The sequence below is a fragment of the Luteococcus sp. H101 genome (assembly GCF_038433155.1).
In the GTDB taxonomy this organism is placed as follows: Bacteria; Actinomycetota; Actinomycetes; order Propionibacteriales; family Propionibacteriaceae; genus Luteococcus.
Genome location: NZ_JBCDMW010000003.1, coordinates 1 through 48724 on the forward strand (window position 1 = coordinate 1; position 48724 = coordinate 48724).

Sequence of the window (48724 nt, forward strand, 5' to 3'; positions counted from 1 at the left end):
TGGAGGGGTAAGGGATCACCCAACGCCACCCCCCCCGCTGGGTCCCAACCACCGTTTCGTCCCCCGCTGTTCATTCCCCCGGGAGCTGACCCATCCGGTCAGAAGTCGAACCGCTCGCGTGGATCTGGCCGGCGAGACCCCGATCGTGATGCCGCCTCGGCTTCCCCGGTGCGTCGGCTTCATGGAATCTTCACACCAGCCCCGGCCGCCCCTTAATGGACGAGCGATGGACTTGAGCCATGAACACGAAACATCGCACCCTGTTGGTTGCCTCCGCCGTGTTGTTCTCCGGCGTTGGTGTCGCGGGCTTCGCCGAGGCTGGCCCGTCCACTTCCGCACCTGCCCCCGCGCGGGTTGCACCCGTCCAGAAGGACGACGCCGGCCTGGCCCAGGCCCTGACCTTCAGCCGCGAGGAAGAGCGGATGGCCCGCGACCTCTACGCCCAGCTGGCCAAGAAGTACGACGACGCCCTGCCCTTCAGCCGCATCACGCTGAGCGAGCAGCGCCACTTCGACTCCATCGGCATGCTGCTCACCCGCTACGGCGTCGCCGATCCCGCCACCGGGAGGGCCATCGGCAGCTATGCCGACCCGGCCATCCAGAAGCTCTACGACGGTTGGCTGGCCCGCGGCAACAAGTCCCTGGCCGAAGCCCACCAGGTGGGGATCGAGCTGGAGAAGCGCGACATCGCCGACCTGCAGGCCGCGCTGAAGACCGTCAAGCAGACCGACGTGCAGACCATGCTGGAGCGGCTACTGGCCGGCTCCCAGAACCACCTGCGTGCCTTCACCGCCGCGGCCAATGGGACGCTCGGCACCGGTGGCCGGGGTGGAACGGGCCCGGGAACCCAGGCGGGTCAGGGTGGCCGGGGCCCCGGCGCCCGAGCGGGTCAGGGCCGGCCCGGGAACCAGACGTGCTCTGGGCAACAGGGCACCTGCCAGCAGGGAAAGACCCAGCAGGGAAAGGGCCAGCAGGCCGCACAGCGCGGACCGGGTGCCGGTCAGCAGGGCCAGTCAATGGGTCCGCGGCGCGGCACCGGTCAGGGCGAGGGCAAGGGCATGGGTCAGGGCAAGGGCATGGGTCAGGGCAAGGGCATGGGTCAGGGCCGGGGAGCCGGCAATGGCACCCCACGCCAGGACTGCTCCAACCGCTGAACACCCGCTGGGCCACCGCGGTGGTGAGCGGGCTGACAGACCGGTGAGGAGCGCTGCGAGTCCAGGCCCCGTTGCGGGCTGGCCGGCAATCCAGGCCCCGTGACGATCCTCACGGTGGGCACAGACCGCCCACCCGTCGGGACCCGCAAGCTTCCCCAACACCTCCGGGGAACGCCCACCGTCAACGCCGCCCCGGATCTCGGACCGGGGCGGCGTTCCGCTGCCCGGTAGCCGAGCGATTCAGGGGTCCGAACCCCAGGCCAGCGCGGTGGCCTCCTCATTGGTGAAGTCGCCGCGGCCGGTGAACAGCACCGTCCAGTCGACCCTGCTCATCCAGTGCCCCGACGAGGGGCCTGCCAAAGTTGGCAGCTATTTGGCGATTTGAACGTGTCCAATCCACTTCTGTGTCCGCTACGGCGCCAACTTTGGCATGGGTCAGCTGCCCAAGTGCCCACCGGCCGCCGGCCGTCGGCGGAAGCTTTCGAACCCGTGTCCGGCCCCGGTCCGGGCCCGCGTCTGGGTCAGGGGAGGCGCACGGTGAAGGTGGCACCCTTCCCTGGCCCGTCGGAGGTGGCGGTCAGAGTGCCACCGTGCGCCTCGACGATCCCCCGGGCGATGGTCAACCCGATCCCGGTGCCGCCATCCGGGCGCGCCTCCCCGGCCCGGTAGAAGCGCTCGAAGATCCGCTCCAGGTCCGCGGCGGCCAGGCCCACCCCGGTGTCGGCGACGCTGAGCACCGCGCCACGGGCCTCGGTTTCGTCGGGATGGCAGGTCACGGTGATCCGCCCACCGGCGGGGGTGGCGCGCAGGGCATTGCCCACCAGGTTGGTCAGCACCTGGGCCAGCCGGTCCGGGTCCACCCGGCCGCTCGTCGGCGCGACCGCCACCACCAACGCGACCCCGGCGTCGTCGGCCTGGGGCCGGAGCCGGTCCGCCACCCGGGCTGCCAGCTCGTCCAGGCGACACTCGACGGGGTGCAGCTCCAGCCTCCCCTCCTCCGCCCTGGACAGCGCGGAGAGGTCACCGCCCAGCCGCGTGACGCGCCGCAATTCCTCCTGCACCAGGGAAAGCCGCTCGGCGTCGGCGGGCAGCACCCCGTCGACCATCGCCTCCAGGTAGCCATTGGCGACGGTCAGCGGGGTGCGCAGCTCGTGCGCAAACTCCCCCAGCAACCGCACCCGACGGGCCTCGGTGTCGGCCAGCTGGGCACCCAGGCTCGCCACGTCGCGGGAGAGCTGCGCAATCTCGACGGTGGAGCTGGCCGGCACGGGCACCCGGTACTCCCCGCCGGCCATCCGGCGCGCGGCCTCCCGCAATTGCAGCAGCGGGCGGGTGATCCGGCGGGCCAGCAGCACAGCCAGTGCCCCCGCGGCCAGGACGCCCAGCAGGCCACCCACCACGACGGCCCGGTTCACGGCCTCAGCGAACTGGCGTCGCAAGCCCGGCCCGGGCCCGCTCCCCGGGCCCCGCCCCGAACCCGGGGAACCGCCCGGGCCCATTCCCGCACCGGGGCCCTGGCCGGACAGGGACTGGTCAAACAGGGCCGGGGCCCACCAGCGCACCACCGCGTAGGTGCTCAGCGTCGCAACCAGCGCCACCAGCAGATGGCTGAGCACCAGCCGGGCGGACAGCCGCTCCCAGCCGTGAAGTCTCACCCTGGACCCACTCATCAGGCACCCGGCAGGAACTTGTAGCCGACGCCCCGCACCGTGGCGATGATCTGCGGCCGGGCCGCGTCGTCAGCCAGCGCGCGGCGCAGGTTGCGGATGTGCACGTCCACCACCCGCTCGTCGCCGAAGAAGTCGCCGCCCCACACCTGCTCCAGCAGCTGCCGTCGGGACCAGACCCGGCCGGGCGAGCCGGCCAGCGCCAGCAGCAGGTCAAACTCCAGGGCGGACAGCTCGACGGGCTGACCGGCGCGGGTCACCTCGCGTCGCTCCGGCTCGATGGTGAGGTCCTCAAGGACGACCCTCTCCGGTCCCCGAGCCTGTCGGGGGGTCGTCGCCTCCCCATTCCGCGCCCGCCGCAGCACCGTCTTCACCCGGGCCGCCACCTCGCGCGGGCTGAACGGCTTGGTGATGTAGTCATCGGCACCCACCTGCAGACCGACGAGCTTGTCCACCTCCTCGGCGCGGGCGGTGACCAGGATCACGTAGACCTCGCTGGTCTGGCGCAGCAGCCGAAGCACCTCCAACCCGTCGACATCCGGAAGGCCGACATCCAGCAGCACCAGGTCAACGGGCTGCGCGCGGAAGGCCGCCAGCGCCTCGGCGCCGGTCCGTGCCTCCACCACCTCGTGCCCGTCGGAGCGCAGGTACTCCCGCAGCACCGCGCGGATGCCCGGCTCGTCGTCCACCACCAGGATTCTTCTGGTCATACCCCTGACGGTATCGAGTCCGACGCGGAATGGGGAGCCCCTTCGACGGGCCCGGGGTCCGTGCGAGGACAGGGGCAGGGAGCGCGGGAACCGGGCTCAGCGGAAGGCGCCCACTCCGGTGATCTTCTTGCCCAGGATCAGCGACTGCATGGATTCCGTGCCCTCGAAGGTGTGCATCGCCTCAATGTCGGCCATGTGGCGCATCACGTGCTTCTCCAGCAGGATTCCGGTGCCACCCAGCATGTCCCGGGCCTCGGCGGCGATCCGGCGGGCCGCGCGGGTGTTGTGCAGTTTGGCCATCGACCCCTGCTGCGGGATCAACTTGCCCACGGCCTCCAGATCGGCCAGACGACGGCAGTACATCGCCATGCTGGTCACCTCATCGAGCATGTTGACCAGCCGCTGCTGGATCAACTGGTAGCTGGCCAGCGGCTTGCCGAACTGGATCCGGGTCTGGGCGTGCTCCAGCGCGGCCTCGTAGCAGGCGATCGCGGAACCCAGCGCCATCCAGCTGATCCCGGAGCGGGTGGTGAACAGCACGCTGGAGGTGGCACGGAAACTGGTCGCGCCCGGCAGCCGGTTGGCCTCGGGCACGCGCATGTCGGTCATGGTGATCAGGGCCTGCGGGATGGCCCGCATGGAGACCTTGCCCTGAATGGTCTCGGCCCGGTAGCCGGGGGTGTCCTGTTCGACGATGAAGCCGCCCACCTCGCCGTCGTCCATCCGGGCCCAGATCACCGTGACGTCGCCGACGGAACCGTTGCCGATCCACCGCTTCTGGCCGTTCAGCACCCACTCGTCGCCCTCCCGACGAGCGGTGGTGCTGAGCGCAACGGAGTCGGAGCCGTGGTCCGGCTCGGTCAGCCCGAAGGCCGCCAGCTGCTCGCACCTGGCGATCGGGCCCAGCCACTTCTCCTTCTGTTCCGGGGACCCCCACATGTGGATGGAGCGCAGCGCCAGCCCGCCCTGCACCGCGATCACGGTGCCCATCGACGCGTCGGCCCGGGCCACCTCCATCATCACCAGGCCGGCGGCCAACGGGGACATCTTCTCCAGCCCGGGCACATCCAGCCCGTCGGCAATCAGGTTCAGCTCACCCAGGCGCTTGACCAGGTGGATCGGGTACTCGGCTCGTTCCCAGTACTCATTGATCTGCGGGGTGGTCTCGGCGCCAAAGGTCTGCGCGCGACGCCAGGCGGCCAGATCGGCCCCCTCGACGTCGGCGAAGACGGAGAAGAAGTCGGTGGTGCTGGTGGAGAGGATCTCGTTGCTCATCGGGGTGGTCCTTTCGGGGCCGTCGGCGGTGGCGGGATGGGATTGCCTGAGGTCAGCGGAAGGCGCCGATCCCGGTGATCTTCTTGCCCAGGATCAGGGACTGGACGGATTCGGTGCCCTCGAAGGTGTGCATGGACTCGATGTCGGCCATGTGCCGCATCACATTGTTCTCCAGCAGGATTCCGGAGCCGCCCAGCATGTCCCGGGCTTCGGCGGCGATCCGTCGGGCGGCACGGGTGTTGTGCAGCTTGGCCATCGACGCCTGCTGCTGCACCAGCTTGCCCGCGGCCTCCAGATCCGCGATCCGACGGCAGTGCAGCGCCATCGAGGTGAGGTCCTGCAGCATGTTGGCCAGCCGCTGCTGGATCAACTGGAAGCTGGCGAGCGGCTTGCCGAACTGCTGTCGCTCCAACGAGTGCTTCAGCGCCGCCTCGTAGCAGGCCATCGCGGAACCGAGCGCCATCCAGGAGATCGCTGAGCGGGTGAAGAAGAGCACCGTCGCGGCGCACTTGAAGGACGTCGCGCCGGGCATCCGGCAGCTCTCCGGCACGCGCATGTCGGTCATGGTGATGGTGGCCTGCGGGATGATCCGGAAGGAAACCTTGCCGGTGATCATCTCGGCGGAGTAGCCGGGGGTCTTCTGGTCAACCAGGAAGGCGCCGACCTCGCCGTCGTCCATCCGGGCCCAGATCACGGTCATGTCTCCGACGCCGCCGTTGCCGATCCACATCTTCTGGCCGTTGATCACCCATTCGTCGCCGTCGCGACGGGCGGTGGTCTCCAACGCGACGGAGTCCGAGCCGTGGGTGGGTTCGGTCAGCCCGAAGCCGGCCAGCTTCTCGGCCTTGGCCAGCGGGGTGAGCCACTGCTGCTTCTGCTCGTCGGAGCCATACCTGTGGATGGAACGCAGCACCAGCCCGCCCTGGATGGCGACGAAGGCGGCCATCGAGACGTCGCAGCGGGCAATCTCCATCATCACCAGGCCGGCGGCCAGCGGAGACATGGTGTCCAGGCCGGGAATGTCCAGCCCATCGGAGACCAGCCCGAGCTCCCCCATCCGCTTGACCAGGTGCACCGGGTAGCTGGCCTGCTCCCAGCAGTCGTTCACCTGGGGCGCGGCCTCGGAGCCGAACTGGCGGGCACGCTGCCAGAAATCCTGGTCGGAGCCCTCGACGTCAGAGAACAGGGCATAGAAATCCGTCGAGTCCGCGAGCATTTCTTCGGGCATGGCGAGCCTTTCTGCGTTGGGAAATAGCACAAGCAAGGTTCGAGATGACCGGATCATCCTTGATCCAGGTCGCGTGAATTGACCATTTTACGAATGGTGATTCGTTTCGACTAGTATGAGTGGCACCCCGTAGGCTGTCAAGGGTTCGATCCCACTCGTCGGGCCAGCCCGACGAAAGCACTTGTCACCACAGATTCGGAGTTGTCATGGCCAGCATCACCCGGCGCACCCAGATCCGCACCGCCGCCATCCAGCTCTTCGACGAGCGTGGCTACTACGGCGCCGGCATGGAGGACATTGCGCGGGCGCTCGGCATGCGCGCCTCCAGCCTGTACAACCACTACTCCTCCAAGCAGGAGGTGCTGGGCGAGATCAGCCTGTGGATCCACCAGGAGCTGCTGCGGCAGTACGACGAATCCCTGGCCGGACTGGCCAACCCGCGGGACAAGGTGGTGGCGGCGATGCGCAACCACGCGCGCTTCCACGCCGAACACGCCGCGCCCGTGCGGGTTTCCAACCGAGAGGTCAAGGCGCTGCAGGAACCCTACGCCAGCCAGGTTCGCCAATTGCGCCGTGACTACGTGCAACACTGGATCGATCTGATCAATGAGGGGGTTGCGACGGGCGACTTCACCACCCCCGACGCCAAGATCGTCGCCTACTTCATCATCGACATGGGCACCGGCGTTTCCCAGTGGTACAAGCCCGACGGCCGCCAGCCCCTGGACGTGCTGTGCGACTTCTACGCCAACGCGGCGCTCCGACTGCTGCGCACGGACATGCCCGACGCCAGGTAGGGGTCCCTGACCCCAAGCCCCCCGACAAGCCAGGGCCCTGGCTCCGGTCACGTCCCATCCCTTGATCTGAGTGACCAACGATCCGCCGGTCTGCGCCACAAACTGCATCCTCAGTCCCACCCAGTGCCTCATGGACACTGGACCCCAGTCAGGATGCAGTTTGTGGCGCAGACCTGTTGGGATGAGCCCGGAGCGGACAAACCGCAGTTGCGCCGAGCCTGTCGAGGCCCCAGAACATGGGACTCCCCAAACCATTGACTTTGCCGTGAGCCGCTTGCTACCTTCCCTGCAATCCAATACGAATCGTCATTCGTATTGACTACCACTCACCACCCAAGCTCACCCACAATTCCCTAAGGAACCACGATGATTGACAAAGTTGTCTCTTCGCTGGATGAAGCACTGGAGGGCCTCACGCCCGGCATGAAACTCTCCGTCGGTGGCTTCGGCACCTGCGGCACCCCCTTCGTCCTGATCGACGGCATCGTCGAACGCGGCGTCGGTGACCTGGAGGTCTACTCCAACAACCCCGGCACCCAGATCGACGAGACCGCCATGGGTCTGTCGAAGGTGGTGGAGGCCGGCCTGATGCGCAAGTTCTGCGGCTCCTTCGTCGGTTTCGCCAAGGCCCTGGAGCGGCAGTATCTGACCGGCGAGATCGACGTCGACCTGATCCCGCAGGGCACCCTGGCCGAGCGGATGCGGGCCGGCGGCGCCGGCATCCCCGCCTTCTTCACCCCCACCGGCGCCGGCTCGATGGTCTCGGAGGGCGGCCTGCCCGTCCGTTACGACGCCGACGGCAATGTGATCCTGCGCTCGGAGCCCAAGGAGACCCGGGTCTTCACCCGCGCCGACGGCACCGAGGAGCTGTGCGTACTGGAGGAGGCGATCACCACCGACTTCGCGCTGATCCGCGCCCACAAGGCCGATCGCGACGGCAACCTGGTCTTCCGGCTGACCGCGCAGAACATGAACCCGTCGGCCGCCATGTGCGGCAAGACCACCGTCGTCGAGGTGGAGGAGCTGGTCGAGACCGGCGAGCTGCGCCCCGAGGAGATCCACCTGCAGGGCATCTTCGTCGACCGGATCCTGGTACTCACCCCGGAACAGGCCGCCGACAAGGTGGCGGAGCGGATCATCACCCGCTCGGAGGACCCGGACGACAACGAGCCGCACGAGGCACTCGTCGCCAGGAATGAGCATGGCCAGCCCATTGGCTGGACCCGCGCCGGGATCGCCGCCCGCGCCGCCAAGGAACTGGCCGACGGCAGCTACGTCAACCTGGGCGTCGGCATCCCCACCAGCATCCCGGACTACCTGCCCGAAGACGTCCAGGTCATCTTCCAGTCCGAAAACGGCCTGCTGAAGTTCGGCCCCTTCCCGCTGCCCGACGAGGTGGACGCGGACCTGATCAATGCCAGCAAGCAGACCACCACCCTGGCCGCCGGCGGCTCCACCTTCGATTCGGTGCGCAGCTTCGACATGATCCGCGGCAAGCACGTGAACACCGCCGTGCTGGGCGCGCTGCAGGTCAGCGAGAAGGGCGACATTGCCAACTGGGGCATCCCCGGCCGCAAGACCAATGGCATGGGCGGCGCGATGGACCTGGTGAAGGGCGCGCAGCGGGTGATCGCCATCATGGAGCACCTCAACGTGCACGGCGAGCACCGCATCCTCAAGGAGTGCACCTACCCGCTGACCGCGGCCGGCGCCATCTCCCTGGTGATCACCAACCTGGGCGTCTTCCAGGTGGCCGATCACGGTCTGGTGCTGACGGAGCTGGCCCCCGGCATCACCGTCGAGGACATCCGCGAGTACACCGAACCGGAAGTCCACGTCGCCCTCGACCTGCACAACTGACCCAAGCCGACCCCCAAGCCTTTCAGGAGCATCGACATGACCGACGTCTACCTGGTTTCCGGAGCCCGCACCGCCATCGGCAGTTTCATGGGCTCGCTGAGCAACCACACCCCCGTCCAGCTCGGCACCCACGCCGCCAAGGCCGCCATCGAGCGCGCCGCGGTGGATCCGACGGCGATCGACAACGCCTTCGTCGCGCAGATCATCCCGACCGCCGGCGAGGACCTGTACACCTCGCGGATGGTGAGCATCGGCGCGGGGATGCGGGAGGATTCCGACGCCCTGACCGTGAACCGGCTGTGCGGCTCCGGCGTGCAGGCGATCGTCTCCGGTGCGCAGTCGATCATGACCGGTGACGCCCAGCTCACCCTGGCCGCCGGCAATGAGGTGATGAGTCGCGCGCCGTACTCGGTCACCGGGATGCGCGCCGGCAAGAAGATGGGCGACGGGGTGCTCTACGACTGGCTCTCGGGCACCGTCACCTGCCCCTTCAACGGCTACCTGATGGGTGTCACCGCGGAGAATGTGGCGAAGAAGTACGGCATCAGCCGGGAGCGTCAGGACGAGTTCGCGGCAGAATCCCAGCGTCGGGCCGCCGCGGCCATGGCCAATGGCACCTTCGCGGAGCAGATCGCGCCCATCGAGGTGCGCAAGGGCCGGGAGACTGTCACCTTCGACGTCGACGAACACCCACGCGCCACCACCGTGGAGAAGCTGGCCACCCTGAAGCCGAGCTTCACCAAGGACGGCACTGTGACCGCCGGCAACTCGTCGGGCATCAACGACGGTGGCGCCGCGGTGCTGCTGGCCTCCGGCGAGGCGGTAAAGCAGCACGGCCTGAAGCCGATGGCCCGGGTGGCGGGCTGGGGCATGGCCGGCGTCGCGCCCAACCTGATGGGCATCGGGCCGGTGGCTGCCGTGCCGAAGGCCCTTGCCAAGGCCGGGATCACCCTGGACCAGGTGGACGTGATCGAGTCCAACGAGGCCTTCGCCGCGCAGGCGCTGGCGGTCTCCGACGCGTTGGGCTTCGACCCGGCCAAGACCAATCCCAACGGCGGCGGCATCGCGCTGGGGCATCCCGTCGGCGCCACCGGCGTGATGCTGGCGGTGAAGGCGATCTACGAGATGCACGCCGCCCAAGCCCGCTATTCGCTGATCACCATGTGCATCGGCGGCGGTCAGGGCATCGCCCTGGTGCTGGAAGGAGCACGATGACCAGCCACCAGCTCGTCCCCGCCATCGACGCCCCGATTCGCACCGCCGCGGTGCTGGGCGCGGGATCCATGGGCGCCGGCATCGCCGCCCACCTGGCCAATGCCGGGGTTGAGGTGCTGCTCTTCGACATCCCCGCGCCCGACACCAAGCCCGGTGACCCGGCCGAGCAGCGCTCCGCCCGGGCGCAGGCCGGGATTGACGCGCAGGTGAAGCGTCGCGGCTTCATGCAGCCCGGCTTCGCGGCGCGGGTCACCCCGGTGAACACCGACGACGACCTGGCCCGACTGGGCGAGGCGGAGTGGATCGTCGAGGCCGTCTTCGAGGATCCGCAGGTGAAGGCCGACACCTACGCCAAGATCGCCCAGCACCGACAGAGCGGCAGCATCGTGTCGTCCAACACGTCGACCATTCCGCTGGCGCAGCTGACCAAAGGGATGGAGCCGGATCTGCGCAAGCACTTCGCCATCACCCACTTCTTCAACCCGCCGCGGGTGATGCGGCTGGTGGAGGTGGTTTCCTCCCCGGATACCGATCCGGCCGTCATCGAGCGGTTGAATCTGGTGCTGGAACAGCAGTTGGGCAAGGTGGCGCTGCCCTGCCGGGACACCCCCGGCTTCATCGCCAACCGGATCGGCAATTTCTGGATGGAATCGGCGGCCTGCCTGGCGCTGGATGCCGGGCTGCCGATGGAGCTGGCCGACGCGGTCTTCTCCAAGCCCTTCGGGATTCCGCGCACCGGCGTCTTCGGGCTGTTCGACTACATCGGGCTGCAGCTGGTGCGCCCGGTGTGGGGCAGCCTTCACCAGGCGCTGCCACAATCCGACGCCTTCCATCGCTTTGACATCATCAACAATCCGCTGGTGACCGGGCTGGTGGAGCGCGGGCTGACCGGCCGCACCGGCGCCTCGGGCTTCTACCGGGGCCGCGACGAGGTGGTCACCGATGGTTTCGAGTACCGCGCCAAGCAACTGCCCGACGATCCCGCGCTGGCCGCGAAGGACGCCCGCGGCGTGATGAGTACCGACAGCCCCGCCGGCCGGTGGGCCTGGGATACCTTCCGGGAGACCCTGGACTACTGCTGCGTCACCGCGCCCGAGGTGGCCGACACGGTGGACTATGTGGATCAGGCGATGGTGCTGGGCTACGGCTGGCAGCGCGGTCCGTTCGCGCTGGCCGATGCCGTCGGGCTGGACTGGATTGTTGACCAGTACCGGGCGACGGGTCACGAAGTGCCGGCGCTGCTGAGCGCCGCCGTGGCCGCGGGCGGTTTCTACCCGTCGGCCGGCCAGGTGCTCTCCGCCAGTGGCGACGTGGTGCAGCCCGCCCCGCGCGCCGGGGTGGTGACCGTCGCCGGGCTGACCGCCGAGGCGCCGGTCTGGGCGGAGAATGACGCCGCCGTGGTGCACCAGGTGGGCAACGGCATTGGCCTGTTCAGCATGAAGACGCCGATGAACTCGCTGCAGCCGGGTGTGCTGGACCTGTTTGACCAGGTGCTGGCGCAGGCCGACGCCTGGGGCCTGCGCGCCCTGGTGGTGGCGTCGGACAATGAGCGCGCCTTCTGCGCCGGGGCGGACCTGGCGACATTGGCCGGGCTGGGTGCCGCCGGTGACCGGGCGGCCATCGAGGCCTTCATCCGTCGTGGGGCGGAGCTCTTTGGCCGGCTGCGTTCTGCCCCCTTCCCGGTGGTGTCCGCGGTCCGTGGCGTGGCGCTGGGTGGCGGCGCGGAGCTGGTGCTGCACTCGGATCTGGCGGTGGTGCATTCCGAGGCCCAGCTGGGCATGCCGGAGCGCACCGTCGGGCTGCTGCCCGGCTGGGGCGGTTCGGTGCAGACGGTGCGAGTGATGCAGGAGGCCGGCGTCGAGGATCCGGTGCGTTCCGCCTTCGCGGTGATTGCCGACGCGAAGCCGGTGGCCGGCGCCTTCGAGCTGGAGGCCCGCGGCATGCTGCACACCGACGACCTGATCGCGCTCTCCCCCGACCACGTGCTCGGGGTGGCGCTGGAGGCCGCCGAGCGGTTGGCCGACGGCTACACCACGTCCGCCGAGGCCACCATCCGTCGGCTACCCGCCGGCTCCGAGCTGGAGCCGACCTGGCAGGGCAAGGACATGAGCGAGAACGACGCCCGAATCCTGCGGGCCTTGGAGAAGCTCTACGTCGCCACCGGCCCCGACGACCAGGAGCAGGGCGAAAGCGAGCTGAGCCTGCTGGAGACGGCCTGCACCTTGGAGGCCTACACCCACCCGGACAGCGTGGCCCGCGCCGAGCACATGGCCAAGACCCGCAAGCCGCTCAAGAACTGAGCCCAGGCAGGACCGCACAGTGTCCCCGGCGACGACGGCCAATGCCTCGTCGCCGGGGCTGCTGCGTGAAGGATTGCCACGCCTCCTGCAGCGACGGCCTTCTGATCCCGGCGGGGTTAGCGTGGAGCCACCCAGCCGGACGATGAAGAGGCCACCATGAGCGATCCGGATCACCATCCGCACTACGCCCCGCACCCCCTGCAGGAGGAGCACGATCGGGCCATCGTCGAGGCCTGGCGGTCGCAGCTGCCAGGTGACGCCATCGAGGCGAGCTTCACCTACGGCCACTGCCTCGGTCGGCTGGTCAACACCGGCCGGGTCACCCTGGCCGACGGCACCACCGACCAGGTGAAGTTCCACCCTGCAGCCCTGCTGTCGAAGGCGCGCCATCGGTAACAGCAGCCCGGCCAGGGGATCTGGACCAGCATCACCGGCGAGCTTCGCGACGGCCAGATCACGCTGGCTCGCAGCTGGGAGCGCCGCTTCTACTGGGGTTCGCACGAGGGCGCTCCGTGGCTGCCAGCCTTTCGGCCCACTCGGTGGCCCGCCACCCAGCACCGCCCCAGCGCACCAATACCTTGTCGCCGGGGGCCAAGCGTGAACGTCTACTGTAAAGCACTCTAAAATTGTTAGAGTTAGAGCATGTATCCCGCGGCGGTTGATCAGGCTCTTGCACTACCGGCAGATGATGCCGTCGAGGCGCTGCTGCGCCTGCCTGAGAACCAGTGGTTTGAGCGCAAGTCCGGTGTGATCAAGCCAGCGGATCTGGCCGTACCTCTGGTAGCAATGGCGAACTCGGAGGGTGGAGTGGTCATTGCGGGGCTCTCCGCGGGAGGCGTCGTACCCGTCTCGGATCGGGCCGACAATGAGCTTCGCCAGGCGGCTGCTGACTTCACTCGGCCGTGCGTACGCACTCAAGTTCACGAGCTCGCCACGACCATGGGCCGAGTCCTGGTTTTCCGTGTGGGCCCCGGGGACCATGTGCACGAAACGAACAAGGGTGAGTGCTACCAGCGCATCGGCGACGAGTCGCGGCGACTCTCCTTCGCGCAGCGTCAAGAGCTGGAATGGGATCGCGGCACCGTTTGCTTCGATGGCACGGCGGCTCCCGGCGGTACTGTGGCCGATCTGCTACCCCAGCTGCGAAGCTACCAGGAAGCTCTTGGCTCGTCTTCCCCAGAGCTCGCCCTTCATGCCCGAGACCTGCTCACCAAGGAGGGCAGCGTCACTGTCGCTGCCCATTTGTTGTTCGCAGATCGACCGCAGTCGACGTTCCCCAATGCACACGTACGAATCCTGCGGTACTCAGACAATGAACGTGGTGTCGGAAGAACCCACACACTGGAGGACGGTGCTGACATCAGATGTGAGGGCTCGCTGCCTACCCAGATTGCTGCAGCCACGGCCGCCATCGAACAGCTGATGCCACGCCGCCGAGCGTTGGCGGAGTCCGGACGATTCGAAGGCGTACCCATCATCCCAAGAGACGCATGGCTGGAGGGCCTGGTCAATGCACTGGTGCACCGGTCCTACAGCATCGGTGGCGATCACATCCGCGTCGAGATCTTTCCCAATCGGCTGGAGATCACCAGCCCCGGCCGCTTCCCGGGCATGGTGGACCCAACACGGCCTGAGTCCATAAGCCGGAATGCACGAAACCCACGGATCGCTCGCGTGTGCGCCGACCTCGGAGTCACTCAGGAGCTGGGCGAGGGCATCCGACGAATCTTCAGCGAGATGCGACGCATCGGACTGGTGGACCCTATCTACGTACAGGCATCCGAGGCGGTGCGCCTGACCTTGCTGGCCAGCAACGCCATCCCCGGTGAAGTCATCACGCAGATCGGGGAATCCGGGGAGCGCATTCTTACTGCTCTGCGTCTGGCGCAGCGCCCCTTGGGGACCGGACAAATTGCCGAGCTCGTCGGTCTAACGCGCCCGACCGTGCTGCGACATCTCACCAAGCTCCGCGACGCCGACCTCGTGAGCTGGGATGGCGAGTCACCCAAGGATCCTCGGGCAACCTGGCGGCCAAACTAGCCAGCTGGCTAGGCCTTTCCAAAGCCATCAGCTGGCATCGAACAGCGAGGGCCCGGGTTGCGCGTGGAGTTCCACGTGAAACCCGGGCCCTTCCCTTCGACAGGCTGCTCAGCTGTTCAGACCCCTCGACAGGCTCGAGGATCGTGGCTGGGTGAGCTCATCGCTCGGCGCTGAGTGAGGCGAGGGTCGACTACTTCTTGCCCTCGGTGTCGCCGGCGGAATCGATGTCCGGGCGGGTGGAGATGTTCATCACCAACGGCTTGTTCACCTCGGTGAAGAAGTCATTGCCCTTGTCGTCGACGACGATGAAGGCCGGGAAGTCCTCCACCTCAATCCGCCACACGGCCTCCATGCCCAGCTCGGGGTACTCCAGCACCTCCACCTTCTTGATGCAGTCCTGGGCCAGGCGGGCGGCGGGGCCACCGATCGAGCCCAGGTAGAAGCCGCCGTGCTTCTTGCAAGCGTCGGTGACCTGCTGGGAACGGTTGCCCTTGGCCAGCATCACCATGGAGCCACCGGCTGCCTGGAACTGGTCGACATAGGAGTCCATCCGGCCGGCCGTCGTCGGACCGAAGGAACCCGACGCCATGCCGTCCGGGGTCTTGGCCGGTCCGGCGTAGTAGACCGGGTGGTCCTTCATGTACTGCGGCATCTGTTCGCCGGCATCCAGGCGCTCGCGGATCTTGGCGTGGGCGATGTCACGCGCCACCACCAGGGTGCCGGTCAGCGAGAGGCGGGTCTTGACCGGGTGCTTGGACAGCTCGGCCAGGATCTCGGGCATCGGCTTGTTCAGGTCGATCTTCACCGCGGCGCCCTTGCCGGTGCCGGAGATCCCGTCGCTCTCGGCATCCAGATCGGCGTCGACGTGATCCGGCATGTACTGCGCCGGCTCGAACTCCAGCTGCTCGATGAAGACGCCGTCCTTGGTGATCTTGGCCTTGCACTGCCGGTCGGCCGAGCAGCTGACGGCGATCGCGACGGGCAGCGAGGCGCCGTGCCGGGGCAGGCGCACCACGCGCACGTCGTGGCAGAAGTACTTGCCGCCGAACTGGGCGCCGATGCCGAGCTTGCGGGTGAGCTCCAGCACGTTCTCCTCCAGCTCGTGGTCGCGGAAGCCGTGGCCGGTGATGTCGCCGTGGTCGGGCAGGGTGTCCAGGTACTTGGCCGACGCGTACTTGGCGGTGCGCAGGGCCCACTCGGCCGAGGTGCCGCCAATCACGATGGCCAGGTGGTAGGGCGGGCAGGCCGCGGTGCCCAGGCTGCGGATCTTCTCCTCCAGGAACTTCATCATGGAGTCGGGGTTCAGGATGGCCTTGGTCTCCTGGTACAGGTAGCTCTTGTTGGCCGAACCGCCGCCCTTGGCCATGAACAGGAACTGGTACTCGTCGACGTCATGGCCGGTGGCGGCCTCGATGTCGATCTGCGCCGGCAGGTTGGAGCCGGTGTTCTTCTCCTCCCACATGGTGATGGGGGCGTTCTGCGAGTAGCGCAGGTTCAGCTTGGTGTAGGCGTTGTAGACGCCCAGGGCCAGGGCCTTCTCGTCGGGGCCCTCGGTGAGCACGTGCTGGCCGCGGTGGCCGGAGACGATCGCGGTGCCCGTGTCCTGGCACATCGGCAGCACGCCGCCGGCCGCGATGTTGGCATTCTTCAGCAGGTCCAGCGCGACGAACTTGTCATTGGGGCTGGCCTCCGGATCATCCATGATCTTCTTCAGCTGGGCCAGGTGGGCGGGACGCAGGTAGTGGGCGATGTCGTGCATCGCGGTCTCGGCCAGCAGCGTGAGGGCCTCCGGGGCCACCTGCAGGAACTGGCGCCCACCCGGGCCTTCCTCGACGCTGACACCCTCGGTGGTCAGCAAGCGGTAGGGGGTCTCGTCCTTGCCGAGCGGCAGCATGTCCTCGTAGGCAAACTCAGCCATCTTCACTCCTTCGTTGGGCTGCCTCCAGTCTGTCATGCGGGGCCACGCCACAGGCGTCGGGGTGAGGGATCGTGCTGACTGTCCGGCCTGCTCAGTGCAGCGTGCTGGCAACGCGGTTCATCGCGCTGTCCAGTCGGCTGGTCGGCCCCTGCTGGGTGGTGCCGACGATGCCGATCATCCCGCCATTGCGTTGCGCACAGTAGGCCTTGACCGTCGCGCCCTTGGCGTCGTGACCGCGGAAGCCCACGCTCTGCTGGCCGTCGATCAGCGGGCTTCCGGAGATTTCTACGGGATCATCGGCGCTGTCCAACAGCCCCCGGCAATCGGTGGCGACGTCGGATTCCACCCGGGAGGCCTGACTCACCATCAGAGAGGAGTCCGGATCCCAGTCAGGGGTCAGGGTCACGGTCTCGTCGGAGATCTGCGACGCACTCAGACCCCAGCCCGACGGCACCCGGAAGGTGCCGAAGCTGGTGCTCACCTCCTGGCCCTGGATCACCGGCTGCACCTGTTCCGAATCGGGCCAGACCGCCCGCACCGCGCCACCGATCACCCCGACCAGCGCCGGACCAAACAGGAACAGGCCAAAGAAGAGCAGCAGCGCTGAGCGTCCCCTGGCTCCTGCGGCGGGCCGGTTGGCCTGAGCCGCCGTGGCGCGTCGGGCCAACCGCTGCTGTCCGGGCAGGCCGGCCACCTGCCCCCAGCTCTGTTGCTGCAGGAACCCGGCGGGCTGGGTCGGCTGATGCGGCATCGGTTGCTGGCTCACCGGCGCCCCCAGCGGTTGCGGCTGCAGCGGGTCGGGGGCCAGCAGCGGGGCGGGCTGGGCCAGTCGTTCGACGGGGAGCATCGGGCCCTCGTCGCCGTCGTAGTCGAAGTCCTCCAGCTTCGGCATCTGCACCGGTTCGGGCCGGTTGGCCGGGGCGGGCTGCTCGGCCGCCGGCGCCTTGAGCCCCAGGGAGTTGAGGCTGGACAGGCTGGAGACGGTGCTGGGTTCGCGCCACTGCCGCATGGAAAGGGTGGAGCTGGGGCCGGTGAAGCTCCAGTTGCCATCCGCGGCCCGCTGGGCGCGCTCGGTCCGTTCCTGGATCCGACGGTCCTCGTCCCGCTCCCCGATCATCACCATCCACCTCCCTGTCCGGCCATGATGTCACGCTCGACAGGTCGGACGGCAGGGTCCGCGGGCCCGGTTCCCGGAATGGACGCGGCACCACGACCCCCGCAGTCCACCTCGCTCCGGCCCGGGCCACCCGGACCCCCGTCGGCGGGGTCTAGACAACATCGTCGGAGTCAGGGTGCCCTGCGGGGTCGCAGTGCACTGTGGGGGCCTCGACAGGCTCGGCCATCGTGGTCACCCCGGCCGCAAGGTCACTGCTCGTCGGACTCCTTCTCCGCATCCTTCTCGGCACGGAGCTCCTCGGCGGCAGCCTCCTCCTCGGCCTTCTCCTCCCGCACCAGGGTGGTGAGGATCTTCACCACCTCCTTGGCGACGCCCGCAGCCGAGGCCGGGTTCTGGCCGGTGACCAGCAGCTCGTCGACGGCGACGCACTCCTCCCAGTCGTCGGCCTGGACCAGATTGGCGCCCTGGGCCTCCAGCTCCGAGGACAGCAGGAAGGGCATCTGATCTGCCTTGCCGATGGCGTCCTCCTCGGAATCGGTGAAGGCCGCCACCTTGCGCCCCTCCACGATGCGCAGGCCGTTGGCCAGCTCGACGTCGAGCAGCCCCGACGGGCCGTGGCAGACGGCGGAGACCACCGCACCACCGTCGGCCATCTGCTTGACCACCCGGGCCAAATGCTCATTGCCGCGGAAGTCGGCCATGGTGCCGTGGCCACCCACCAGGTAGATGGCGTCGTACTGGTCCGCCTCGACGAATTCCAGCTTGGCCGTGTTGTACAGGCCGGCCTTCACCGTCTCGTCGTTCTCGAACTCCTCGGTGATCTCGTCGTGCTCACTGTTGGGGTCCACCGGGGGCGTGCCGCCCTGGATGGAGGCGAAGTCCACCACGTGCCCGGCATCCCGGAAGACCTTCCACGGGTGCGCGGCCTCGCTGAGGGTGTAACCGGTCGGCTCGCCGGCGAGCTCGTCGGTGCTGGTCAGGACAAGGAGTACCTTCTTCATCCCCCCAGCAAAGCCAACCCGAGCCCCACTTTCCAGCTTCTTCGCGCCCGGTGAACAGGCCACGGGGCCCGGCACTCCCCCCGAGAAGAGTCGGACCCCGCAGCGGCTTGTCAGGAGCCCCACGCCCGGCGTGGGGCCGCCTGCTCAGTTCTTGCGTCGACGCAGGTAGCCCGCGCCCAGCAGGATGGCGCCGATCCCGCTACCGACCGCCCACGGGGAGACACCCTCGTCGGCGGACATCGGGGTCAGGGCCTCGGCCCGGTCGCCGGTGTGGGGCAAGACGCTGGGACGGGTCCCGGCGGGCTGGCTCGGCTCGGTGCTGGGCTCCTGCGACGGCTCGTCGCTGGGTTCGGTGCTCGGGTCCTCGGTGGGCTCCGGCTCCGCCGAATCCGACGGCTCAGGCGCTGGCGTCTCGGACGGCTCGGGCGCCGGCGTCTCCGACGGCTCGGGCGCCGGGGTCTCGGACGGCTCGGGCGCCGGCGTCTCCGACGGCTCGGGCGCCGGGCTCTCGCACTTCTCCCCGGTCAGGATCTTGCTGTCGACGACGATGTCATAGTCCTCGCCGGGCTCCAGGGTGTCGCCCAGGCTGTCCAGCTTCTCCTGGGTGCCGCGGTAGACGTCGGTCTGCACCACCCGGCCGCACGGGATCTGGCTCCCCACGGGGATCCTGGTCTGGGTGTAGGGCCAGGGATTCTTGGGATCGGCACCCTCGGGCAGGATCCACCACATCTCCACCGTGACCAGCCCGTCCTTGGCGGGAGCCGACGAGGTGGCGGGGCCCTTGCTGGGCTCGGCGCTGGCGCTGGTCACCGGCGCCGACGGGGTGGCCTCGGCGTCGCTGGCGCTTGACCGGGCCGGGGTGGGTGGGGCCGGGGTGGGCGTGGGCTCGTCGGCCAGAGCGGTACCCGCTCCGAACCAGCTACCGGAGGCCACCGCCAGCGCCCCGAGACAGGCCACCGAACGGACACAGAGATTACGGGAACGCGACATCACAGTCCTTCCAGACAGGCGTGAATTGCCGCGCTCCCCCGAACGCGGGACATCAATTCACCGCACTGAACACCCGGCCAATTCCCGTCGTCCCCGACGACACTCCTGGAAACCTTGCGGGCAACGCTTCCCATCATTGCCCAGGTTTTGACTTTCCGCCAGCATTTCAACAAAGCCCTCTGACTAGGCTCTATACAGCGATTCACCTTGTCAGACAATTACTGATGACCGGCTTAATGGAGCAGTCATATGACGGTCATACGACTAATTCCATTGATCCCATCGGGCGGGCAACCAGCAGAGCACAGCACCCAGAAATATGCCGAATGACATTGATATTCTGTGTCGCAGCAGCGCCCCTCCCGCACTAATGAATATTCGCCCGAGCAGGGGCGTGATGCGGCGGGATCACCGGGCAGCGTGACGCCCCCGTCGCAGCGCAGCAACAGGGGCGTCACCAAGACCGCGGGCACAAGGGAAAGGAGCACGCATGACCTTGGGAAAGGGGTCAAAGCCGTGGGGTGCCCGACGGACTCGTCGGGAACACTAGTACACCGGGCCCGAGCCCACCAACGGGGCTGCCAGAGGACTCTCAGGCGGTCGCTTCCTGGCGTCGGTTGACCGGCGCGGAGGCCTTGCGGGCAAGGGGAAGCGAGACCTCGAAGCAGGCGCCCGGTTGCCGCGGCTCGCCGTCCTCGTGGGGCGGAAGGCCGGCCGCGTCGGCGACGTAGACCACCTCACCGCCGTGCGCCCGGGCATAACCCCGGGCAATCGGCAGGCCCAGGCCCGATCCCTTGGTGGTCGTCGCGGTGCTGGACAACCGGACCAGCCGGTCGAAGACCCGCTCCCGGTCCTCCTCCGGAATACCCGGGCCGGAGTCCACCACCCGCAGCACCGCCATCTCCGTGCCATTGCGCTGGCCGGTTCCCAGATCAATCACAATCCAGCCCTCGGGCCCCGCGGCCCGGGCGGCATTGTCCACCAGATTGCGCAGCACACTGGTCATGGCCTGCCGGTCCGCGCGCACCAGCTGGTTGGCGCCCTGCACCAGCACCTCCAGCTTGGGGTGCACCAGGGACATCCGTCGCTGCTCGGCCAGGGCCAGATCCCCCAGGTCAAGCACTTCCAGGCTCAGGCGGGGGCCGGCGTCCACCCGGGCCGCCTCCAGCAGGCTGTTCACCAAGTGCCCGCCGCGGTTGGCCTCCCGGCCCAGCAGGAAGGCCAGTTGCTCCCGCTCCTCGGTGGCGTCCTCCGGGAGCTGGATCAGGGACTCGGCGGCCGCCTGGATCCCGGCCATTGGCGTCTTGAGCTCATGGGCGGCATCGGAGAGGAAGCCCTGCATCTGTTCGGTGGAGGCCCGGGCCTGCGCCTCCGCGGCCCGCGCCCGGATCTCGGCACCCTCCAGCTCATCCAGCATGCCGTCGATGGCGGCCGCGGTCCGGCCCACCTCGGAGGTCTCGTGCGGGGCGGCCATCCGGATGCCGCGCTCGCCCTCCTTGATCCGGTTCGCCCGGTCCGCCATCACCTCGAGCGGCTTCAACGCGACGTCGGTGATCACGACGGTCAACAGGCTGGCGCCGACAATCCCGAGCACCCCCACCAGCAGCAGCGAGGCGTCCAGGGAGCGTCGGGCGCCCACGACGGAATCCGTGGACTCCCAGACGGTCACCTCCACGCCGCGCAGCGACCCGTGGGCGTTCAGGGGGAAGTCGGTGACGTAGCGGGTCCGCTCCGGCGGCCGGGGATCACCGACGATCTTCCCATCGGCGGTCCGCACCACGGCGTGCATGTTGCCCCGAGCCAGGTGCTCCACCAGCTCCTCGGGGGTGATGGGTTCCTGCGCCAGCGTCTGGGCATGCTCTGCCGCGGCGTTGAGGCGCGTTTCCATGTCATTGATCTGCCGGTTCATGAAGACCGCGTCGGTGACCACACCGACGCCCAGCATGGTGAGCACCAGCACCACGAACATGGCTGCCAGCACTCGCGCCCGAATGGAGCGTCGACCGATCACGTAGTGCCCAGCCGGTACCCACGTCCGCGCACGGTGTGGATCACGCGCGGGCCATGGGCCTCGAGCCGGCGGCGCAGGCTGGAGATGTGGACCTCGACAATGTTCTCGTCGTAGCCGTCATATCCCCAGACCGCGGTCAAGAGCTGGGTCTTGGACACCACGCGCTCGGGGTGCTTGGCCAGCTGGCTCAACAGCCGTCGTTCCGTCTCGGTCAGGTCAATGGTGGTGCCACCGCGGGTGACGATGGCGGCATCGTCGGCGACGGTCAGGTCACCGACCGTCACGCTGCTGCCCAATGCACCAGTGCGACGCAGGATGGCCTCCACCCGCGCCATCAGTTCGACCATGGCGAATGGCTTGGCCAGATAGTCGTCCGCGCCCTGACTGAGGCCGCGGATCCGGTCGGTCATCTCGTCACGCGCGGTCAGCATCATCACTCCGGCGCGGGAGAGCTTGCGCACCACGCCGAGCAGTTCAAAGCCGTCCCGCCCCCCGGGAAGCATGACGTCGAGGATGACCAGATCGGGCTGGTTGGCGGTGATGGCCCGCTCCAGCTCTGTCCCATCTGGCAAGGCCTGTGCCTGGTGACCCTGCGAGCGCAGGGCAGACACGACCGAGGCCCGGATGACCTCGGAGTCCTCAACAATCAATACCTTGCTCACGCTGACATTCTGCACGCTCGTACAGCTTTCTGCGAGCCCGTCCACCACTCTGCATAATTCACCACCAAACAAAACGGCCGGGGTTCGCGGCGGGGCAAACATTCCTTGCAGACAAGGACAGCGGGGCCGCCCAGGCTGGGCCGGAGTCCGTACGGTCACCCGCCCCAGTCGTTCACCCAGAATTTCACCGGAATTGGACCAGCCGCTGGCCGAAGGCGGTCAGTCCAGCGGCAGCTCGGCCGCCAGTCGCCAACCCCCGGAGTCGGGCCCGGCCTGCAGCCGGCCACCCAGCAGATGCACCCGGTCGGTCAACCCCTGCAGACCCCGGCCCAGCGAGAGGTGGGCCAGCCGGGAGTTTTGCCGGGACGTGGGGTTGGTCATCTCCAGCCGCAAGTGGTCCCCCTCCCGCAGGCAGGCCAGCCGGACCTGGCAGCCGTCGGGGGCGTGCCGCAGCGCATTGGTGGTGCCCTCCTGGACGAAGCGCACCATGGTGTGCCGCTGGGCCTGTGGCAGGTCGTCCAGGTCCGGCGCCAGCTGGACGCTGACCGGGTGCCCGGCGGCCTCCAGCTCCTCCACCAGCTGCGGGATCCGCAGGCCGGGCGGCAGATCCTCGACGGCCTCGCCGGTGCGCATCACCCGGCCCAGGCTGGCCAGCTCCACCTCGGCCCGCGCGGTGGCGGTGCGCACCCGCTCCAGCACCACGTCCAGCTCCGCGGCATCCCGGCTGTGCCGGTGGCCCATGATCTGCAGGGTCACGATGGAGAGCTGGTGGGCCACCACGTCGTGCAGTTCCCGGGCCAGGCCGGAGCGGACCTCGTTCTCCACCCGCCGACAACGGGCCAGCAGACGGCTGGTCAGCAGCCGCTCCCGCTCGATGGTCAGCCAGTCACTGCGGATGGCCAGGGCCAGCAGCCAGAAGAGCAGCAGGACGGTCACGTTGTCCAGGAGCCTGGACGGCTGGGGATGCACCATGAGGGCCAGCCCCAGCCAGCAGCCGATCGCAGTCCACAGGATGCGCTGCACCCCAGCGCTGTCCCGGCAGTAGTAGAGCGGCAGGGCACCAACCAGCACCAGCCCGTCGATCCCGGTGTCGGAACCCAGCGTCCAACATCCGGCCAGCAGCGCCAGCGGAAGGCCCCAACGACGGCTGACCAACAGGGCAAGCAGGGCGACGTTGACCAGGATCGGGCCCCATCCCGGACGGGAATTGTCCAGCAGTGCCACCAGGAGCAAGCCGCCGAGCAGGATCCGAGCGACGAGGGCCAGGGGAATCCGCCGCCTGGCCCGTGGCCGGGCCGCGGACAGCGGGAGGGTAACCCGGACCAAGGACCCGTCCGGGGCCAGTCCGGCACTGCTCCGCTCACGGCTGAGACTGCCGCCCAGCAGCCGGACCCGGACATCCAGCGCCCGGGAGCCGACGGCCACGCGGTCGGTCAGCTCCACGCTCAACGTCACGTGGTCCTCGCCCAGCTGGATCTCCGCCCGGGCACGGGCGGGCTCCCGGGTGCTGCGCAGCAGCGGTACCGCCACCTCCCGTAGGGCGTGGGACAGCGCCTCCTGGGTGCTCGACGGCAGCTCGGCCAGCCCCGTGGGGGCGGTGACGGTCACCCCCAGGGGCTCCAGCCGGTCATTCACCGCGTCCAGCGTGTTGCGCAGGTTGGTGGCCGGTACCAGCTCGGCGACGGCCTGCCGCGCCGGATCCGGGCTCTGGTCAGTGAGCACCGCCATCACCAGCCGGAGCTCGGCCAGAGCGACCCGGGCACCGTCGTCCAGCCGCTCCAGGACCGCCAGCCGGGACTCCACATCGGGAGTGGGGCTGGCCAGCAGGCTCCGCATCCGGGCCAATCGATCGGTCAGGGTGCGCTGCAGTTCGTCCGCCAACCGGGAGCGCTCCCGCTGCCGGGTCTGGGAGAGTTCGCTCTGCAAGCGCCGACGCTGGCTGCCTTCCCGGGCGACCTGCTCCAGGCGGCGGCGCTGGACCAGCACCACCAAGCCCAACAGCCCCAGCAAGAACAGGCTGAGCAGGAGATGGAGCCAGTCGACCCGTCCCCCGTTGTTGATCAGGACCCATGCCTCGAAGGCTGCCACGACGCCCGCGGCCTCCCGCCAGGCACTGCGGGCACCCGCCCGGGGAAGCCGGACCAGGGCCCAGCCGATCAGGATGTCCGGCTGCCAGCCAACGAAACCCCGAGCCGGATCGTCAAGCAACAGCATCACCATCAGGGCAGGAGTGCTCCAGGCCGGACGGAAGAGCAGCAGCGCCACCGTCAGCACGCCCACGGCATAGCCTCCGGGGTTACGCCCGTCGTCTGGGGAGGAGCCCGAGAAGGCCCAGGAGCGCATCGTCCACGCCAGCAACAACAGCAACCCCAGCCGCAGCAGCACACCCCGCCGCCCCTGCCAGATCCTCATGGTGGGCAATGGGGCGACGGCCGTGGGGGTGGCTACGTCGGCGGTGCGCATTGCCCGACATTCTTGCTCGCCAACGGGCCGTGCGCGGTGACGTCCAGATGAACAGTCGCATGGTCACCCACCTGCTCACACAACAAGTGCGGCAGGTCATCTGTCCAAGGGGCCTGAGAGTGGCTTGGACAACTGACCTGCCGCATTTGTTGTGGCGGCCAGTGGCCAGACCCCTGCTGCGTGCTTGGATCGGGGCATGGCGATGGCACGCAGGCTGATGGTGAGTGACGACGATGAGCTGGTCCGGGAGGCCTACCGCTCGTTCTTCGCCAACCGTCGGGACTTCGAGATCGTGGCCGAGGCCGCGGACGGGGTACGGGCCGTCGAGGCCTACGCCGCCACCCAACCCGACGTGGTGCTGATGGACCTGCAGATGCCCCGGATGAATGGGGTGCAGGCCACCGCGGAGATCAGCCGGCAGTGGCCCGACGCGTGCATCGTGATGTTGACCACCTTTGGTTCCCGGGAGCACATCGTGCCCGCGCTGCGTGCCGGGGCGGCCGGCTACCTGCTGAAGGACTCCGGCCCCGAGGCGCTGGTCAACGGGATCAACCAGGCCCTGGCCGGGGAGATGCCGCTGGCCGCCAGCGTCCGCCGGGAGCTGGTGCGTTCCCTGACCGACGACGACACCGGCCGCACCGACCCCGCGGTGCAGCTCAGCCCCCGGGAACTGGAGCTGCTGGGCTGGCTGGCGCACGGCCTGGGCAATGCGGAGATCGCCAACAAGATGTTCCTGTCCGAGAGCTCGGTCAAACAGCAGTTGGCCGGGATCGGGCAGAAGCTGGGGGCCAGCTCCCGCACCCAGATCCTGGTCCGGGCCATCCAGCTGGGGTTGACCGACCCCCGGCGGCTGCCTCCGCTGGAGTGACCCTTCGGCCAGCTCGGTGACCGTGGGCGCGACCGGCGGATCGTGAGCCGGGCTGGCGGTGGGAGCCTGCCGCCGGTGCCCGTTCGGACACAATCCATGACCCGTGCCTCCCACGGGCTGGCCTTTCGGACACCTTCGGGTGGAATGGCTGTCCACCAGGACATCCGGCTTGGTTGGGTCGACGTCGAGAGACCAGACGAAAGGCCCCCGCAATGACGTCCATCCCGACCCGCCCCCAAGCGCCGGACCGGAACCCCGCCCCCACCGTCGCCAACAGTGCCAGCCGGGGCTGGCAGCCGACGAGCCCCGCCCCCATCCGCTCCGCGGGAGGGGGCTCGGCCACCCTGATCGGCGCCGAGGACATCACCAAGAGCTATACCGCCGGCAAGCGCCAGGTGGAGATCCTGCACGGGATCAGCATGGGCGTCTCCGACGGGGAGATGGTGGCCGTGATGGGTCCGTCGGGCTCCGGCAAGTCCACCCTGCTCTACTGCCTGGCCGGGTTGGAGCTGCCCACCACCGGCGTCGCCACCCTGGCCGGGCAGCCCACCCACAAGCTGGGCCGGGGCGCGTTGGCCAAGCTGCGCCGCACCGACGTCGGCTTCGTCTTCCAGTCCTACAACTTGGTGCCCACCCTGACCGCCTGGCAGAACGTCGAACTCCCCTACCGGCTGGCACACCGCACGGTGCCCGACGGGCTGATCGACCAGACCCTGGAGATGGTGGGCCTGGGCGGGATGGGCAAGCAGCGGCCCACCTCCATGTCCGGCGGCGAGCAGCAGCGGGTCGCCCTGGCCCGGGTACTGGCCCAGCAGCCGCGGATCGTCTTTGCCGACGAGCCCACCGGCGCCCTGGACACCACCACCGGTGTGATCGTGCTGGACGAACTGGTCCGGATTGCCCACGGCGAGGGGCGGTGCGTGCTGACCGTCACCCATGACCCGGGCGTCGCGGCCCGCTGTGACCGGGTGCTCTTCCTGCGCGACGGGCTGCTGGTCACCCAGCTGACCGCCCCGACCCAGGACCAGGTGATGGCCACCATGGCCGAGCTCTCCCGCACGGCGGTGTCGGCATGAGGCTGCTGCTGGCGGAACTGCGCGACTCCTGGCGGGCCTGGGCCGGGGTCAGCCTGACCATGCTGGTCACCACCTTCTGCATCACCCTGTCCGCCCTGGTCACCGCCAATGCCGCCACCCTGAAGGCCCAGTACCGGCTGGACGAGATGGAGGCCATGGCCTACCTGATGACCGGCGGGGTGAACCTGGTGATCTGCTGTCTGGTGGGGATGGCGACGATCGGCGCCGCCGTCGGCCTGGTGGTGAACTCCCGCCGGGGATCGATCGCCCGGCTGGCCCTGGCCGGCGCCACCCCGGGCCAGCTGGTGGGCAACCTGCTGGGTCAGCTCTCACTGGTGGTGCTGCTCTGCTCCCTGCTGGGCTCGCTGGGCGCCATGGCCGCCTACGGCCCCACCGTCCGTGCGGTGGAGAAGGACCGCGGCAGCCCCTTCCCGCTGTTGCCGGCGGACCTCGGGGCGCTGGGCTGGGCCACCCTGCTGTGCGTCGCGGTGGCGGTGCTGGGCGGTCTGCGCCAGGCCCGCCGGGCCAGCATCATCCCGCCGGTGGAGGCGCTGCGCCAGGCGCAGGGCGGCACCCGGGAAAGCCGGGGAATCGTGCGCTGGATCCTGTTCGTGCTGCTGCTGGTGACCATCGTCGGCGCATGGCAGGGCAGCATCGGGGCGCTGCGGGCCAATCCCGAGGAGGCCAAGCAGTTCGTGCTGCAGGTGCCGGTGCTGATCCTGCCGTTGACCGGGATGCTCTTCGTCGCCGGCCGGGACCTGTTCATGAATGGCCTGACCCGGCTGTGGACGGCCCTGCTGCCCGGCCGCAGCGCCACCTGGCACCTGGCCCGGCACACCGCCCTGGGCAAGGGCGAACGGTTGGCCAAGTCGATCATTCCCGCGATGTTCACCATCGGCCTGACCATCGGGATGGTGGCGGTGGGAGCCAGCATGAATGCCAGCCTGCGCGCGTCGGCGGCCGGTTTCGAGCTGGACAACAGCGGCATCAGCACCATCCTGGTCACCATGGGCTTGCCGCTGGCGGTGGCCCTGTCCGGATCGGTGGCGACGCTGGTGATGATGAGCTCGCAGCGTGAGGCGGAGCTGGCCTTGGACGGGATCATCGGCGCCACCCCCACCCAGCAGGCGTCGGTGCCGATGCTGGAGGGGCTGATCATCTCGGTCACCGCGCTGGTCCTGGCCACCCTGATGACCGGCGCGAGCCTGCTCTACATGGCCCAGGCCTACCCGCTGGTCTTCCCGACCTTCGTGCTGGAGATCCCGTGGGCCTCCCTGACCGGGGTGCTGGCGGTGACGACGGCGGTGATCGTGGCCGCCATCACGGTGCCGATCCTCGGCTCGCTGCGGGTCCCGCCGAACCGGGTGGTGGCCCGGCTGGTGGCCGAGTAGCCAGTGGGTCGCCTGTCCTGAGGAACTTTGAGTAGCGAAGTCACCACCAAAAGTTCCACAGGACAGGCGTCCAGTTCCCTCAGCGGTGAGACGCCTCCCAGAGGGCAGCCCGCTCGGCTAGCTTCGTGCCACCCGTCGGAAGGACTCACCGTGAAGCGCTCACCCCTGACCGCCCTGGCCACCGTGGTGGCCGCCGCCAGCCTGGCCCTGACCGGCTGTTCGTCGAAGTCGTCGGACACCGCCAAGACCACCGAGAAGAGCGAGTACCGGGTGGGGATCACCCAGATCGTCGCCCACCCCTCGCTGGATGCCTCCAAGGCGGGCTTCAAGAAGGCCCTGGCCGACGCCGGGCTGAAGGTCACCTACGACGAGCAGAACGCCCAGGGAGACCAAGCCACGGCCACCAGCATCGCCACCAAGTTCAACGACGCCAAGCTGGATCTTGTGCTGGCCATTGCCACCCCGACGGCGCAGGCCTCCGCCCAGGCCATCACCAAGACCCCGATCCTGTTCACCGCGGTCACCGACCCGGTCCAGGCCCAGCTGGTCAAGAGCATGGACAAGCCGGGCAGCAACATCACCGGCACCTCGGACATGAATCCCGTCGCGGAACAGATCGCGCTGATCAAGCAGGTCAAGCCGTCCGCCAAGAGCGTCGGCATCCTGTACTCGTCGGGCGAGGTGAACTCGGAGGTGCAGGTCAAGGCCGCCAAGGAGGCCGCCGCCAAGGAGGGGCTGAGCGTGGTGGAGAAGACCATCACCAACACCTCGGAGGTGCAGCAGGCCGCGCAGTCCCTGAATGCCGACGCTTGGTACCTTCCCACGGACAACAATGTGATCTCCGGGCTGGACTCGGTGCTGGCCACCGCGGAGCAGAAGAAGATCCCGGTGATCGCCGGTGAGGGCGACTCGGTGAAGAAGGGCGCCCTGATCACCTACGGCATCGACTACACCAAGCTGGGCCAGCAGACCGGTGAGATGGCGGTGAAGATCCTCAAGGAGGGCAAGGATCCGGCCGAGATGGCGGTGGAGACCCAGAACGATCCCAAGCTGATGGTCAACCAGACCACCGCCCAGAAGATCGGGATCACCATCCCGGCGGATCTCCAGGCCAAGGCGGAGGTTGTCAAGTAGATGCTGGCCGCTCTTGACCTTGGCCTGATCTACGGGCTGATGGCCCTGGGGGTGTACCTCACCTTCCGGGTGCTCGACTTTCCCGACCTGACCGTCGACGGGTCCTTCACGACGGGTGCCGCGGTGGCGGCCTCCGGCATCATCGCCGGGCAGCCGCCGCTGCTGGCCACCCTGCTGGGCGGGGTGGCCGGCTGTCTGGCGGGCCTGGTCACCGGCGTGCTGCACACCAAGGGGAGGATCAACCCGCTGCTGGCCGGCATCCTCACCCAGATTGCGCTCTACTCCATCAACCTGCGGATCATGGGCAAGGCGAACCTGCCGCTGCTGCGCTCCGACACCCTGCTGTCCGGGCTGCGCGACGAGGACCTGTTCGGCACCTGGGTCTCGGTGGGCATCTTCGGGGTGATGGCGCTGCTGGTCATGGTGCTGCTGGACTGGTTCCTGAACACGGACCTGGGTCTGGCGCTGCAGGCCACCGGGGACAACGAGCGGATGATCCGAGCCCAGGGCGTCTCCACCGACTTCACCAAGATCCTGGGCCTGGCGCTCAGCAATGGTCTGGTGGGCCTGTCGGGCGCGCTGATCGCGCAGTACCAGGGCTTCGCCGACATCGGGATGGGCATCGGCCTGATCGTGGCCGGGCTGGCGTCGGTGATCATCGGGCAGGCGCTGGTGACCAGCCGCCGCTTCGTCTTTGCCACCTTCGCGGTGCTGCTGGGCTCGGTGGTCTACCGGGAGGTGATCCAGCTGGCGCTGCAGGTGGGCTTCAACCCCAATGACATGAAGCTGATCTCCGCCCTGCTGGTGATCGCGGCGCTGCTGCTGCCCCGGATGGCCATCATGCGGCGCTGGCGGGCTCGTCGTCGGGCCCGGCTGATGGCGGCCGCGGAGAAGGGAGAGGTTCGTGCTTGAGGTCCGTGGCCTGCGCAAGGTCTTCTTCCCCGACACTCCCAATGAGAAGGTCGCCCTCAATGACCTCAGCCTGACCCTGGCAGAGGGCGACTTCGTCACCATCATCGGCAGCAATGGCGCCGGCAAGTCCACGCTGCTGAACCTGGTGGCGGGCGAGTTCCGGCCCGAGTCCGGCTCCATCTGGATTGACGGCACCGACGTCACCAGGCTGCCCGCCCACAAGGTGGCCAACTATGTCGGCCGGGTCTTCCAGGACCCGATGGCCGGCACCACCCCCAATGGCACCATCGAACAGAACCTGGCGATGGCGCTGGCCCGGGGCAGGCGTCGGGGCCTGCGCACCGGTGTCACCAATGCCAAGCGGGAACTCTTCCGGCAGGAGCTGACGGCGCTGGAGCTGGGCCTGGAGGACCGGCTGAAGACCGACACCGGCTTCCTGTCCGGCGGGCAGCGGCAGGCCCTCAGCCTGCTGATGGCCACCTTCAGCCACCCCAAGATCCTGCTGCTGGACGAACACACCGCCGCGCTGGACCCGGCCCGGGCGGAGCTGGTGACCCGGCTCACCCGGGATGCCGTCGCCCGGTACAACCTGACCACGCTGATGGTGACCCACAACATGCGCCAGGCGCTGGAGCTGGGCAACCGGCTGGTGATGATGCACGAGGGCCGGATCATCTACGAGCTGGCCGGCGAGGAGAAGAAGCAGGCCACCGTGGAGCAGCTGCTGAGGCAGTTCGAGAAGATCAAGGGTGACCTCTCCGACCGGACGCTGCTGGCCTGAAGCTTCCGACGGACCGGCTGGTGCGGCCGCCTCCCCCGTGCGACGGAGGTGGCCGCACCGCCTTCTGGCTAGGCTGCGGGACATGAGTTGGCTGGACTGGTTCGGTGGCGACGACGCCTGGCAGCGCCCGCGGCAACCGGTGACCCGCGGCGACGTGTGGCTGCCCGTCGGCATCTTCCTGATGAGTGCCCTCACCCTGGAGTTGGCCCGCTCGTATGCGGATTTCACCGGCGCCCAGCGGCCCTGGGTGCAGTACCTGGCCCTGGCCAGCGTCAGCCTGCTGTTGGTCTGGCGCCGTCGATTCCCGCTGGCGGTCTTCGGGCTGGCGGCCGTGCACTTCTTCGTCGTGACCACCTGGGTGGGCGAAGTGGGCTACACCATGCCCTACCAACTGGTCTTCTTCTTCACCATCTACTCCGCGGTGGCCTGGGCCCCGGACCGGCGCGCCACCGCCCTGGCGATGGCAGGGCTGACGGTGGGCTTCTTCTTCTGGCTGGCCTGGGACTTTGCCCTGGGTCAGTCGATCGAGAACTTCCGGGAGAACACCAGACAGATCGACGCCCACGGCCTGTTGGCGCCGATCCCCGCCTGGATCCTGATGACGGCCCTGCTGAACGTGCTCTACATCTGTGGGGCGATGGCGATGGGTCAGTCCGCCTGGCGGCAGGCCCGGGACCGTGCCCTGCTGGCCGAGCAGGCCAGCACGATTTCCGCGCAGGCCGCCGAGCTGCGGGACCAGGCCGTCGTCGACGAGCGGCTGCGGATTGCCCGGGAACTGCACGACGTGGTGGCCCATCACGTCTCGGTGATGGGGATCCAGGCCGCCGGGGCCCGACGGCTGCTGCAGCGCGACCCGGACACCGCCGCCGAGGCCCTGGCCGGAGTCGAGGAGTCCTCCCGGCAGGCGGTGACCCAGATGCGCGGCCTGCTGGGGGCGCTGCGCGGCGCCGACCAGGCGAACCACCCCACGCATGAACCCCCGGAACGCGGACCGCAGCCCACGCTGGCGGACCTGCCCGAGCTCTACCGGGAGTTCGAGGCCGCCGGCCTGCGGGTGGAGCACAGCCTGGTGGAGCAACCGGCCTCAAGCGCCGAAGCCCTTCCCCTGCCGGTGCAGCTCTCCCTCTACCGCACGGTGCAGGAGGCGCTGACCAATGTCGCCCGGCACTCCACCGCCTGCACCGCGTCGGTGACCGTGCGGGTTCAGGCCAAGGGCCCGGCCGGTTGGGCCGAGGTGGAGATCCTGGACGAAGGCCGGCCCCGCACCGGCACGTCGGGCAGCGGCCTGGGCCTGCTGGGGATGCGGGAGCGGGTCACCTCCCACGGCGGCAGCTCGGAGATCGGGCCCCGGGTGACCGGCGGCTACCGGGTCCGGGTCCGCCTGCCCCTGGGCACCACTCCCAGCACCTCCCCCACCCGGACCCCGACGAGCGGAGCCACCCGATGATCACCGTCCTGCTGGCCGACGACCAGGCGCTGGTGCGCAGCGGCTTCCAGATGATCCTGTCCGTGGAGGAGGACATCCAGGTGGTGGGCGGCGCCGCCAATGGACAACAGGCGGTTGACCTGGCCCGCCAGCTCCGGCCCGACATCATCCTGATGGACGTGCAGATGCCGGTGCTGGACGGGATTGCCGCCACCCGTCAGATCGTCGCCGAGGAGCTCTCCCGGGTGGTGATCCTGACCACCTTTGACCGCGACGACTACCTGTTCGACGCCCTGGAGGCCGGCGCGGCCGGTTTCCTGCTGAAGAATGCGGAGCCGGAGCGGCTGGTGGACGCCATCCGGGTGGTGGCCAATGGGCAGGCGCTGTTGGCCCCGGACGTCACCACTCGGGTGATCCGACGGATGGTTGGCCGGGAGCAGGACGCCACCGTGGCCGCTCCGGCCGTCGAGGCGCCGGCCCCCACGGCGACGGGTGGGGTCGAGCTCCCCCATGGGGTGGAGCTGACCGCCCGGGAGACCGAGGTGCTCCGTCTGGTGGCCGAGGGCTACAGCAACCATGAGGTGGCCCAGGAGCTGTTCGTCGGGGAGGCGACGGTGAAGACCCACGTCTCCAATCTGCTGGCGAAGCTGGGCGTGCGGGACCGGGTGCAGGCCGTCGTCTGGGCCCACCGCGCCGGCATCACCCGCTGAGCCCCGCACATGCCCGGTTTGGAGCCGCGAAACCTGCGCTCCATGAGGGAATCTGGCCCCGGCGTGGAGTGAGGTTGATTGGGCAACCGCGATTGCCCAATGCCGTGGAGTCAGGTGACCGTCCTCCTGTCCCGGATCCCGATCTCGGCTGAGGCAATTGCGCGCACCGGGTGCAGGTCCTCTTCTGGACCCACGGGGCACGACCCTGCGAGGGTTGCCCATCACGATCGTCATGGCTCCTCCTCCCAGCCGGGAGCATGGCTGGGGCGTCCCCCACCGGCCGCTGATGCGCAACTCTCGCAGGGGTGACCCCTTCGGAGGGGGGAGTCGGAAGTTCAGCCCCGCGACGGAGGTGCCCCGGCCCCGCCCCTGAAAGGCTGGTGTCACAAGCCCGGACAGCGCCTGACCAGGAGTCACCACCAGGCGTCACCAACCGGGGCGGCACAGACCAGGAGGCAGCCATGCTGGACGTCCAGCACCTCACCCGACGTTATGGCGACAACATCGCCGTGGACGACGTGTCCTTCAGCGTCGGGCAGGGGCAGATGATCGGATTCGTCGGCGGCAATGGCGCCGGCAAGACCACCACCATGCGGATGATGATGGGCCTGTTGGCCCCCGACGCCGGTCAGGTGCAGTGGCAGGGCCGGCCGGTCACCTTCGCGGACCGCTCGCGCTTTGGCTACATGCCGGAGGAGCGCGGCCTCTACCCCAAGCAGCCGATCCTGGACCAGCTGGTCTACCTGGCCCGGCTGAAGGGGATGGGCGCCGCCGCGGCCCGGCAGGAGGCCACCGAGACCCTGGAGCGCTTCGGCCTGGGCGGCCGGCTCAAGGACAAGCTGGAGAAGCTCAGTCTGGGCAACCAGCAGCGGGTGCAGATCGCGGCCGCAGTGATGGCCGATCCCACCGCCCTGGTGTTGGACGAGCCGTTCAGTGGCCTTGACCCGGCGGCGATCGACCAGATGGCCGACCTGCTGCGGGACCGCGCCTCCGACGGCATCCCGGTGCTGTTCAGCAGCCACCAGCTGGATCTGATTGACCGGCTGTGCGACGGGCTGGTGATCCTGGCCAAGGGCCGGGTGGTGGCCCAGGGCTCCAAGGATGAGCTGGAATCCCGCGGCCGGGTGCGCCACCGCCTGGTGACCAGCGTCGACGCCGGCTGGGTGCGGGACATGCGCGGCGTGCAGACCGACGACGTCGACGGCTGCTCCGCCCTGCTGGAGTTCACCGAACCGGGCGCCGAACGGGCCGTGCTGACCGAGGCCCTGCGCCGCGGTGAGGTCTACGAGCTCACCCGGATCCGTCCCACCCTGTCCGAGATCTACCGGGAGGTTGCAGCATGAGCACCACCGTCAATCCCGTCGCCAACCGCACCCCGCAGCCCGCCGAGGGGCGGCAGGCCGCGTGGCTCACCGTGATGACCCGGGAGATCCTGGTCAAGGTGACCGACAAGTCCTACATCATCGGCACCCTGGTCACCCTGGCCCTGGTGCTGGGCTCCGTCGCGGCGTCGGCCTACTTCGGCAGCCGGCCGGAGCACCACCAGCTGGCCGTGGTCAGCGCCCCGGCCGAGCAGCTGGCCGGGCAGCTGGACGCGCTGGCCAAGGCCGACGACGAGAAGAATTCCGTCGAGGTGAAGAAGGTGCCCGACGCGGCGGCCGCCGAGCAGCTGGTCCGCGATGGGGAGGCCGATGCCTTCCTGCAGCCCAAGGGCAAGGGCTGGGAGCTGACCTTCAAGAACTCCCCCGACGACGACGTGATGACCCTGGTGCAGCAGGGGGTGAGTGGTCAGGTGATGACGGCCACCGCGGCCAAGGCGGGCACCAGCATGCCGGAGATCACCGCGGCCACCACCGTCGGCACGGCACAGCTGGAGGGTGACTCGGAGCGGGCATCGGCCGGCAAGGTGATGGGCTTCATCTTCGCGGTCCTGTTCATGATGTCCGCCATGACCTATGGCATGCAGATTGCCCAGTCGGTGATCGAGGAGAAGCAGAGCCGGATCGTGGAGATCCTGGTGGCGGCCATCCCGGTGCGGCACCTGCTGGCCGGCAAGGTGCTGGGCAATACCGTGATGGCGCTGGTGCAGATGGCGCTGCTGGTGGGCACCGGTCTGGTGGGGATCAGCTTCATCCCGGAGGCGAGCGGCTTCCTGCCCGCCCTGACCATGGCGGTGGGCTGGTACCTGCTGCTCTTCCTGGCCAGCTTCCTGGCCCTGGCCTGTGTCTGGGCCGCGGCCGGTGCGATGGGCACCCGGAATGAAGACCTGCAGCACACCAGCCAGCCGCTGATCTACCTGCTGATGGGCTGCTACATGGCCGGCTTCCTGGCGACGGGCACCTGGAAGGTGGTGCTCAGCTATGTGCCGGTGGTCTCCGGAACGCTGATGCCGGCCCGGATCATCGAGGGCTCCGCCCAGTGGTGGGACGGGCTGATCGCCCTGGTGCTGAACCTGATCTTCGCCGGGATCACCGTCGTGGTCGGCGAGCGGATCTACCGTCGGGCCCTGCTGCAGACCCAGGGCCGGATCGGCTACCGGGAGGCCTTCAAGCTCAAGGGCTGATCGGCCCACTCCGCCAGGCCGCCGGCACCAGAGGGCTGCGCCACACACTGCATCCTGAAGACGACCCAGTGCCCTGGTGACAATGGGTCCGAATCAGGATGCGGTTTGTGGCGCAAACCTGTCGGGCCCGGGGGCGCTGAGGAGCACGGCAGCCCTGTGCCGGCCCCGGAAGCGGTGGGATCGTGCGATGCGCCGCGACACGGCGCGGGATAGGTTGGGGGTGGAGACGGTCTCCTCAGCGGTGAGCCATGGCAGGCAGGCATGGATGAACTCGAGCTCGATTCCCTGATCGCCCAACTGACCGACGATTTCCCCCGGCTCACCGGCGCCGAGGTGAATGCCACGGTGCGGGAGGTGCACGCCAGCACCTCCAGCCGGATCGTCGACTACATCCCCCTGATGGTGCAGCGCCGCAGCCGCGCCCGGCTGGCCGCGCGGTGCGCCCCGATCGGCGGCGGCCGGGCCGTCACCGGGGTGCCGCCGCTGGGGGCGACTGTCAGCCCGCACGGGGTCACGTTCTGCCTCTTCTCCCGGGATGCGACGTCGGTCACCGTGGAACTCTTCGAGGATGCCGAGGACGCCCACCCCAGCCGCACCATCCGGCTGGATCCGCGCACCGACCGCACCTACCACTACTGGCATGTCCACGTGCCGGGCCTGCGGGCAGGGCAGCTCTACGGCTACCGGGTGGACGGCCCGCATCGTCCCGCCGACGGCCTGCTCTTCGACCCGGACAAGCTGCTGGTGGACCCCTATGCCCTGGCAGTGAGTTTCCCCGACAGCTACTCCCGCCGCGCCGCCTGCCAGCCCGGGGACAACACCGGCGTCGCGCCGAAGAGCGTCGTGGTGGACCCCGAGGCCTATGACTGGGAGGGTGACCGCCCGCTGGGCCGGGACTTCGATGCCACCTTCATCTACGAGATGCACGTCAAGGGCTTCACCGCCCAGTCCACCAGCGGGGTGGATGCCGACGCTAGGGGAACCTACCACGGCCTGATCCAGCAGATCCCCTACCTGCAGGAGTTGGGGGTCACCACCGTGGAATTGCTGCCGGTGCAGCAGTTCGACTGGCAGACCGCCCCGCCCGGGCGCACCAACTACTGGGGCTACCAGCCCATGGCGCTGTTTGCACCCCACGCGCAGTACAGCTCCCGTCGGGATCCGCTGGGGCCGGTCGAGGAGTTCCAGGACCTGGTCAAGGCGCTGCATTGCGCGGGGATCGAGGTGATCCTGGACGTGGTCTTCAACCACACGTCGGAGGAGGGCGTGGGCGGGCCGGTCACCTCCTGGCGCGGGCTGGACAACCTCACCTACTACATCGTGCGGACCCAGGATGGCCTGGCCTATGACGACTTCACGGGCACCGGCAACACCTTCAACACCAACGAGACGGTGGTGCGGCGGCTGATCCTGGACTGCCTGCGCTCCTGGGTGCAGCACCTGCACGTCGACGGATTCCGCTTTGACCTGGCCTCGGTGCTCTCCCGCGGGCAGGATGGTGTGCCGCTGCGCAATCCGCCGATCCTGTGGGACATCGAGACCGATCCGGTGCTGGCGGACACCAAGATCATCGCCGAGGCCTGGGATGCCGTCGGATTGTACGAGGTGGCCACCTTCGTCGGCGACCGGTGGGCCGTGTGGAATGGCGCCTACCGGGACACCACGCGTCGTTTCCTCAAGGGCGACGCCGGGCAGGCCCACCACTTTGCGGACAGCCTGACCGGCAGCGCCCGGCTGTTCAGCCAGCCCGACCGGGACCCGCTGCGCAGCATCAACTTCGTCACCGCCCACGACGGCTTCACCCTCAATGACCTGGTCAGCTACGACCACAAGCACAACGAGGCCAATGGCGAGGACAATCGCGACGGTGCCAATGACAACGAGAGCTGGAACTGCGGCGTCGAGGGCCCCACCGACGACGCCGAGGTGGAGGCCCTGCGGGAGCGGCAGATCCGCAACTTCCTGGTGGCGCTGATGGTCTCCCAGGGGCGGCCGATGATGCTGATGGGCGACGAGGTGCGCCGCACCCAGCAGGGCAACAACAATGCCTACTGCCAGGACAACGAGCTCAGCTGGTTCGACTGGCAGGGCCCGGCCCGGCATCCCGGGCTGCTGCGCTTCGTCCAGCGGGCCATGCACTACCGGCGTGGCTCCGTGCTGTTCGCGGACCAGCGTTTCTGGGGGGATCCGGGCGGGGCCGCGGTCACCTGGCACGGGGTGGAGCTGGGGCGGCCCGACTTCGGCGAGGGCTCGCACACCCTGGCCGTGGAGCTCAGCCACCCGACCAGCACCGAGCACCTGCACATCATCTTCAACGCCTTCTGGGAGCCGCTGGACTTTGCGCTGCCGCCGTTGGCCGAGGGCTACCGCTGGTGTCGGCTGGTGGACACCGCCCTGCCGTCGCCCGAGGACTTCGCCGAACCGCCCCACCCGCTGACCGACCAGCAGCGCTACCGGGTCCAGAGTCGATCGTCGGTGGTGCTCACCGCCACCCCGGATTTCGAGTGGCGGGAGGTGCAGGGGGTGATCGCCCGGCTGGGGCTGGGCTTCCCCGAGCTTCCTGCACAGACGGTGCGGGCAACGGTGGAGCAGGTCTACGCGGAGCTGACCGGGCCGATCCGGGACTTCGTGCCGGTGCTGATCGAGCGGGAGGCCCGGCAGCGGCTGCGCCGCGAGCGCCGACAGAACCAGAAAACCCCCTGATCCCGAAGGATCAAGGGGAATGCTGTGGGCCTAACTGGACTTGAACCAGTGACCTCTGCCTTATCAGGGCAGCGCTCTAACCGACTGAGCTATAGGCCCGCAGTCGCTCTCGCAACGAAGAGTGACTTTATCGTGCTCCATGCCCGGAGCACAAATCGGGGTGGTTCAGTCCTCCGCGAGGGTCACCTCGAGGCCGCCGATCACGGTGGCCGCCAGGTTGTAGAGGAAGCTGAACAGGGTGGCCAGCGCGGTGAGCAGCACCACGTTGAGGGCCGAGATCAACGCCGCGAAGCCGAGCACCTTGTGGGTGTTGACGTAGTCCTCCAGCCGGAAGGCGGTGTCGCTGCCGGGGCTGGCCACAATCTGGGTGACGGCCTCGTTGACGCTCTCGAAGACACCGGAGGAGTTGATCACACCCCACACCACCCAGGTGGCGACGAAGAAGATGATGCCGCCGGCGACGGAGAACATCAGCATGGTCTTCATCACCGACCACGGATCCAGCCGGGACAGCCGCAGCCGCGCCTTCCGGGTGCGACGGGTGACCGCGGCACCACTCGCACTGGCACCGGCGGTGCCGGGCACGTTGGCGGACGGGGTCTCGTCGTCGCTGGCGGTGGCCTCGGCGGCCTTGGCCATGGTGCGGTCCTTCAAGTCAGTGACCTTGCTGCCGACGCTCGAGGAGGTCTCGGTCAGCTTCTTGCGAGCCTTGACCCACGCGGACTCGGTGGACTCGTCCGCCGTTCCGGTGGCGCTCCCCGCCTCGACGACGGTCACGTCGTCCGAGGCCACATGGGCGGACTCGGCCGCCTGGGCGCCGGTCTTCGCGGCGCTGGTCGGATCACTCACCGGATTCCTCCTGGTTGTCCTGGGTCAGGTCGTCAGAATTCTGCTCCCCTACGGTAGCGGGCGAATCGGGCCGCGCGGGCACTGACTCGTCGGAAGACGGCATGTCGTCCGTCATGGCCGCGTCCGCGGAGGCCTCGGCGGGGGTCTCGGCCAGCACCTCGTCCTCCCGGCTCTCCGGGTTGATGGCGATCACGGCGACGTGGTCCTCACCACGCACCCCGACGAACTTCACACCCATCGTGTCGCGGCCCTTGGCCGGCACGTCGGCGACGGCGGAACGGGTGATCTGGCCGGAATGCTTGATGGCAATCACCTCGTCGTGCTCGCTGACCACCAGGCCACCCACCAGGTCACCCCGGTCGTCGGCCAGCTTCATCGCCTTGATGCCCAGGCCACCGCGGCCCTGCTGGCGGTACTCGCTGACCGCGGTGCGCTTGGCGTAGCCGCCGGAGGTGACGGTGAAGACGAAGCGGTCGTCCTCCGGCATGTCGGCGTCGATGATGCTCATGCTCAGCAGCGAGTCGTCCTCGCGGAACTTCATCCCGGTGACGCCGCTGGTGGCGCGGCCCATCGGGCGCAGGTTCTCGTCATTGGCGCCGAAGCGGATGGCCTGGCCCTTGCGGGAGACCAGCAGCACGTCGTCCTCGGAGCTGACCAGCTGGGCGCCGATCAGCTCGTCGTCGGCGTCCCGGAAGTTGATCGCGATCACGCCGGCCTGGCGCGGGGAGTCGTACTGGCCCAGCGCGGTCTTCTTGACCAGGCCCTTGCGGGTGGCCAGCAGCAGGTAGTCGGCGTCCTCGTAGCTGCGCAGGGTCAGCACCTGGGCGATCTTCTCGTCGGGCAGGAAGCTCAACAGCCCGGCGACGTGGCCGCCCTTGGCATCCCGGCCGCCCTCGGGCAGCTGCCACGCCTTGATCCGGTAGACCCGGCCCATGTTGGTGAAGAACAGCACCCAGTGGTGCGCCGTGGTGGCAAACAGGTGCTGCACCTCGTCGTCGCTGCGCAGGTTGGCGCCCTTGACACCCTTGCCGCCGCGCTTCTGCACCCGGTAGGCCTCGGTCTTGGTGCGCTTGGCGTAGCCACCGTGGGTGATGGTGACCACGATGTCCTCGTCGGGGATGAAGTCCTCGTCGGAGAAGTCACCGTCGGCGGCGACGATCTTGGTGCGCCGCTCGTCGCCGTACTTCTCGGTGATCTCGGCCAGCTCCTCGCCGATGATCGTGCGCTGGCGCATCTCATTGGCCAGGATGTCCTTCAGGTCCTCGATCAGGTGCTCGATCTCGGCCAGCTGGTTGACGATCTTCTGCCGCTCCAGGGCGGCCAGGCGGCGCAGCTGCATCTCCAGGATGGCGTTGGCCTGGTCCTCGTCGATGTCCAGCAGCTTCATCAGGCCGTCGCGGGCGTCCTCGGTGGTGCGCGACGCGCGGATCAGGGCGATGACCTCGTCCAGCATGTCCAGGGCCTTGACCAGTCCACGCAGGATGTGGGCGCGCTTCTCCGCCTGCTGCAGCTGGAAGGCCGTGCGCCGGCGGATGACCTCGATCTGGTGCTTGACCCAGTAGGAGATGAACTGGTCCAGCCGCAGGGTGCGGGGCACGTCGTCCACCAGGGCCAGCATGTTGCAGCCGAAGGTGTCCTGCAGCTGGGTGTGCTTGTACAGGTTGTTCAGCACGACGCGCGGCTGGGCGTCGCGCTTGAGGATGATCACCAGGCGCTGGCCGGCACGCGAGGAGGTCTCGTCGCGCATGTCCGCAATGCCGTTGATCTTGCCGGCATTGACCAGCTCGGCGATCTTGGAGGCCAGGTTGTCGGGATTGCACATGTAGGGCAATTCCTTGGCCACCAGCATGGTGCGGCCGTTCTTGTCCTCCTCGATGTCCACCACGGCCCGCATGGTGACCGAGCCGCGGCCGGTGCGGTAGGCCTGCTCGATCCCGTCGCGGCCCACGATGGTGGCGCCCAGCGGGAAGTCGGGCCCCTTGATGAAGCCCATCGACGCCTCGAGCAGCTCCTCATCGCTGGCCTCGGGGTGCTCCAGCGCCCACTGCACGGCCTGGGTGACCTCCCGCAGGTTGTGGGTGGGGATGTTGGTGGCCATGCCGACCGCGATACCCGTCGAGCCGTTGACCAGCAGGTTCGGGAAGCGGGCCGGCAGGACGGCCGGCTCCATCTCCCGGTTGTCGTAGTTGGGCCGGAAGTCGACGGTGTCCTGGTCGATCTCCCGGACCATCTCCATCGCCATCGGCGCCATCTTGCACTCGGTGTACCGCATGGCGGCGGCCGGGTCATTGCCGGGGGAACCGAAGTTGCCCTGGCCGTTGATCAGCGGCGCCCGCATCACCCACGGCTGGGCCAGGCGGACCATGGTGTCGTAGATGGCCGAGTCGCCGTGCGGGTGGTACTTGCCCATCACTTCGCCGACGATGCGGGAGCACTTGTTCCAGCCCCGGTCGGGGCGGTAGCCGCCGTCGTACATGGCGTACAGGACGCGACGGTGCACCGGCTTGAGGCCGTCGCGCACGTCCGGCAGGGCGCGGCCGACGATGACGCTCATCGCGTAGTCCAGGTAGGACTTCTGGATCTCGTCGTTCAGGTCGATCGGCTCGGTGCGGCCGTGCTCCGGCGCGTCAATCTCCTCGACGGTGGAGACGGTCTCCTTGGGCTGCGACGAGTCGTCGTCGGCCATGATCTCCTCCACCGGGGAGAGGTCCTCGGAGTTGGCCTGCTCGTCGCTGCCCTGGGGGCCCTGCGGGGTCTCACTCATCTGTGTTTTCCCTTGTCATCGTGTACTGCGTGAAGTTCATGTGTCGGCCACAATCCTTGGATCATCGCCGCGGTAGGAGGTCAGGTGTCCGGGTACCCGCCCGGGCCGTGGATGGGCCTGGCCCCCCGAGCGAGGAACGAGCGAGGGGCGGTTGGCCCGGGCGGGTAACCCGGCAGCTGACCTCCCCTTGCCGACCTAGATGTCCAAGAACCTCACGTCCTTGGCATTGCGCTGGATGAAGTGGCGGCGCTGCTCCACGTCCTCGCCCATCAGGATGGAGAACATCTGGTCCGCCATCGCCGCGTCGGCCAGGGTGACCTGGAGCAGGATCCGGCCCTCCGGGTCCATCGTGGTGTCCCACAGGTCCTGGGCATTCATCTCACCCAGACCCTTGTAGCGCTGGATCGGGTTGACGTTCGGCAGTTTCTTGCCGGACTTGATGCCCTCGTCGCGCAGGGCGTCGCGCTCGGCGTCGTTGTAGGCCAGCTCGTGCGGCGCATTGGTCCAGCGCAGCCGGAAGAGCGGCGGCTGGGCCAGGTAGACCTTGCCCTGCTCGATCAGCTTCGGCATGAAGCGGAAGAGCAGGGTGAGCAGCAGGGTGCGGATGTGGGCGCCGTCGACGTCGGCGTCGGCCATCAGCACGATCTTGTGGTAGCGCAGCTTGTCGATGTCGAAGTCCTCGTGCACGCCCGTTCCCAGGGCGTTGATGATGGCCTCGACCTCCTTGTTCTGCAGGATCTTGTCCAGCCGGGCCTTCTCCACGTTCAGGATCTTGCCGCGGATCGGCAGGATGGCCTGGGTGCGCGGGTCGCGGCCGCCCTTGGCGGAGCCACCGGCGGAGTCACCCTCCACGATGAAGACCTCGCACTCCTCCGGCTTGTTGCTGGAGCAGTCGGCCAGCTTGCCGGGCAGGCCGCCGCCGCCCAGCAGTCCCTTGCGGTTGCGGGCCATGTCGCGGGCCTTGCGGGCCGCGATCCGGGCCTGCGCCGCGGCCTGGGACTTGCGGACGATGTCCTTGCCCTCGGCGGGATTGCGCTCGAACCAGTCGCCCAGCTTCTCGTTCACGACGCGCTGGACGAAGCTGCGGGCCTCGGTGTTGCCCAGCTTGGTCTTGGTCTGGCCCTCGAACTGCGGCTCGGAGAGCATGATCGAGATGATGGCGGTCAGGCCCTCGCGGATGTCGTCGCCGGAGACGCGGTCCTCACGCTTCTTGATCATTCCCCAGGCCTCGCCCCACTTGTTGACCGTGTTGGTCAGCGCGGCGCGGAAGCCCTCCTCATGGGTGCCACCCTCGATGGTGTTGATGGTGTTGGCGAAGGTGTGCACGCTGGTGGTGTAGGACGTGTTCCACTGCAGCGCCACCTCGACGCCCATCCCGGCCTCCGGCAGGTGGGCTTCGACATTGATCACGCTGGGGTGGATTGGCTCCCGGGTGCCGTTGATGAACTTCACGTAGTCCACCAGGCCGTCGTCATAGCGGAAGGAGTCCTGATTGGGCTTGCCATCCTCGTCGACGCGGTCGGGCCGCTCGTCGGTGATGGAGATCTCCAGGCCCTTGTTCAGGAAGGCCATCTCCCGGAATCGAGTCGCCAGCGTCTCGTAGGAGTAGTTGGTGGTCTCGAAGATGTCCTTGCTGGCATAGAAGGTGACCTTGGTTCCGGTCTCCTCGGTCTGTTCGCACTGGCGCAGGTCGAAGTCCGGGTCGCCCAAGGTGAAGGTCTGCTCCCAGCGGTAGCCGTCACGCCAGACCTCGACGGTGAACTTCTCGCTGAGCGCGTTCACCACCGAGGAGCCGACGCCGTGCAGACCGCCGGAGACCTTGTAGCCGCCGTCACCGAACTTGCCACCAGCGTGCAGCACGGTCAGCGCGACGGTGACCGCGGGCAGGCCGTGGGTGGGGTGCATCTTGACGGGGAAGCCACGGCCGTGGTCGGCCACGGAGATTCCGCCGTCGGCCAGGATGCAGACCTCGATCTTGTCGCCATAACCGGCCAGCGCCTCGTCGACGGAGTTGTCGACGATCTCATAGACCAGGTGGTGCAGACCACGCTCGCCGGTGGAGCCGATGTACATGCCGGGGCGCTTGCGCACCGCCTCCAGGCCCTCCAGGACCTGGATCTGACCGGCGTCATAGTTGCCGGCGGCGACGGAGGTGTCACCGGTGGCCATCAACCCCTCCAACCGCTCCTCCAGCTGCGCCTCGGCCTGGCCTTCCGGCTGGACGGCGAGGGGGTGTGCAGCGGCGGTCTGCACCTGATTGGCTTCAGTCACCTGGCGTGCTCCTTGTTCCCATGGGATGTCCGCGGCCGACCACCCGGTAGAAGCTGGTGGCGCGGCACTGCAGATTCAACGACGAAAGTTTAGCCGACTTGGCCGTAGAACCGCATTTAGGGCGGGGCAGGCACTGCTGGAATGCCACTCATTGGCATTTGGCGGCTGTTTGGAGGCACTGGCAACCACCTCACCTAGGCCCCCAGCGGGTCCGGGGCCCGCAGAAGCTCCGGTGGCGCCGCGAGGGCCGGTGGCAGCCTCCCGATCCCGAGTCCGACGCCCCGGTCTGCGAGCCCGTCAGCCCCACGGCCGCGTGGTCCGAGCAGCGTCATTCAGCCGTAGGTGTCGCGGGGGCCACGGCCGTCGCGGACACTGCGCGGGCCGTGCTTCCAGCTGGGGGCGGTGGGGCCCAGGACGTTGATCCGGGTGACGGTGCCGTCGCCCAGTTGTCGGTTGAGCTGAGCCACCAGACTGGGCGCCAGGGTGCGCAGGCTGGTGGCCCAGACCGTCGAGTCACAGCGCACTGTGAGCACGCAGTCCCGGTAGGCCTCGGGATGGGAGTGGGCAGCATTCGTCTGCCCCACCAGGGCTTCCCACCGGTCCAACAGGTGGCGCAGGTTCACCTCGCGCTGCCAGCCACGCTCCTGGATCACTCGGCCCAGGGCGGTGCCCAGCGGCTGCGGGTCGCGGGCGTCGGGTCCGGAACCCGAGCGGGTGCCGGGTTCCACCCAGCGTCGTCGGCCCTGACGTTTGGTCTTGCGTACCCCGCGCGGGGGCGGAAGCAGGCTCTTGGTGCCCTGGGCAATCTGGCTGGCCAGGTCCACGCCCAACGGGTCATGCCGAGCCAGCACCTCCCGGTCCTCATCACTGGCTGTGGACGGCGAAGACTGCTCCCAGTCGGGATCCATGGGTTCGCTCACGAGTTCTCCCCAAGCTGCGGCCCGTCGTCCACCGATTCATCCACAGAGTTTTCCACAGGCTGTGGAGTGATCTGGTTCACATCCTCTTTTCCCTTGTCAGCAAAGCTTTCCACAGTGTGGACAAGGGACTGCTCGGCTGTGGACAGGGGTTCTCCGTCCACTCCCGCCGGGACGATGGTTCCCGCCGAGACCCGATAGCGACGCCCGGTGGGCTCGCCATCGTCGCCCTGGGTGAGCAGTTCCGGCACATCGGTGGGCACCGCCGCGGTGACCAGCACCTGCTCGGCATCCCGGACGTGCTCGGCCAGCCGGAGCCGACGGGTGGAGTCCAGTTCCGCGAAGACGTCATCCAGCACCAGCACCGGCTCGATCCCGTCGGCGCGCAGCAGCTGGAAACCGCCCAACCGCAGCGCCAGCGCCAGGCTCCAGCATTCGCCGTGACTGGCGTAGCCCTTGGCCGGCAGCTCCCCGATGAACAGGGTCAGGTCATCCCGGTGCGGACCCACCAGGCTCACGCCGCGGGCCAGCTCATCGCGTCGCCGGTCCTGCATCGCCTGCACCAGTCGGCGCTCCAGCAGCTCCCGGCCGGGCTCCTCGGCCACCCCGGGAACAAGATCAAGAGTGGTCTTGTACTCCGCCCGCGCCACATTGTTGGTGGGGGCAATGGATTCATAGGCCTGGCTGACAAAGGGCATCAGGTCGGTCAGGGTGTCCAGCCGGGCGTGCAGCAGCTCACTGCCGATCCGGGCCAGCTGCTCATCCCACACGTCCAGCGTGGTCAGGGCATACTCGTCGGGGCGGCCGCCGGGCTTGGCCAGGGACTTCAGCAGGGTGTTGCGCTGCTTCAACGCCTTCTCGTAGTCCGCCTTCACCCCGGCCATCCGCGGCCACCGGGTGATCACCAGCTGGTCCAGGAAGGCCCGCCGGTCGCTCGGATCACCCTTGACGATGGCCAGGTCCTCGGGCGAGAAGACGACGGTGCGCAGCACCCCGCAGATCTCCCGGGCGCGGGACAGGGCATTGCGGTTGATCCGAGCCCGGTTGGCCTTGCCGGGGTTCACCTCGATCTCCAGCAGCAGCTTGCGCGGGTCATCGCTGGCGGCCTGCACCCGCCCCCGGACGATCGCCTGCGGCTGGCCGGCCTTCACCAGCGGCGCCTCGGAACTCACCCGGTGGGAGCTCATGCTGGACAGGTATTCCACGGCCTCGACGAGGTTGGTCTTGCCCTGCCCGTTCTGCCCGACGAAGATCGTCACGCCCGGCCCCAGCTCCACGTCGGCGGTGCCATAGCAGCGCCAGTCGACGAGGTTCAGTTGGTGGACGAACATGGGCTCCAATCTACCGTCGCCACCATCGCGGGCTCTCGGCCGCTGGCCTCCGCCTGCCAGGCGCCCAGCCGCCCCCACTGACCCCGCTCCTCCAGCCGGGCCTCGGTGGCGGCCTGGGCGCTGCGGCAGGGAGAGCACCAGCAGGTCCCCGGCCCGCAGGATGGTGGCCCCGTCGGGCACGTCCACACTCTCGTCGCGATGCAGCAGCGGCACCAGGACCCCGGGCGGCAGCCGCAGGTCATCGACGTGGATCCCCGCCAGCCGGGAACCGGCCGGCACCGCCACCTGCATCAGCACCGAATCCATCCGTTCCAGCGGCGCGGACTCGATGCTGAGTTCCCGCGGCAGCCCGGTCTGGGCCGCTCCGGTGAGCCGGGCCACCGGGGAGAGCAGCGGCCCCTGGATCAGGGTGAAGACCACAGGGTGCCCAACAGCATGGTCAGGTTGGCGTCGTCGAAGCGCAGGCCGAGCCCGCCCTCACCGATCAGCAGCCCGATGCCCAGGGAGACCAGCAGGCTGGGCAGTCCGGCGCGGGTGGACAGCTGGACCGCCACCACCCCCGGCGTGACCGCGGCCGCGGCAGGATGAATTCGTTCACCAGCGGACGGCGTCCGGCGTGCGAGCGTCGAACCAGCGGGTGAGCAGGAGTGCCACCAGGAACATCACCAGCGGCAGCGCCATCACCACGTAGTGCATCTCAGCCCTCCCTTCGGCGAACCGTCGTGTTGATTCGATCTTGGTCCGGGAGACGGCAGAACTGAATGGGCTCAATTCCCCATCTTTGCCGCCCGTGGGCCCCCGGGGCTGGACTCACCGGGACTTGTTGGCCATGGTGAAGACATGGCGCGACGCTCCGGAAGCTCCCTGCTGTGGCGGGTGATGCTCACCAATGGGCTGATCCTGGGGGTCGCCACGGCCGCCCTGGCCTTCTCCCCAGCCACCGTCTCCGCCCAACCGCTGGCCTCCGAGGTGGTGGTGCTGGGGCTGGGGATCGCGCTGATGCTGCTGGCCAATGTGCTGGTGCTGCGCCGGGTCCTGGGGCCGCTGGACCAGCTGGTGGCCTTCCTGGGCCGGGCCCAGTCCAGCGACCTGCTGGGGCGGGTGCCGGAGCCGCCCGAGGGCCTGCCCCGCGATGTGGCGCGCTCCGTGAACGGTCTGCTCGGCCGGATCGAGGACGCCCAGCGACGTTCGGCCGCCGCGGCCCTGGCCGCGCAGGAGAGTGAGCGCTCCCGGATTGCCCAGGACCTGCACGACGGGCTGGGCCAGGAGTTGACCGCGCTGGTGCTGGAGGCCGACGTCTTGGCCAACCGGGCCGTCCGGCTGGCGGACGAGCCCGCGGCGGACGTAAGGGGCCAGGCCCGGATGCTGGCCGAGCAGGCCCAACACCTGCGCGAGGTGGCCCGGCTGGGCCTGGACGAGGTGCATCGGGTGGCCCGTCAGCTCCGCCCCGGCGTGCTGGAGGACCTCGGTCTGCGCAGCGCCCTTGCCTCGCTGGGGAACGAGCTGTTCACCCATTCCGAGACCCGGGTGGAGCGACGGGTGACCCCGGACCTGCCCCAGCTGGACGACTCCCAGGAGCTGGTCATCTTCCGGGTGGCCCAGGAGGCGCTGACCAATGTGGCGCGGCACGCCCACGCTCGCACGGTGCAGCTGGAACTGGCCGCCACACTGGGCGCGGTGGTGCTGACGGTGGCCGACGACGGAGTGGGCCTGGGCGGATCGACGCCCGGTTCCGGGATCAGCGGCATGACCGAACGCGCCCAGCTGGTGGGCGGCCGGCTGGACATCGAGGAGGCGGCCGACGGCGGAACCGTGGTGCGGCTGACCATTCCCCTCGAGTCAGCTCAGGAGGCACCCCGATGAACCCACCGGCCCACGGCATCCTGCTGGCCGACGACCATGCCCTGGTCCGACGAGGAGTCCGGCTGATCCTGGAGCAGCACGACGATCTCCGGGTGGTGGCCGAGGCGGGCGACGGGGCCGAGGCCATCCAGGCGGCCCTGGATCCGTCGGTGGAGCTGGCGGTGCTGGACGTCGCCATGCCCCGGATGACCGGCCTCCAGGCGGCCCGGGAGATCTCCCGTCGCCGCCCCGAGCTGCCGATGCTGATTCTCTCCATGCATGACAACGAGCAGTACTTCTTCGAGTCGCTGGCCGTCGGGGCCGCCGGCTATGTGCTCAAGTCGGTGGCCGACCGGGACCTGGTCGACGCCTGCCGCGCCGCCCTGGCCGGCCGCTCCTACCTCTACCCGGGCGTCGAGTCCCGGCTGCTGCGCGACTACCTGGACCGGCTGGACCGCGGCGAGGCGGTCAAGCCGGCCCTGCTCACCCCGCGTGAGGACCAAGTGGTGAAGCTGATCGCCGAGGGTCACTCGTCGGCCGAGATTGCCGACTTGCTGGTGATCAGCATCAAGACCGTCGAGCGACACCGGGAGAATGTGCTGGCCAAGCTGGGGATGCGGGACCGCACCGAGCTCACCCGCTATGCCATCCGGGTGGGCCTGGTGGAGCCCTGAATCCAAGATCGTTCCACGTGGAACGGCCCTCTGGCCCCGAAGAGAAGTGGGGGGGGGGGGGGGAGGGAAAGAGGGGGGGGGTACCCCACTCTCCCCTTCCCCCT

Annotated in this window: 37 protein-coding genes, 1 tRNA gene and 1 pseudogene; 20 read left to right on the forward strand and 19 right to left on the reverse strand. The window is 68.7% G+C overall.

Features of this window, described 5'->3' with window-relative positions:
* The first annotated feature begins 239 nt into the window (after nt 1-239).
* The gene (locus AAEX60_RS00470) at nt 240-1154 is read left to right on the forward strand and encodes a DUF2202 domain-containing protein (protein ID WP_342100278.1); all 915 of its coding nucleotides are present in this window, start codon (nt 240-242) and stop codon (nt 1152-1154) included.
* 521 nt (nt 1155-1675) lie between these two features.
* Here the strand turns inward: AAEX60_RS00470 and AAEX60_RS00475 are convergent.
* The 4 genes from AAEX60_RS00475 to AAEX60_RS00490 form a co-directional block, all read right to left on the reverse strand.
* The gene (locus tag AAEX60_RS00475; RefSeq protein WP_342100283.1) at nt 1676-2809 is read right to left on the reverse strand and encodes a sensor histidine kinase; all 1134 of its coding nucleotides are present in this window, start codon (nt 2807-2809) and stop codon (nt 1676-1678) included.
* A gap of 14 nt (nt 2810-2823) precedes the next feature.
* On the reverse strand, nt 2824-3531 hold the full coding sequence (locus AAEX60_RS00480; protein ID WP_342100284.1) for a response regulator transcription factor: 708 nt from the start codon (nt 3529-3531) through the stop codon (nt 2824-2826).
* Between the two features lie 96 nt (nt 3532-3627).
* On the reverse strand, nt 3628-4806 hold the full coding sequence (locus tag AAEX60_RS00485; protein WP_342100286.1) for an acyl-CoA dehydrogenase family protein: 1179 nt from the start codon (nt 4804-4806) through the stop codon (nt 3628-3630).
* Nucleotides 4807-4858: 52 nt separating this feature from the next.
* Nucleotides 4859-6034: an acyl-CoA dehydrogenase family protein gene (locus tag AAEX60_RS00490; RefSeq protein WP_342100289.1), complete on the reverse strand. Its 1176-nt coding sequence runs from the start codon at nt 6032-6034 to the stop codon at nt 4859-4861.
* A 206-nt stretch (nt 6035-6240) separates the two neighbouring features.
* Here AAEX60_RS00490 and AAEX60_RS00495 point away from each other — a divergent pair, with 206 nt between their 5' ends.
* The 6 genes from AAEX60_RS00495 to AAEX60_RS00520 all read left to right on the forward strand — a co-directional run bounded on the left by AAEX60_RS00495 (nt 6241) and on the right by AAEX60_RS00520 (nt 14246).
* Nucleotides 6241-6831: a TetR/AcrR family transcriptional regulator gene (locus AAEX60_RS00495; RefSeq protein ID WP_342100291.1), complete on the forward strand. Its 591-nt coding sequence runs from the start codon at nt 6241-6243 to the stop codon at nt 6829-6831.
* Nucleotides 6832-7197: 366 nt separating this feature from the next.
* Nucleotides 7198-8691, forward strand: coding sequence for a 3-oxoacid CoA-transferase (locus tag AAEX60_RS00500; RefSeq protein ID WP_342100292.1), 1494 nt, complete (start codon nt 7198-7200; stop codon nt 8689-8691).
* 36 nt (nt 8692-8727) lie between these two features.
* A complete protein-coding gene (locus AAEX60_RS00505; RefSeq protein WP_342100293.1) occupies nt 8728-9906 on the forward strand; it encodes an acetyl-CoA C-acyltransferase in 1179 nt (392 codons plus the stop codon).
* Complete coding sequence (locus tag AAEX60_RS00510; protein ID WP_342100294.1) at nt 9903-12206, forward strand: 3-hydroxyacyl-CoA dehydrogenase/enoyl-CoA hydratase family protein; 2304 nt, start codon at nt 9903-9905, stop codon at nt 12204-12206. The genes AAEX60_RS00505 and AAEX60_RS00510 overlap by 4 nt, the downstream gene beginning before the upstream one ends.
* Nucleotides 12207-12362: 156 nt before the next feature.
* Nucleotides 12363-12602: a hypothetical protein gene (locus AAEX60_RS00515; protein ID WP_342100295.1), complete on the forward strand. Its 240-nt coding sequence runs from the start codon at nt 12363-12365 to the stop codon at nt 12600-12602.
* 246 nt (nt 12603-12848) lie between these two features.
* On the forward strand, nt 12849-14246 hold the full coding sequence (locus AAEX60_RS00520) for an ATP-binding protein (RefSeq protein WP_342100297.1): 1398 nt from the start codon (nt 12849-12851) through the stop codon (nt 14244-14246).
* 190 nt (nt 14247-14436) lie between these two features.
* Here AAEX60_RS00520 and AAEX60_RS00525 read toward each other — a convergent pair whose 3' ends face one another.
* The 7 genes from AAEX60_RS00525 to AAEX60_RS00555 form a co-directional block, all read right to left on the reverse strand.
* Nucleotides 14437-16164 (reverse strand): fumarate hydratase, encoded by a 1728-nt coding sequence (locus tag AAEX60_RS00525; protein ID WP_342100298.1) that lies wholly within the window; start codon nt 16162-16164, stop codon nt 14437-14439.
* A gap of 91 nt (nt 16165-16255) precedes the next feature.
* Nucleotides 16256-17281, reverse strand: coding sequence for a hypothetical protein (locus AAEX60_RS00530; RefSeq protein WP_342100299.1), 1026 nt, complete (start codon nt 17279-17281; stop codon nt 16256-16258).
* Nucleotides 17282-17529: 248 nt separating this feature from the next.
* Nucleotides 17530-18282, reverse strand: coding sequence for a type 1 glutamine amidotransferase domain-containing protein (locus AAEX60_RS00535; RefSeq protein ID WP_342100301.1), 753 nt, complete (start codon nt 18280-18282; stop codon nt 17530-17532).
* A 144-nt stretch (nt 18283-18426) separates the two neighbouring features.
* Nucleotides 18427-19272 (reverse strand): hypothetical protein, encoded by an 846-nt coding sequence (locus AAEX60_RS00540; protein WP_342100303.1) that lies wholly within the window; start codon nt 19270-19272, stop codon nt 18427-18429.
* A gap of 592 nt (nt 19273-19864) precedes the next feature.
* Complete coding sequence (locus tag AAEX60_RS00545; protein ID WP_342100304.1) at nt 19865-21283, reverse strand: HAMP domain-containing sensor histidine kinase; 1419 nt, start codon at nt 21281-21283, stop codon at nt 19865-19867.
* Nucleotides 21280-21945, reverse strand: a complete 666-nt coding sequence (locus AAEX60_RS00550; protein WP_342100306.1) for a response regulator transcription factor — start codon at nt 21943-21945, stop codon at nt 21280-21282. Before AAEX60_RS00550 ends, AAEX60_RS00545 begins: the two co-directional genes overlap by 4 nt.
* A gap of 219 nt (nt 21946-22164) precedes the next feature.
* Nucleotides 22165-24408: a sensor histidine kinase gene (locus tag AAEX60_RS00555; protein WP_342100308.1), complete on the reverse strand. Its 2244-nt coding sequence runs from the start codon at nt 24406-24408 to the stop codon at nt 22165-22167.
* Nucleotides 24409-24604: 196 nt separating this feature from the next.
* Between AAEX60_RS00555 and AAEX60_RS00560 the strand changes: the two genes are divergently transcribed.
* The 11 genes from AAEX60_RS00560 (at nt 24605) to glgX (ending at nt 37972) form a co-directional block, all read left to right on the forward strand.
* Nucleotides 24605-25276 carry a response regulator transcription factor gene (locus AAEX60_RS00560; RefSeq protein ID WP_342100310.1) on the forward strand — a complete coding sequence of 224 codons (672 nt, stop codon included), beginning with the start codon at nt 24605-24607 and terminating at the stop codon, nt 25274-25276.
* A 212-nt stretch (nt 25277-25488) separates the two neighbouring features.
* Nucleotides 25489-26352 carry an ABC transporter ATP-binding protein gene (locus AAEX60_RS00565; protein WP_342100312.1) on the forward strand — a complete coding sequence of 288 codons (864 nt, stop codon included), beginning with the start codon at nt 25489-25491 and terminating at the stop codon, nt 26350-26352.
* The gene (locus AAEX60_RS00570) at nt 26349-27743 is read left to right on the forward strand and encodes an FtsX-like permease family protein (protein WP_342100314.1); all 1395 of its coding nucleotides are present in this window, start codon (nt 26349-26351) and stop codon (nt 27741-27743) included. The genes AAEX60_RS00565 and AAEX60_RS00570 overlap by 4 nt, the downstream gene beginning before the upstream one ends.
* 150 nt (nt 27744-27893) lie before the next feature.
* On the forward strand, nt 27894-28877 hold the full coding sequence (locus tag AAEX60_RS00575; protein ID WP_342100315.1) for an ABC transporter substrate-binding protein: 984 nt from the start codon (nt 27894-27896) through the stop codon (nt 28875-28877).
* A complete protein-coding gene (locus AAEX60_RS00580; RefSeq protein WP_342100316.1) occupies nt 28878-29789 on the forward strand; it encodes an ABC transporter permease in 912 nt (303 codons plus the stop codon). It begins immediately after the preceding gene.
* Complete coding sequence (locus AAEX60_RS00585; RefSeq protein WP_342100317.1) at nt 29782-30570, forward strand: ABC transporter ATP-binding protein; 789 nt, start codon at nt 29782-29784, stop codon at nt 30568-30570. The genes AAEX60_RS00580 and AAEX60_RS00585 overlap by 8 nt, the downstream gene beginning before the upstream one ends.
* 82 nt (nt 30571-30652) lie before the next feature.
* A complete protein-coding gene (locus AAEX60_RS00590; protein WP_342100318.1) occupies nt 30653-32017 on the forward strand; it encodes a sensor histidine kinase in 1365 nt (454 codons plus the stop codon).
* Nucleotides 32017-32706, forward strand: a complete 690-nt coding sequence (locus AAEX60_RS00595; protein ID WP_342100328.1) for a response regulator transcription factor — start codon at nt 32017-32019, stop codon at nt 32704-32706. The genes AAEX60_RS00590 and AAEX60_RS00595 overlap by 1 nt, the downstream gene beginning before the upstream one ends.
* Nucleotides 32707-33167: 461 nt before the next feature.
* Entirely contained in the window at nt 33168-34049 is an 882-nt protein-coding gene (locus AAEX60_RS00600) for an ABC transporter ATP-binding protein (RefSeq protein ID WP_342100319.1), read from the forward strand.
* Nucleotides 34046-35269: an ABC transporter permease gene (locus AAEX60_RS00605; protein ID WP_342100321.1), complete on the forward strand. Its 1224-nt coding sequence runs from the start codon at nt 34046-34048 to the stop codon at nt 35267-35269. Before AAEX60_RS00600 ends, AAEX60_RS00605 begins: the two co-directional genes overlap by 4 nt.
* Before the next feature lie 261 nt (nt 35270-35530).
* Nucleotides 35531-37972: a glycogen debranching protein GlgX gene (gene glgX, locus AAEX60_RS00610; RefSeq protein ID WP_342100322.1), complete on the forward strand. Its 2442-nt coding sequence runs from the start codon at nt 35531-35533 to the stop codon at nt 37970-37972.
* A gap of 25 nt (nt 37973-37997) precedes the next feature.
* On the opposite strand, the gene AAEX60_RS00615 is transcribed toward glgX, so the two are convergent.
* The 8 genes and pseudogenes from AAEX60_RS00615 to AAEX60_RS00650 form a co-directional block, all read right to left on the reverse strand.
* Nucleotides 37998-38071 (reverse strand) — tRNA-Ile (locus tag AAEX60_RS00615).
* 66 nt (nt 38072-38137) lie between these two features.
* A complete protein-coding gene (locus AAEX60_RS00620; protein ID WP_342100323.1) occupies nt 38138-38821 on the reverse strand; it encodes a DUF3566 domain-containing protein in 684 nt (227 codons plus the stop codon).
* Nucleotides 38814-41507: a DNA gyrase subunit A gene (gyrA, locus tag AAEX60_RS00625; protein WP_342100330.1), complete on the reverse strand. Its 2694-nt coding sequence runs from the start codon at nt 41505-41507 to the stop codon at nt 38814-38816. Before gyrA ends, AAEX60_RS00620 begins: the two co-directional genes overlap by 8 nt.
* Nucleotides 41508-41780: 273 nt before the next feature.
* Entirely contained in the window at nt 41781-43754 is a 1974-nt protein-coding gene (gene gyrB / locus AAEX60_RS00630) for a DNA topoisomerase (ATP-hydrolyzing) subunit B (RefSeq protein ID WP_446721214.1), read from the reverse strand.
* A gap of 434 nt (nt 43755-44188) precedes the next feature.
* Nucleotides 44189-44764, reverse strand: a complete 576-nt coding sequence (locus AAEX60_RS00635; protein ID WP_342100331.1) for a DUF721 domain-containing protein — start codon at nt 44762-44764, stop codon at nt 44189-44191.
* A gap of 8 nt (nt 44765-44772) precedes the next feature.
* Nucleotides 44773-46104 carry a DNA replication/repair protein RecF gene (gene recF / locus AAEX60_RS00640; protein ID WP_342100332.1) on the reverse strand — a complete coding sequence of 444 codons (1332 nt, stop codon included), beginning with the start codon at nt 46102-46104 and terminating at the stop codon, nt 44773-44775.
* Nucleotides 46105-46248: 144 nt separating this feature from the next.
* Nucleotides 46249-46410, reverse strand: a pseudogene (locus AAEX60_RS00645) (TrkA C-terminal domain-containing protein); the annotation flags it as partial.
* 98 nt (nt 46411-46508) lie between these two features.
* Nucleotides 46509-46658, reverse strand: coding sequence for a hypothetical protein (locus AAEX60_RS00650; protein WP_342100324.1), 150 nt, complete (start codon nt 46656-46658; stop codon nt 46509-46511).
* 286 nt (nt 46659-46944) lie between these two features.
* Between AAEX60_RS00650 and AAEX60_RS00655 the strand changes: the two genes are divergently transcribed.
* Both AAEX60_RS00655 and AAEX60_RS00660 read left to right on the forward strand, forming a co-directional pair.
* Nucleotides 46945-47967, forward strand: a complete 1023-nt coding sequence (locus AAEX60_RS00655) for a sensor histidine kinase (RefSeq protein ID WP_342100325.1) — start codon at nt 46945-46947, stop codon at nt 47965-47967.
* Complete coding sequence (locus AAEX60_RS00660) at nt 47964-48620, forward strand: response regulator transcription factor (protein WP_342100326.1); 657 nt, start codon at nt 47964-47966, stop codon at nt 48618-48620. The genes AAEX60_RS00655 and AAEX60_RS00660 overlap by 4 nt, the downstream gene beginning before the upstream one ends.
* The last annotated feature ends 104 nt before the right edge of the window (nt 48621-48724 follow it).

Coding starts and splice junctions, on each gene's coding strand:
- gyrA (WP_342100330.1), bottom strand. CDS start 41,507: ATGGCCGACGACGACTCGTCGCAGCCCAAGGAGACCGTCTCCACCGTC.
- AAEX60_RS00580 (WP_342100316.1), top strand. CDS start 28,878: ATGCTGGCCGCTCTTGACCTTGGCCTGATCTACGGGCTGATGGCCCTG.
- recF (WP_342100332.1), bottom strand. CDS start 46,104: ATGTTCGTCCACCAACTGAACCTCGTCGACTGGCGCTGCTATGGCACC.
- AAEX60_RS00635 (WP_342100331.1), bottom strand. CDS start 44,764: ATGGATCCCGACTGGGAGCAGTCTTCGCCGTCCACAGCCAGTGATGAG.
- gyrB (WP_446721214.1), bottom strand. CDS start 43,754: ATGGCCACCGGTGACACCTCCGTCGCCGCCGGCAACTATGACGCCGGT.
- AAEX60_RS00600 (WP_342100319.1), top strand. CDS start 33,168: ATGCTGGACGTCCAGCACCTCACCCGACGTTATGGCGACAACATCGCC.
- AAEX60_RS00560 (WP_342100310.1), top strand. CDS start 24,605: ATGGCGATGGCACGCAGGCTGATGGTGAGTGACGACGATGAGCTGGTC.
- AAEX60_RS00520 (WP_342100297.1), top strand. CDS start 12,849: ATGTATCCCGCGGCGGTTGATCAGGCTCTTGCACTACCGGCAGATGAT.
- AAEX60_RS00470 (WP_342100278.1), top strand. CDS start 240: ATGAACACGAAACATCGCACCCTGTTGGTTGCCTCCGCCGTGTTGTTC.
- AAEX60_RS00660 (WP_342100326.1), top strand. CDS start 47,964: ATGAACCCACCGGCCCACGGCATCCTGCTGGCCGACGACCATGCCCTG.
- AAEX60_RS00565 (WP_342100312.1), top strand. CDS start 25,489: ATGACGTCCATCCCGACCCGCCCCCAAGCGCCGGACCGGAACCCCGCC.
- AAEX60_RS00525 (WP_342100298.1), bottom strand. CDS start 16,164: ATGGCTGAGTTTGCCTACGAGGACATGCTGCCGCTCGGCAAGGACGAG.
- AAEX60_RS00500 (WP_342100292.1), top strand. CDS start 7,198: ATGATTGACAAAGTTGTCTCTTCGCTGGATGAAGCACTGGAGGGCCTC.
- AAEX60_RS00590 (WP_342100318.1), top strand. CDS start 30,653: ATGAGTTGGCTGGACTGGTTCGGTGGCGACGACGCCTGGCAGCGCCCG.
- AAEX60_RS00555 (WP_342100308.1), bottom strand. CDS start 24,408: ATGCGCACCGCCGACGTAGCCACCCCCACGGCCGTCGCCCCATTGCCC.
- AAEX60_RS00485 (WP_342100286.1), bottom strand. CDS start 4,806: ATGAGCAACGAGATCCTCTCCACCAGCACCACCGACTTCTTCTCCGTC.
- AAEX60_RS00540 (WP_342100303.1), bottom strand. CDS start 19,272: ATGTCGCGTTCCCGTAATCTCTGTGTCCGTTCGGTGGCCTGTCTCGGG.
- AAEX60_RS00480 (WP_342100284.1), bottom strand. CDS start 3,531: ATGACCAGAAGAATCCTGGTGGTGGACGACGAGCCGGGCATCCGCGCG.
- glgX (WP_342100322.1), top strand. CDS start 35,531: ATGGATGAACTCGAGCTCGATTCCCTGATCGCCCAACTGACCGACGAT.
- AAEX60_RS00495 (WP_342100291.1), top strand. CDS start 6,241: ATGGCCAGCATCACCCGGCGCACCCAGATCCGCACCGCCGCCATCCAG.
- AAEX60_RS00605 (WP_342100321.1), top strand. CDS start 34,046: ATGAGCACCACCGTCAATCCCGTCGCCAACCGCACCCCGCAGCCCGCC.
- AAEX60_RS00530 (WP_342100299.1), bottom strand. CDS start 17,281: ATGATCGGGGAGCGGGACGAGGACCGTCGGATCCAGGAACGGACCGAG.
- AAEX60_RS00570 (WP_342100314.1), top strand. CDS start 26,349: ATGAGGCTGCTGCTGGCGGAACTGCGCGACTCCTGGCGGGCCTGGGCC.
- AAEX60_RS00655 (WP_342100325.1), top strand. CDS start 46,945: ATGGCGCGACGCTCCGGAAGCTCCCTGCTGTGGCGGGTGATGCTCACC.
- AAEX60_RS00535 (WP_342100301.1), bottom strand. CDS start 18,282: ATGAAGAAGGTACTCCTTGTCCTGACCAGCACCGACGAGCTCGCCGGC.
- AAEX60_RS00515 (WP_342100295.1), top strand. CDS start 12,363: ATGAGCGATCCGGATCACCATCCGCACTACGCCCCGCACCCCCTGCAG.
- AAEX60_RS00505 (WP_342100293.1), top strand. CDS start 8,728: ATGACCGACGTCTACCTGGTTTCCGGAGCCCGCACCGCCATCGGCAGT.
- AAEX60_RS00510 (WP_342100294.1), top strand. CDS start 9,903: ATGACCAGCCACCAGCTCGTCCCCGCCATCGACGCCCCGATTCGCACC.
- AAEX60_RS00490 (WP_342100289.1), bottom strand. CDS start 6,034: ATGCCCGAAGAAATGCTCGCGGACTCGACGGATTTCTATGCCCTGTTC.